At 65.7% G+C, this 56,980-nt stretch carries 49 protein-coding genes (2 of these 49 only partly in view); 24 read left to right on the forward strand and 25 right to left on the reverse strand.

What is annotated here, in order from left to right; all coding sequences use genetic code 11:
* The 5 genes from ABGN05_RS21240 to ABGN05_RS21260 all read left to right on the forward strand — a co-directional run.
* Positions 1–413: the end of a bifunctional alpha/beta hydrolase/OsmC family protein gene (locus tag ABGN05_RS21240; protein ID WP_367956053.1), read on the forward strand. It extends 838 nt beyond the left edge of the window; only the last 413 of its 1,251 coding nucleotides appear in the window; its start codon lies beyond the left edge, outside the window; its stop codon occupies positions 411–413.
* 135 nt (positions 414–548) lie between these two features.
* Complete coding sequence (locus ABGN05_RS21245) at positions 549–2,069, forward strand: DegQ family serine endoprotease (RefSeq protein WP_367956054.1); 1,521 nt, start codon at positions 549–551, stop codon at positions 2,067–2,069.
* A 189-nt stretch (positions 2,070–2,258) separates the two neighbouring features.
* A complete protein-coding gene (locus tag ABGN05_RS21250; RefSeq protein WP_367956455.1) occupies positions 2,259–2,933 on the forward strand; it encodes a response regulator transcription factor in 675 nt (224 codons plus the stop codon).
* 19 nt (positions 2,934–2,952) lie between these two features.
* A complete protein-coding gene (locus tag ABGN05_RS21255) occupies positions 2,953–4,359 on the forward strand; it encodes a sensor histidine kinase (protein ID WP_367956456.1) in 1,407 nt (468 codons plus the stop codon).
* Positions 4,356–7,307 (forward strand): bifunctional [glutamine synthetase] adenylyltransferase/[glutamine synthetase]-adenylyl-L-tyrosine phosphorylase, encoded by a 2,952-nt coding sequence (locus ABGN05_RS21260; RefSeq protein WP_367956055.1) that lies wholly within the window; start codon positions 4,356–4,358, stop codon positions 7,305–7,307. Before ABGN05_RS21255 ends, ABGN05_RS21260 begins: the two co-directional genes overlap by 4 nt.
* Before the next feature lie 21 nt (positions 7,308–7,328).
* Here the strand turns inward: ABGN05_RS21260 and ABGN05_RS21265 are convergent, their stop codons facing one another.
* On the reverse strand, positions 7,329–9,653 hold the full coding sequence (locus ABGN05_RS21265; RefSeq protein ID WP_367956056.1) for a PAS domain-containing sensor histidine kinase: 2,325 nt from the start codon (positions 9,651–9,653) through the stop codon (positions 7,329–7,331).
* A 142-nt stretch (positions 9,654–9,795) separates the two neighbouring features.
* Positions 9,796–12,441, reverse strand: a complete 2,646-nt coding sequence (gene pepN / locus ABGN05_RS21270) for an aminopeptidase N (protein WP_367956057.1) — start codon at positions 12,439–12,441, stop codon at positions 9,796–9,798.
* Between the two features lie 142 nt (positions 12,442–12,583).
* Here pepN and ABGN05_RS21275 point away from each other — a divergent pair, with 142 nt between their 5' ends.
* Positions 12,584–14,890: a xanthine dehydrogenase family protein molybdopterin-binding subunit gene (locus ABGN05_RS21275; protein ID WP_367956058.1), complete on the forward strand. Its 2,307-nt coding sequence runs from the start codon at positions 12,584–12,586 to the stop codon at positions 14,888–14,890.
* A 5-nt stretch (positions 14,891–14,895) separates the two neighbouring features.
* Positions 14,896–15,834: a DMT family transporter gene (locus tag ABGN05_RS21280; RefSeq protein WP_367956457.1), complete on the forward strand. Its 939-nt coding sequence runs from the start codon at positions 14,896–14,898 to the stop codon at positions 15,832–15,834.
* Positions 15,835–15,923: 89 nt separating this feature from the next.
* Here the strand turns inward: ABGN05_RS21280 and ABGN05_RS21285 are convergent, their stop codons facing one another.
* On the reverse strand, positions 15,924–16,760 hold the full coding sequence (locus ABGN05_RS21285; RefSeq protein WP_367956458.1) for a helix-turn-helix domain-containing protein: 837 nt from the start codon (positions 16,758–16,760) through the stop codon (positions 15,924–15,926).
* 142 nt (positions 16,761–16,902) lie between these two features.
* Here ABGN05_RS21285 and ABGN05_RS21290 point away from each other — a divergent pair, with 142 nt between their 5' ends.
* Entirely contained in the window at positions 16,903–17,301 is a 399-nt protein-coding gene (locus tag ABGN05_RS21290; RefSeq protein ID WP_367956059.1) for a hypothetical protein, read from the forward strand.
* 49 nt (positions 17,302–17,350) lie between these two features.
* On the opposite strand, the gene ABGN05_RS21295 is transcribed toward ABGN05_RS21290, so the two are convergent.
* The 4 genes from ABGN05_RS21295 to ABGN05_RS21310 all read right to left on the reverse strand — a co-directional run bounded on the left by ABGN05_RS21295 (position 17,351) and on the right by ABGN05_RS21310 (position 20,452).
* Positions 17,351–17,842: a hypothetical protein gene (locus ABGN05_RS21295; protein ID WP_367956060.1), complete on the reverse strand. Its 492-nt coding sequence runs from the start codon at positions 17,840–17,842 to the stop codon at positions 17,351–17,353.
* Positions 17,843–17,993: 151 nt separating this feature from the next.
* Complete coding sequence (yghU, locus tag ABGN05_RS21300) at positions 17,994–18,878, reverse strand: glutathione-dependent disulfide-bond oxidoreductase (protein ID WP_367956061.1); 885 nt, start codon at positions 18,876–18,878, stop codon at positions 17,994–17,996.
* 63 nt (positions 18,879–18,941) lie between these two features.
* On the reverse strand, positions 18,942–19,808 hold the full coding sequence (locus tag ABGN05_RS21305) for a uracil-DNA glycosylase (protein WP_367956062.1): 867 nt from the start codon (positions 19,806–19,808) through the stop codon (positions 18,942–18,944).
* 47 nt (positions 19,809–19,855) lie between these two features.
* Positions 19,856–20,452, reverse strand: a complete 597-nt coding sequence (locus ABGN05_RS21310; protein WP_367956063.1) for a hypothetical protein — start codon at positions 20,450–20,452, stop codon at positions 19,856–19,858.
* A gap of 148 nt (positions 20,453–20,600) precedes the next feature.
* Between ABGN05_RS21310 and ABGN05_RS21315 the strand changes: the two genes are divergently transcribed.
* From ABGN05_RS21315 to ABGN05_RS21330, 4 genes are all read left to right on the forward strand, one after another.
* On the forward strand, positions 20,601–20,987 hold the full coding sequence (locus ABGN05_RS21315; RefSeq protein ID WP_367956064.1) for an ArsR/SmtB family transcription factor: 387 nt from the start codon (positions 20,601–20,603) through the stop codon (positions 20,985–20,987).
* The gene (locus tag ABGN05_RS21320) at positions 20,929–21,363 is read left to right on the forward strand and encodes an SRPBCC family protein (RefSeq protein ID WP_367956065.1); all 435 of its coding nucleotides are present in this window, start codon (positions 20,929–20,931) and stop codon (positions 21,361–21,363) included. The genes ABGN05_RS21315 and ABGN05_RS21320 overlap by 59 nt, the downstream gene beginning before the upstream one ends.
* 385 nt (positions 21,364–21,748) lie before the next feature.
* Entirely contained in the window at positions 21,749–23,464 is a 1,716-nt protein-coding gene (locus ABGN05_RS21325; RefSeq protein WP_367956066.1) for an electron transfer flavoprotein-ubiquinone oxidoreductase, read from the forward strand.
* Between the two features lie 151 nt (positions 23,465–23,615).
* Positions 23,616–24,209 (forward strand): DUF922 domain-containing protein, encoded by a 594-nt coding sequence (locus tag ABGN05_RS21330; RefSeq protein ID WP_367956067.1) that lies wholly within the window; start codon positions 23,616–23,618, stop codon positions 24,207–24,209.
* Positions 24,210–24,214: 5 nt separating this feature from the next.
* On the opposite strand, the gene ABGN05_RS21335 is transcribed toward ABGN05_RS21330, so the two are convergent.
* From ABGN05_RS21335 to ABGN05_RS21345, 3 genes are all read right to left on the reverse strand, one after another.
* On the reverse strand, positions 24,215–25,210 hold the full coding sequence (locus tag ABGN05_RS21335; RefSeq protein WP_367956068.1) for an endonuclease/exonuclease/phosphatase family protein: 996 nt from the start codon (positions 25,208–25,210) through the stop codon (positions 24,215–24,217).
* Between the two features lie 102 nt (positions 25,211–25,312).
* Positions 25,313–26,812 carry an AMP nucleosidase gene (locus ABGN05_RS21340; RefSeq protein WP_367956069.1) on the reverse strand — a complete coding sequence of 500 codons (1,500 nt, stop codon included), beginning with the start codon at positions 26,810–26,812 and terminating at the stop codon, positions 25,313–25,315.
* Between the two features lie 59 nt (positions 26,813–26,871).
* A complete protein-coding gene (locus tag ABGN05_RS21345; RefSeq protein WP_367956070.1) occupies positions 26,872–27,069 on the reverse strand; it encodes a hypothetical protein in 198 nt (65 codons plus the stop codon).
* A 90-nt stretch (positions 27,070–27,159) separates the two neighbouring features.
* On the opposite strand from ABGN05_RS21345, the gene ABGN05_RS21350 reads away from it, so the two are divergent.
* The gene (locus tag ABGN05_RS21350; protein ID WP_367956071.1) at positions 27,160–27,333 is read left to right on the forward strand and encodes a hypothetical protein; all 174 of its coding nucleotides are present in this window, start codon (positions 27,160–27,162) and stop codon (positions 27,331–27,333) included.
* Between the two features lie 137 nt (positions 27,334–27,470).
* Here ABGN05_RS21350 and ABGN05_RS21355 read toward each other — a convergent pair whose 3' ends face one another.
* Positions 27,471–27,809: a DUF2147 domain-containing protein gene (locus tag ABGN05_RS21355; RefSeq protein ID WP_367956072.1), complete on the reverse strand. Its 339-nt coding sequence runs from the start codon at positions 27,807–27,809 to the stop codon at positions 27,471–27,473.
* A 434-nt stretch (positions 27,810–28,243) separates the two neighbouring features.
* Here ABGN05_RS21355 and ABGN05_RS21360 point away from each other — a divergent pair, with 434 nt between their 5' ends.
* On the forward strand, positions 28,244–28,510 hold the full coding sequence (locus ABGN05_RS21360) for an SEL1-like repeat protein (protein ID WP_367956073.1): 267 nt from the start codon (positions 28,244–28,246) through the stop codon (positions 28,508–28,510).
* Between the two features lie 288 nt (positions 28,511–28,798).
* Here ABGN05_RS21360 and ABGN05_RS21365 read toward each other — a convergent pair whose 3' ends face one another.
* The 7 genes from ABGN05_RS21365 to ABGN05_RS21395 form a co-directional block, all read right to left on the reverse strand.
* A complete protein-coding gene (locus ABGN05_RS21365) occupies positions 28,799–30,754 on the reverse strand; it encodes an acetyl/propionyl/methylcrotonyl-CoA carboxylase subunit alpha (protein ID WP_367956074.1) in 1,956 nt (651 codons plus the stop codon).
* Positions 30,755–30,830: 76 nt separating this feature from the next.
* Entirely contained in the window at positions 30,831–31,457 is a 627-nt protein-coding gene (locus tag ABGN05_RS21370) for a glutathione S-transferase family protein (RefSeq protein WP_367956075.1), read from the reverse strand.
* Between the two features lie 122 nt (positions 31,458–31,579).
* Entirely contained in the window at positions 31,580–32,419 is an 840-nt protein-coding gene (locus ABGN05_RS21375) for an alpha/beta fold hydrolase (protein ID WP_367956076.1), read from the reverse strand.
* A gap of 57 nt (positions 32,420–32,476) precedes the next feature.
* Positions 32,477–34,072: a sensor histidine kinase gene (locus ABGN05_RS21380; RefSeq protein ID WP_367956077.1), complete on the reverse strand. Its 1,596-nt coding sequence runs from the start codon at positions 34,070–34,072 to the stop codon at positions 32,477–32,479.
* 300 nt (positions 34,073–34,372) lie between these two features.
* Entirely contained in the window at positions 34,373–34,726 is a 354-nt protein-coding gene (locus ABGN05_RS21385) for a DUF2200 domain-containing protein (protein ID WP_367956078.1), read from the reverse strand.
* Positions 34,727–34,791: 65 nt separating this feature from the next.
* Positions 34,792–35,592: a bestrophin-like domain gene (locus tag ABGN05_RS21390; RefSeq protein WP_367956079.1), complete on the reverse strand. Its 801-nt coding sequence runs from the start codon at positions 35,590–35,592 to the stop codon at positions 34,792–34,794.
* Between the two features lie 135 nt (positions 35,593–35,727).
* Positions 35,728–37,335, reverse strand: a complete 1,608-nt coding sequence (locus tag ABGN05_RS21395; RefSeq protein ID WP_367956080.1) for a carboxyl transferase domain-containing protein — start codon at positions 37,333–37,335, stop codon at positions 35,728–35,730.
* A gap of 366 nt (positions 37,336–37,701) precedes the next feature.
* On the opposite strand from ABGN05_RS21395, the gene ABGN05_RS21400 reads away from it, so the two are divergent.
* On the forward strand, positions 37,702–39,192 hold the full coding sequence (locus ABGN05_RS21400; RefSeq protein WP_367956081.1) for an OmpA family protein: 1,491 nt from the start codon (positions 37,702–37,704) through the stop codon (positions 39,190–39,192).
* 122 nt (positions 39,193–39,314) lie between these two features.
* On the opposite strand, the gene ABGN05_RS21405 is transcribed toward ABGN05_RS21400, so the two are convergent.
* The 3 genes from ABGN05_RS21405 to ABGN05_RS21415 form a co-directional block, all read right to left on the reverse strand.
* Positions 39,315–40,475, reverse strand: coding sequence for an isovaleryl-CoA dehydrogenase (locus tag ABGN05_RS21405; protein ID WP_367956082.1), 1,161 nt, complete (start codon positions 40,473–40,475; stop codon positions 39,315–39,317).
* The gene (locus ABGN05_RS21410) at positions 40,475–41,086 is read right to left on the reverse strand and encodes a TetR/AcrR family transcriptional regulator (protein WP_367956083.1); all 612 of its coding nucleotides are present in this window, start codon (positions 41,084–41,086) and stop codon (positions 40,475–40,477) included. Before ABGN05_RS21410 ends, ABGN05_RS21405 begins: the two co-directional genes overlap by 1 nt.
* A gap of 130 nt (positions 41,087–41,216) precedes the next feature.
* Positions 41,217–42,908, reverse strand: a complete 1,692-nt coding sequence (locus tag ABGN05_RS21415) for a GtrA family protein (protein WP_367956084.1) — start codon at positions 42,906–42,908, stop codon at positions 41,217–41,219.
* 231 nt (positions 42,909–43,139) lie between these two features.
* Between ABGN05_RS21415 and ABGN05_RS21420 the strand changes: the two genes are divergently transcribed.
* From ABGN05_RS21420 to ABGN05_RS21430, 3 genes are read left to right on the forward strand one after another with little or no spacing between them, the layout of a single operon-like run.
* Positions 43,140–44,114, forward strand: coding sequence for a glycosyltransferase (locus ABGN05_RS21420; RefSeq protein ID WP_367956085.1), 975 nt, complete (start codon positions 43,140–43,142; stop codon positions 44,112–44,114).
* Between the two features lie 22 nt (positions 44,115–44,136).
* Positions 44,137–44,838 (forward strand): class I SAM-dependent methyltransferase, encoded by a 702-nt coding sequence (locus ABGN05_RS21425; RefSeq protein ID WP_367956086.1) that lies wholly within the window; start codon positions 44,137–44,139, stop codon positions 44,836–44,838.
* A 2-nt stretch (positions 44,839–44,840) separates the two neighbouring features.
* Positions 44,841–45,197, forward strand: a complete 357-nt coding sequence (locus tag ABGN05_RS21430) for an EamA family transporter (RefSeq protein ID WP_367956087.1) — start codon at positions 44,841–44,843, stop codon at positions 45,195–45,197.
* A gap of 39 nt (positions 45,198–45,236) precedes the next feature.
* Here the strand turns inward: ABGN05_RS21430 and ABGN05_RS21435 are convergent, their stop codons facing one another.
* The 4 genes from ABGN05_RS21435 to ABGN05_RS21450 all read right to left on the reverse strand — a co-directional run bounded on the left by ABGN05_RS21435 (position 45,237) and on the right by ABGN05_RS21450 (position 50,502).
* Positions 45,237–46,346, reverse strand: a complete 1,110-nt coding sequence (locus tag ABGN05_RS21435) for a pyridoxal phosphate-dependent aminotransferase (protein ID WP_367956088.1) — start codon at positions 46,344–46,346, stop codon at positions 45,237–45,239.
* Between the two features lie 85 nt (positions 46,347–46,431).
* The gene (locus tag ABGN05_RS21440) at positions 46,432–47,589 is read right to left on the reverse strand and encodes a serine hydrolase domain-containing protein (protein ID WP_367956089.1); all 1,158 of its coding nucleotides are present in this window, start codon (positions 47,587–47,589) and stop codon (positions 46,432–46,434) included.
* Between the two features lie 110 nt (positions 47,590–47,699).
* Positions 47,700–48,917 carry a porin gene (locus ABGN05_RS21445; protein ID WP_367956090.1) on the reverse strand — a complete coding sequence of 406 codons (1,218 nt, stop codon included), beginning with the start codon at positions 48,915–48,917 and terminating at the stop codon, positions 47,700–47,702.
* Positions 48,918–49,347: 430 nt separating this feature from the next.
* Positions 49,348–50,502 carry a porin gene (locus ABGN05_RS21450; protein WP_367956091.1) on the reverse strand — a complete coding sequence of 385 codons (1,155 nt, stop codon included), beginning with the start codon at positions 50,500–50,502 and terminating at the stop codon, positions 49,348–49,350.
* 557 nt (positions 50,503–51,059) lie between these two features.
* Between ABGN05_RS21450 and ABGN05_RS21455 the strand changes: the two genes are divergently transcribed.
* The 6 genes in view from ABGN05_RS21455 to ABGN05_RS21480 are tightly spaced (at most 45 nt apart) and all read left to right on the forward strand, a layout consistent with a single transcriptional unit that may run on beyond the window.
* Positions 51,060–52,349 (forward strand): TRAP transporter large permease, encoded by a 1,290-nt coding sequence (locus tag ABGN05_RS21455; protein ID WP_367956092.1) that lies wholly within the window; start codon positions 51,060–51,062, stop codon positions 52,347–52,349.
* Between the two features lie 45 nt (positions 52,350–52,394).
* Positions 52,395–53,372, forward strand: a complete 978-nt coding sequence (locus ABGN05_RS21460; protein WP_367956093.1) for a TRAP transporter substrate-binding protein — start codon at positions 52,395–52,397, stop codon at positions 53,370–53,372.
* 4 nt (positions 53,373–53,376) lie between these two features.
* The gene (locus ABGN05_RS21465) at positions 53,377–53,904 is read left to right on the forward strand and encodes a TRAP transporter small permease (protein ID WP_367956094.1); all 528 of its coding nucleotides are present in this window, start codon (positions 53,377–53,379) and stop codon (positions 53,902–53,904) included.
* Positions 53,901–55,355, forward strand: coding sequence for a M81 family metallopeptidase (locus ABGN05_RS21470; protein WP_367956095.1), 1,455 nt, complete (start codon positions 53,901–53,903; stop codon positions 55,353–55,355). Before ABGN05_RS21465 ends, ABGN05_RS21470 begins: the two co-directional genes overlap by 4 nt.
* The gene (locus ABGN05_RS21475; RefSeq protein ID WP_367956096.1) at positions 55,352–56,206 is read left to right on the forward strand and encodes an alpha/beta fold hydrolase; all 855 of its coding nucleotides are present in this window, start codon (positions 55,352–55,354) and stop codon (positions 56,204–56,206) included. Before ABGN05_RS21470 ends, ABGN05_RS21475 begins: the two co-directional genes overlap by 4 nt.
* Positions 56,203–56,980, forward strand: partial view of an ornithine cyclodeaminase family protein gene (locus tag ABGN05_RS21480; protein WP_367956097.1) — the 5' portion only. The gene runs 215 nt beyond the window's last position; 778 of the gene's 993 nt are visible here — the first part of the coding sequence; its start codon is at positions 56,203–56,205; the stop codon falls past the right edge of the window. The genes ABGN05_RS21475 and ABGN05_RS21480 overlap by 4 nt, the downstream gene beginning before the upstream one ends.

The raw sequence follows: 56,980 nt of genomic DNA on the forward strand, positions 1-56,980 counted from the left end.
CCGTGCAAGCAGGGCGCCACCGCCTCTTCGCGGACGAACCGCCGGGCGTGGGCGGACTGGACACCGGGCCGTCCCCCTACGATTTTCTCTCCATCGCGCTCGGCGCCTGCACCTCAATGACCCTGCGCATCTATGCGGATTTCAAGAAGCTGAAGCTCGGGCGCATCAGTGTCGACGTCTCGCACAGCAAGATCCACATGAAGGATTGCCTGGAGTGCACGGACGAGGAGCGGGGCTCCAACAAGCGCATCGATCAGTTCGAGCGGGTGATTTCCATCGAGGGTGACCTGCCGCCGGAGATCGCCGGCAAGATCGAGGAGATCGCCAACAAGTGTCCGGTCCACCGGACGCTCGAATCCTCCTCGCGCGTTCACACCGTGATACGCGGCGGCACCGATCTCCAGCAACGATAGGAAGGACGCTCGCCAATCCGCGGCAACATTACGAAAGTTTCATGTGCCGGAAATGGCACGGTAATGTGAGCTTCACTAGATCACTGTCCGAGGATGCCCTCACGAAGCATTCCAACCCGAAAGGACAGGACAATCATGAAGTCTCCAATCCAGACCAGTTCCCGCAAGCGGTTCGTGGCCGGTGCCGCTTCGGTAGCGATCGCTTCGGCGATCGGCTTCGGCGCCGTCACTTCCGGGACGGCACCCGTGATGGCCGAGGCCGTCCGTGTCGAATCGCAGCAGTCGACCGGCTTCGGCGACGTCGTCGAGAAGGTCTCGCCCGCCGTCGTCAGTGTCCGCGTGAAAGCCAAGATGCAGCCGGCCGCCGCCGGTCCCGATTCCTTCTTCGGCGGACAGGGCCTCGACAATCTTCCCGACGATCATCCGCTGAAGCGCTTCTTCCGCGATCTTCCGGGCTTCGAGGACGGCCAGCCGCAGATGCGCCCCGGCCGCCCGGGTGGCAACCAGCGGGCGCGTCCCGTTTCGCAGGGATCCGGCTTCTTCATCTCCGAGGACGGCTATCTCGTCACAAACAACCACGTGGTCGAGGGCGGTTCCGAACTCACCGTGGTCATGGATGACGGCACCGAGATCGACGCGAAGCTCGTTGGTACCGATCCCCGCACCGACCTTGCGCTGCTGAAGGTCGATGAGGAACGCAAGTTCGTCTATGTCGACTTCGCCGATGACTCCAAGGTGCGCGTGGGCGATTGGGTCGTGGCCGTCGGCAACCCGTTCGGCCTCGGCGGCACCGTGACCGCCGGCATCGTGTCGGCGCGCGGACGCGACATCGGCGCGGGCCCTTACGACGACTTCATCCAGATCGACGCGGCGGTGAACCGCGGCAATTCGGGTGGTCCCGCGTTCAACCTCAACGGCGAGGTGGTGGGCATCAACACTGCGATCTTCTCGCCGTCCGGCGGCAACGTCGGCATCGCCTTCGCAATCCCCGCATCGGTCGCCAAGGACGTCGTCGAGGAATTGAAGAAGGACGGTTCGGTCGAGCGCGCCTGGCTCGGGGTCCAGATTCAGCCGGTGACCGAAGACATCGCCGAATCGCTGGGCATCGATGGCACCGACGGCGCGCTGGTCAGCGAACCGCAGGAAGACAGCCCGGCAAGGAAGGCCGGCATCAAGGCGGGCGATATCATCGTCGAGGTTGACGGCAAGGCCGTGGATTCGCCGCGAGAACTGGCCCGTATGGTCGGCCGCATGAGCCCCGGCGTCACCGCCGAGGTGAAGGTGCTGCGTGACGGCAAGGAGCAAACCATCGAGGTCAAGCTCGGCGAAATGCCCGGCGTCGAGCAGCAGGCTTCGCTCGATGAGCCGACCGAGGAGGAAGGCTCGATCCTGGAGGATTTCGGACTGACCGTCGCGCCGGCCGAGGAAGGCGAGGGCGTGGTCGTAACCGACGTCCAGGCCAACAGCGATGCCGCCGACCGCGGCATCCAGACCGGCGACGTCATCGTTTCGGTCAATTCGCAGCCGGTGAAGAACGCATCGGGCGTCGAGAAGGCCGTCAATGAAGCGTCGAAGGCCGGTCGCAAGGCGGTGCTGTTCCAGCTGAAGCGCGACGAGACGAGCCGCTTCGTGGCCCTTCCGGTGGCGCGCAGCTGATCGGCTCGAGAGCCGGCGATCCACTCTCCTTCGCCGGCCTCGGGTGGAAGACCCGGAGACGACGTATCGCGTAAGTTTCCGGTCGCAGCGGCAGCGGGTTGCAAGGCCCGCTGCCGTTTTCGTAAGAGGAGTAGAGAACCAATGAATGCCGAGGCGGCCCTCGCCCCCGATTTCGGGTACAAGGCGGGCATGAAGATTCTTCTGATCGAGGACGACCGGGAAGCGGCAGAGTATCTCGAAAAGGCGCTTTCCGAAGCCGGTCACACCACTCATGTCGCCGGTGACGGCGAGACCGGTTTCGCGCTGGCCGACAGCGGCGACTACGACGTCCTGATCGTCGACCGAATGCTGCCGCGCCGCGACGGGCTGTCGGTGATCGCCGGCCTGCGGGCGCGCGGCTCCGAGACGCCGGTGCTGATCCTTTCCGCACTGGGCGAGGTGGACGACCGCGTGACGGGCCTGCGGGCCGGCGGGGACGACTACCTGACCAAGCCCTTCGCTTTCAGCGAACTGCTTGCCCGCATCGAGGTGCTGAAGCGCCGCGCCGGGGCCAAGGACGTCGAGACGGTTTACCGTGCGGGCGACCTCGAGCTAGACCGGCTGTCCCACACGGTGCGCCGCTCGGGTCGCGAGATCACGCTGCAGCCTCGCGAGTTCCGGCTGCTCGAATACCTCATGCGGCACGCAGGCCAGGTGGTGACGCGCACCATGCTGCTCGAAAACGTCTGGGACTATCACTTCGACCCGCAGACGAACGTCATCGACGTTCACGTCTCGCGGCTGCGCGGCAAGATCGAAAAGGGCTTCGACAAGCCGATACTCCACACGGTCCGCGGCGCGGGCTACATGCTGCGAGCCGGCTGACTTGCGCCTGCCGCCGATCATGAAGACGACGGCGGCGCGCCTGTCGGCGCTCTATCTGCTGCTGTTCGGCGCCTTCGCGATCGTCCTCGTCTTCTACATGGCATCGGTGTCGGTGCGCATCCTGGCCGGCCAGACGCAGGAGACGATCAACGAGGAGACCTCCAGCCTCGTGCGCGCATACGAGCGCGGCGGGCTGCTGTTCCTCGTACGCGTCGTCGAGCAGCGCGCGCGCCAGCCGGGCGCCAACCTCTACCTCGTCGCCGACGCCAACGGCCGCATCCTTTCCGGCAACGTCGAAAGTCTTCAGCTCGGCGTGCTCGATGCCGCAGGCTGGACGGAGCGGCCCTTCTTCTACCAGCGCTATGGCGAGGGGGACAGTGCCGCTCCCGGAGGCGGTGCTCCGACGACCGGGCCGCACGAGGCGATTGCGCTCGTCATGCGGCTTCCCAATGGCATGATCCTGCTGGTGGGCCGCGACCTCGGCGAGCCGGAGCGTTTTCGACAGGCGGTGCAGCGGGCGCTGATCCTCTCGCTCGGCTTCATGGGGCTTGGCGCCTTCCTCATCTGGTTCTTCGTCGGACGCACGGCGCTGCGCCGCATCGACAGCGTGTCGGAGGCGAGCGCACGCATCATGGGCGGCGACCTGTCGGGTCGGCTTCCGGTGACCGAGGCGGGCGACGAGTTCGACCGGTTGTCGGAAAACCTCAACACCATGCTGTCGCGGATCGCCGTGCTCAACGAGGGGCTGAAACAGGTCTCCGACAACATCGCGCACGATCTGAAGACGCCGCTGACTCGGCTGCGCAGCCGCGCCGAGGCCGCACTCGCAGGCGCGGCGGATATCGACGACTACCGCGATGCGCTCCAGGCGACGATTTCGGAGTCCGACCAGCTTATCCGCACTTTCAACGCGATCCTCATGATTTCGCGGTTCGAGGCCGGCTATTCAGCCGAATCGACCGAAAGCCTCGATCTCGCGGCGGTCGTGGCGGACGTGGTCGATCTCTACGAGCCGGTCGCGGAGGAAAGCGGCGTGGCGATGGAAGCGCACGCGGACGGGCAGTTGCTGGTCTCCGGCAATCGGGAACTCGCGGCGCAAGCCTTGTCAAATCTCGTGGACAACGCCATCAAGTATACCGCGGGGCAGGTCGAAAGCCCCCAAGTGACCGTTTCCGCGTCTCGATCGGGAGGAGAAGTGCGGGTTTCAATCGCCGACAACGGCCCCGGTATACCGGCCGAGGACCGCCAGCGCGCGACGGAACGCTTCGTGCGGCTGGAAAAGAGCCGCTCACGCCCCGGCTCGGGGCTCGGCTTGAGCCTCGCCAAGGCTATCATGACGTTCCATGGCGGCCGGATCGAACTCGAAGACGCCATGCCCGGCCTGAAGGTGACCATGGTCTTTCCCGCTTCGCGGAGCGCGGCGTGAGCGAGGCGCCGCGCGAAGGCTCCAATTGGTTCGGTGCCTCCGTTCGGGAACTGTCGCCGCTCGACGCGGAGCAGGCAAAGGAGGAACTGGCCGAGATCGCGGAATCGGCGAACGACGCCGGGGCGCCGCGCCTTGCCGATCTCGTGCGCGGCGATGGTCCCCTCGCGGGCTTCCTCGGCGCCGCCTGCACGCTGTCGACCTATCTGCGCGACGCCGTCCGGCGCGACCCGATGATGCTCGAACGTCTGTTCGACGCACGATGGGACGATCGGGTGGAGGCGATCATCGCCGATATCGGCGCCCACGGTCGCCAGGAAGAAATCACCGAAAAAGACCTGATGGCCGACCTGCGCAAGCGCAAGACCGAAGCGCACGCGCTGATCGCGCTCGCCGATCTGGCCGGGGTGTCCGACACGGTCCGCACGATCGGTCTGCTCAGCCGGCTTGCCGATGCCTGCGTTCGGGCGGCGATCCGGTTCCTGCTTCGCGACGCGCACGACCGGGGAAAGATCGCCCTGCCGGAGCCGGACGATCCGGAGAAGGGCTCGGGCTGGATCGTGCTCGGGATGGGCAAGCTCGGCGCCGGCGAACTCAACTTCTCCTCCGACATCGATCTCATCCTCTTCGTCGATCCCGAGGCCCCTGCAATCAGGGACCCGCTGGACGCGAGCGACCTCTTCTCGCGTCTCGCGCGGCGCCTCGTGCGTATTCTCTCCGACCGAACCGAGAACGGCTACGTGTTCCGTACCGATCTGAGGCTGCGGCCCGATCCGGGCTCGACCCCACTGGTGATCCCGGTCGAGGGCGCGTTGACCTACTACGAGGGCAGGGGACAGAACTGGGAGCGCGCGGCCATGATCAAGGCGCGCGCGATCGCCGGCGACCTCGACGCGGCCGAGGCGTTCATGAAGGAGATGCAGCCCTTCGTGTGGCGCAAGTACATGGATTATGCCGCGATCGCAGACGTCCACTCGATCAAGCGACAGATCCACGCCCACAAGGGACACGGCGAGATCGCGGTGCGCGGCCACAACGTCAAGCTTGGACGCGGCGGCATCCGCGAGATCGAGTTCTTCGTCCAGACGCAGCAGCTCATCGCCGGCGGCCGCTTTCCCGAACTGCGCGGACGCGAGACGATCGCCATGCTCGGCAAGCTCGCCGAACTCGGGTGGATCGGCGCCGACGCGCGCGACACGCTGGTGCGGCAATATCGCTTCCTGCGCGACGTCGAGCATGCCATCCAGATGGTCGCCGACGAACAGACCCACGAACTGCCGGAGGACGACGCGGGCCTGGAGCGTATCGCCCGCATGCGCGGCTTTGCTTCGGCAGACGCGTTCGCGGATGCGTTCCGGGGTTCGCTCCGGGACGTGGAAAGCCACTACGCGGCGCTCTTCGAGACCGCGCCGCAGCTCTCGGGCGGCATCGGAAACCTCGTCTTCACCGGCGACGTCGACGATCCCGACACCCTCCAGACGCTTTCCAATCTCGGATTCGAACGCCCGAGCGACATCTGCCGCGTTATCCGCACCTGGCATTTCGGCCGCTACCGCGCCACGCGCTCGGCCGAGGCGCGCGAGCGGCTGACGGAACTGACGCCAGCGCTCCTCGAGGCCTTCGGCGGCACGCGACGCGCCGACGAGGCGATCATCCGCTTCGACGAGTTCCTGGCGGGGCTTCCCGCCGGCATCCAACTCTTCTCGCTGCTCCAGTCGAATCCCGGCCTGCTGCGGCTCCTCGCGACCATCATGGGCGCCGCCCCCCGCCTCGCTGCGATCATCACGCGACGCCCGCACGTCTTCGACGGTCTCCTCGACCCGGCGCTCATGGCGGAACTTCCCAACAAGGCCTACCTCGCGGAGCGGCTCGAAACCTTCCTCGGCGCCGCCGGTCTCTACGAGGAGCGGCTCGACAGGCTGCGCATCTTCGCGCTCGAGCAGAAGTTCCTCATCGGCATCCGGCTCCTGACCGGCGCGATCGACGCGACCCGCGCCGGCAAGGCCTTCTCGGACCTCGCCGACCTGACCATCGGGGCCGCTTTCGACGCGGTGCGGCAGGAGTTTGCGCGCCGCCACGGCACCGTCGCGGGCGGGCGGGCGGTGATCCTCGGCATGGGAAAGCTCGGCAGCCGGGAACTGACCGCCGGTTCGGACGTCGACATGATCCTGCTCTACGACCATCCCGCCGATGCCGACGGGTCGGACGGAGCAAGACCGCTGGCACCTTCGCAATACTACGCGCGGCTGACGCAGCGTCTCATCGCGGCGGTATCCGCTCCGACGGCGGAGGGAGTTCTATACGAGATCGACCTGCGCCTGCGGCCTTCGGGCAACAAGGGACCGGTCGCGACGCATCTGGAGGCTTTCCGCAAGTACCAGCGGTCGGAGGCTTGGACCTGGGAACACATGGCTCTGACGCGGGCCCGCGTGGTGGCGGGCGACGCGGCGCTCGCGGGCGAAGTGGCTGGCGAGATCGCGAAGATCATCGCCGCTCCGCACGATGCGGCCAAGGTCCGGCACGATGCCTGCGAGATGCGCACGCTGATCGAGACCGACAAGCCGCCGCGCGACGTCTGGGATCTGAAGCTCATTCCCGGCGGGCTGATCGACCTGGAATTCATCGCCCAGACGGCGGCGCTGCTCGGTCAGGTCGACGGCGAAAACCGCGCCACCTCGACCGCGGAGGCGCTGTCGCACCTGACCGATCGCTTCTGCGACCGGCAGGCGAGGGACGAGCTTTCGTCGGCCTACCGCCTCTTCACCGGGCTCGCGCAGGTCTCGCGCCTGTGCCTCACCGGCGACATCGATCCGGACGACATGCCGCCGGGGCTGGCGGACTTGCTCCTGCGCAACACCGACCTGCCCGATCTCAAGGTGTTGGAGGCCCACATCGCGGAGACGGCGCGCCGCGTGCGCGGGCATTTCGACAGGCTCGTCTGCGGCCGGTAGGATCGCAACCCGCCGGACGGTTCAGGCGGCTATCTTCATCTGGCTGACAGGAATGCGCACCGAGACGATGGTGCCTTCGCCTTCCGCCGACTTGATCTTCAGCACCCCGCCATGCATTTCGGTGAGCGAACGGGATATGGCGAGGCCGAGGCCAGAGCCGGTGTGGTTCTTGGAGAACTGGTTCTGCACCTGCTCGAAAGGCCTGCCGAGCTTCTTCAGGGCCTCCTTCGGGATGCCGCAGCCATTGTCCTCGATCGACAGAACGAAGGCGCCGGAAACTTTCTTGGCCTTGACGAGGATCCTGCCGTTCTGGCCGGTGAACTTCACTGCGTTCGACAGGAGGTTGATGACGATCTGCTTGATCGCGCGCCGGTCGGCGTAGAGCGTCGCGTGTTCGGTAATCTTCGTGCCGATCGAGATCGATTTCGCGTCCGCCTGAACCGAGATCACCCGGATGGCCTCGGCCATCAGGCGGTCGAGGTCGATTTCCTCGCGCTGCAGGGAGAACTGGCCGGCCTCGATCTTCGACATGTCGAGGATGTCATTGATCACACCGAGCAGATAGTTGCCGCTCGAGTGGATATCGCGGGCGTATTCTTCGTAGCGGTCGGATCCCAGCTTGCCGAACAGTCCGGACTGCATGAGTTCGGAAAATCCGATGATGGCGTTGAGGGGCGTGCGCAGCTCGTGCGACATGTTGGCCAAGAACTCGGATTTCGCCCGGCTTGCGGCTTCCGCGCGTTCGGTCTCGCGCATGTATTTCCGGTTCAGTTCCGACAGTTCCAGCGCGCGCTCCTCCTCCGCCCGGCGGGCGAGGCTGAGATCGTGGATCGTCGCCATGAGGCGCCGTTCGCTGTCGACCAGCTTCTCCTGGTTCAGCTTGAGGAGGGTGATGTCGGCGCCGATGGACACGACGCCCCCGTCGCGGGTCTTCGACTGGTTGACCTGCAGCCAGCGTCCGTCGGCCAACTGCCGCTCAAACGTTGCCCCGTCGCGTCCGTTGGCGCCGGCGAGCTTGCGCTCGAAGGCGTAGCCCTTCATCCGGGTTTCCAGGTCGGCCCGTGCGGTGCCGGAGACTATGTCGGGATCGGCGAGCCCCATCTGCTCCTGGAATTTGGTGTTGCACATGACGAGCCGGTCGTCGGAATCCCACAGGACGAAGGATTCCGAGATGTTCTCGATCGCGGTCCGCAGCCGCATGTCCGCCATCTCCGACTGGCGGGCGAGCTTGTGCTGCTCGGTGACGTCGACGGCGATGCCGATCATGTGGATTTCGGAGGCCTCGGGATCGATGACCTGCGCCTTGGCGCGCATCCAGACCCAATGGCCCGCCGCGTGCCGCATGCGGAAGACCTGGTCGATCTGGTCGATCTCGCGCGCCACGATCTGGTTGGCGAGATCGAAGAGGTCGGCGTCGTCCGGATGAATAATCGACGAGACGACGCCGAAGGACAGCATGTCCTCGCAAACCTCGTAACCAAGCATGTCGTACATGGACCGCGACCAGTACATCTTGCCGCGTGCCATGTCCCAGTCCCACAATCCGCAGCGCCCGCGCACCAGCGCCAGGTCGATGCGCTGATGCGCCTGGTCGTAGATGCGGTCCGCGGTCTGCGCGCGCGAGGCCTGGCTGAAATAGGCATACAATACGATGATGAGAACGCCGGACGTGATGACGAACAGGGTCACGTTGAGCGAGACCATCCGCCGCCATTCCGCGAACACGGTCTCCTTCGGAATGAGCAGCGCGGCGGCGCCCCTGCCGGACCCGATGTGGCTGAGAGCGGCAAACCACTCGTGCCCGTTCACGCTGACCGTCATGACGCCGGCCCGTTCGCCGAACAGGAAGAGCGGCTGACCGCCGGCCACGATCCCGTCCAGCGGCTTGCCGGTCCAGTCGAGCGCACCCGGCGCCGACGCGACGATGCGGTAGTTTGCGTCCGTCACCACGAGGATGTGGCGCGGGCGCAGTGAACTCAACACGCCAGAGCGTTCCAGGTAGTCCTGGCTGGCGGCAGGATCGTCTCCCGGCGACTTTTCGCCCTCCCGCATGGCACTTGCGAGCTCGGCCGCGCCGAGGCCCAGCATGGTCCTGGCCGTGCGCTCTATGTCGTCGTGCCAGGCCATCATCGACATGCTGCGCGCCGCCGCGACCACCAGAAGGAAGATGACGATGAGGGTGGGGATCGAACGGCGCAGATAGGGTTCCGCCGCGATCAGCCGTTCGTAGGCCGGAGCAGCGAGAACGCGCGCATTGCCGGTCAGCCTCCGGCCCGACCGCCGCCTGGCCGGCCCGCGGGCGAGAGTCTGCGCATCGGGCGCGCCGCGCGCGTCCGCCTCTGCCATCCAGTGGCTCCGTTCCTGTTTGATGTCCCCGTATGATTCGGCACGCCGCACATCCGAATCATCGCTAAAGAATCAAAGCTGATTCGTGTTGTCCAGTGGGAAGACCTTCATCCGGCGAATATTCGTCGTTTTCGAAGGCAACTCAGGCCAGCGTGCGCTCGACGATGTCGCGCAGGTCGGGCGACAGGTTTTCCGCCGATGAGATCCTGAGGAGGGCCTCGCGCGCCAGGGCCCGTCGGCCCGGTTCCAGCGAACGCCATGACCGCAGCGCAGTGGCGAGCCGGGCAGCGACCTGCGGGTTGCGGCGCTCGACCGCGAGCACCATCTCGGTGAAGAACCTGTAGCCTTCGCCGTCGGGCCGGTGGAAACCCGTCTGGTTTGCGCTGGAGAAGGTGCCTATGAGGGAGCGGATGCGGTTGGGATTGGCGAGCGAGAAAGCGCGGTGCTCCGACAGGCTTCGGACGGTCTCCAGTGAATGCCGTCCCGGCGCCGCCGCCTGGATCTGGAACCACTTGTCCAGCACCAGAGGGTCGGAGCCGTAACGCTCCTCGAAGCGCGCGAGCGCAGCAGCGGTTTCCGGTGCCGCCGGATGCCGGACGGCCAGCGTGGTGAGCGCGGCCGACCGGTCGGTCATGTTGGTGGCCTGTTCGAACTGGGCGGCGGCCCTTCCAGGATTTCCCGAGCTTGCCGAGAGATAGTCCAGGAGGGCGTTGCGCAAGGCACGACGCCCGGCACTCTGTGCATCCGGACTGAACGGCCCCTCGGCGGCGAGTTTCTCGTAGAGTGTTGCGAATGACGCCCCATTGGCGCTTCCCACTGCGGCCACGAGCGCGTCTCGTGCCGCCAGGATCGCGTCCGGATCGATGTTGCTGCCGATCTCGCGGGCGACGTCGGCCTCCGCGGGGAAGGTAAGCGCGAGCGCCCGGTAGGCCTCTTCCAGCGAGACGTCGGCTGCGATGTCGCCGCAAAGAACCAGGAGATCATCGGGAAATTGCGGTTCCTTGCCGCCGCGAATCAGTTTCGAGGCCTCGATGATCGCCTCAGTCATCAGCGTGTTCAGCGCCTGCCAGCGCGAGAACAGGTCGCTATCGTGGCGTGCCAGAAAGGCCCTGTCCTCCGGCTTCTCTTCGACCGAAAGCGTGACCGGCGCCGAAAAGCCGCGGTTGAGCGACACGCGCGGACGCTCCGAGATCCCCGTAAAGCGTATGCTGTGCTTGCGCTTGCGGATGTGGAGAATGGAATTCTCGATCGAAGCACCCTCGGCCGTATCCCAGGTGAAATCCTCGCCCGAAGGACCGACGAGCCCGAAGGCCAGCGGGATGTGCATCAGTCGCTTGCGGCTTTCGCCGGGCGTTGGAGGGGAGGACTGCTCGACGTCCAGGACGAGCTCCGCGCGCTGTGCGTCATGCGAGGCCTTGACCGTGACGTTGGGCGTGCCGGCCTGATGGTACCAGAGCGCGAACTGCGAAAGGTCCTTTTGCGACACGTCCTCGAAGACCCGGAGGAAGTCCTCGATGGTGGCGGCGTCGCCGTCGTGGCGCTCGAAGTAGAGATCCATTCCCTCTCGGAACTTTTCCCGGCCGAGGACGGTGCGGATCATGCGCACGATCTCGGACCCCTTCTCGTAGACGGTCGCCGTGTAGAAGTTGTTGATCTCGCGGTAGCGGCGCGGGCGCACGGGGTGGGCGAGCGGCCCCTGGTCCTCGGGAAACTGGTGCGCTTTCAGCGTGCGGACCTCGGCGATTCGCTTGACGGCGCGCGAGCGCTGGTCGGCCGAGAACTCGTGGTCGCGATAGACGGTCAGCCCCTCCTTCAGACAGAGCTGGAACCAGTCGCGGCAAGTGATTCTGTTTCCTGTCCAATTGTGGAAATATTCATGTGCGATGATGGCTTCGATGTTGGCGAAATCGGCGTCGGTCGCGGTCTCCTCGTCGGCCAGCACGTACTTGTCGTTGAAGACGTTGAGGCCCTTGTTCTCCATCGCGCCCATGTTGAAGTCGGACACGGCGACGATGTTGAAAACGTCGAGATCGTATTCGCGCCCGAAAACCTCCTCGTCCCATTTCATCGATCGCTTCAGCGCGTCCATCGCGTAGGTCGCGCGCGGCTCCTTGCCATGCTCAACGTAGATGCCGAGCGCGACTTCGCGGCCGGACATGGTGGTGAAGCGGTCCTCCAGAACGCCGAGATCGCCCGCGACGAGCGCGAAGAGGTAGGAGGGCTTCGGAAACGGGTCTTCCCACACGGCGTAGTGCCGTCCGCCATCGAGTTCGCCGGCGTCCGACGGATTGCCGTTCGACAGGAGCAGCGGTGCGTCCTTGCGGTCGGCCTCGATCCGCACCGTGTAGACCGAAAGGACGTCGGGCCGGTCGAGGAAATAGGTGATGCGCCGGAAACCTTCGGCCTCGCATTGCGTGCAGTAGACGCCGTTCGAGCGGTAGAGCCCCATCAGCGCCGTGTTCGTCGACGGAGAAATCTCCGTCGTCACCTTGAGGCGGAAGCTTTTTCGCTTGGGCAGCGCGTGGACGGTCAGTTTCTCCGGCGTAAGATCGTAGGCGTTGGGGCCGACTTTCTCGCCATCGATCTCCAGTTCGACGAGCGTCAGCCCGTCGCCGTCGAGCACGAGAGGCGTGCCGTCGCTGGTTTCGGCGTTGCGCTCCACGGTGAGTTCCGAGACGACGGTCGTTCGGTCGGGATCGAGGCGGAAGGAGAGCTTCGTTTTCGGTATCAGGAAATTGGAAGGACGGTAGTCCTCCAGCTTGAACACCTGCCCCGTATCCGTCCGCATTCGCTGCCTTTCCTACGTCACGCCGATCATGGCGCTGGCACAACAATTCGCCAGCGTTGCCCTTTACACAAAACCGACACTCGACAAAACTAATGAAACCCTTATCTCCCTTTTCATTTCCAATCACTGATCGGGACGGAACATGACGGTTTTTACGCCGAAATTCGGAATGGGCGCTTCTGTTCTGCGGGTGGAGGATAGTGCCTTCATCACGGGCAGGGGACGCTATACGGACGATATATCGCCGGAGGCGGTGCTGCACGGCTACGTCCTGCGGTCACCGGTGGCCAATGCTTCCTTCAGGATAGCCTCGGTCGAGGCGGCCAGAGCCGCTCCGGGTGTCCATCTCGTCCTTACGGGCGAAGACACCGCCCATCTCGGCGACCTGAAGTCCGGCGCCATGCAGAAGCAGCCGGACGGATCGCGGGCGCCGACGCGCGACATCCCGATTCTGTGCCGCGACCGGGTGCGCTACGTGGGTGATGCAGTCGCCTTCGTAGTGGCGGACAGCCGCGCGCTGGCACAGGATGCCGCCGAGCTGATCGAGATCGACTACGACGACAAGGAGCCGGTCGCCGGAACGGCCGAGGCACTGTCGGAGGGGGCTCCGCTGGTCTGGTCGGAACTCGAGAGTAACCGCGCGTTCCTCTACCAGCTCGGCGAACCGGCGAAGGCCGAGGCAGCCTTTGCCAAGGCCTCGAAGGTCGCGAAGGTCCAGTTCCACAACAACCGTCTGGTCTGCAACTACATGGAGCCACGCGCCGCGATCGGCGAATGGCGCGCTAGCGAGGATCGCTTCCAGCTGACGACCGGCTCGCAGGGCGTGCATTCAATGCAGAGGATCATCTCGGGCGTGCTCGGAGTGGAACCGGCCAAGCTCCACGTCATCACGCCCGACGTCGGCGGCGGGTTTGGCCCGAAGACCTTCGTCTACCGCGAGTATCCTCTGGTGCTCGAAGCCGCCAAGCGGCTCGGCCATCCGGTGAAGTGGACCGGCGACCGTTCCGAGCACTTCATGACCGACGCCCAGGGCCGCGACAACGTCGTCGATGCCGAGATGGCCATGGATGACCAAGGCCGCTTCCTCGGGCTGCGGGTGAAGCTGATCGCCAATCTGGGCGCCTACATCTCCCAGTACGGCCCCTTCATCCCCTTCGTCGGCGCGACCATGTCGACCGGCGTCTACGACATCCAGGCGCTCGACGTCTCCATCACCGGCGTCTACACCAACACCTGCCCGGTGGATGCCTATCGCGGCGCCGGCCGCCCGGAAGCGGCCCTGCTGCTCGAAAAGCTGGTCGACGAATGCGCCCGCGTGATCGGCGTCGGACCGGACGAAATCCGCCGCCGCAACTTCATTCGGCCCGAGCAGTTCCCCTACACCACCCAGACGGGCCGCAAGTATGACGTCGGCGAGTTCGAGGGCCATCTGGACCTGGCGCTGGAGCGCTCCGGCTGGAAGGACTTCGACGCCCGCCTGAAGCAGTCTGCCGCCAACGGCAAGTTGCGTGGAATAGGCCTTGCGACCTACATCGAGGCGTGCGCCTTCGCGGGCTCGGAAGCGGCCAACCTGCGCCTTGAGGGCGATGGCACGGTGACGCTGTTCATCGGCACCCAGTCGAATGGCCAGGGCCATGCCACGGCCTATGCGCAGTTCGTCTCCGAAAAGCTCGACCTGCCGATCGAGAAGATCTCCGTGCGGCAGGGCGACACCGACGAACTCTCCAAGGGCGGCGGCACGGGCGGCTCGCGTTCGATCCCGCTCGGCGGCGTCTCGGCCTCGCGCGCCGGCGAGGATTTGGCCCAAAAGATCAGGAAGATCGCCGCCGACGAACTCGAGGCCGCGGCCGGCGACATAGAACTGGTCGACGGCACGGCGCGGATCGTCGGCACGGACCGTTCCGTCGATTTCGCCGCGATCGCGAGGGCGGCGAAGAACCCCGAGGACTTGAAGGGCTTCGGCGAGTTTGTGCAGGACGAGGCCACCTATCCGAACGGGACCCATGTCTGCGAGGTCGAGATCGATCCCGAGACGGGGCAAGTCGAGATACTGAGCTATACGATCGTCGACGATTTCGGCGCGACGGTGAACCCGATCCTGCTCGCCGGCCAGGTGCATGGCGGCATCGTGCAGGGCATCGGCCAGGCTATGACGGAAAACACCGTCTATTCCGAGGACGGCCAGCTGGTCACCGCGAGCTTCATGGACTATGCCATGCCGCGCGCCGAGGACGTGCCTTTCTTCGACTTCCAGACGCGCAACGTGCCCTCGACCACGAACGCCATGGGCATCAAGGGCGCCGGTGAGGCGGGAACGATCGGCGGCACGCCGGCTGCTCTCAACGCGATCACCGATGCGCTCTGGCGTGCCCACGGCATCCGCCACATCGAGATGCCGGCATCCCCCATGCGCGTTTGGGAGGCGATCCGGGAAGCCGCCGCCGCGTGACGGCCATGGAGGTGCCGGAACGGCGGCCGCTGACCGGCATCCTTCTCAAGGTCTGCTCGGTCGTGGCCTTCGTCGTGATGTCTTCCCTGATCAAGGCGTCCGGCGACGTGTTCGCCGGACAGATCGTCTTCTTCCGCTCTCTGTTCGCGATCATCCCGGTCGTGGCGGTGATGACGTGGCGAAAGGAACTCGCGACCGCCTTCTATACCAGGCGGCCGCTCAGCCACGTGGCGCGCGGGCTGGTCGGCGTCACGTCCATGGGGCTCGGCTTCTACGCCCTGACCAAGCTTCCGTTGCCCGAGTGGATCGCCATCAACTACGCCCAGCCGCTGATCGTCGTCGTCTTCAGCGCCCTTTTCCTCAGTGAGACCGTACGCATCTTCCGCTGGACCGCGGTGGCGGTCGGCTTCGTCGGCGTGATCGTGGTCTCGTGGCCGAAGCTGACGCTGATCACCTCCGGCTCGCCGATGGGTCAGGGCGAAGCCGTCGGCGTCATCGCGGTGCTGCTCGGCGCCGCGGTCTCGGCCGTTGCCCAGTTGCTCGTGCGCCGACTTCTGCTGACGGAAAAATCCGCCACAATCGTCTTCTGGTTCTCGATCACCTCTACCGCGGCGGGGCTGGCGACGCTTCCCTTCGGCTGGTCGCCGCTCTCGCCGACGCAAGCATGTTTTCTCATCGGAACCGGCCTCTGCGGCGGGATCGGTCAGATCCTGATGACCGAGAGCTACCGGCACGCCGACATGTCGACCATCGCGCCGTTCGAATACACCTCGATGCTGCTCGGCATCGTTATCGGCTACTTCGTGTTCAGCGAGGTTCCGACACTCTACACCATCGTCGGCGGCACCATCGTCGTCGGTGCGGGGCTGTTCATCATCTGGCGCGAACAGAAGCTCGGCCTCGCCACCGCGGCGGCCCGCAAGGTGACTTCGACGCAGGGCTGAACGGCATCGCTCGAAATCGGGGACTGTTTCAAAGACAATAACTTACGCCGAACAAGAGAATCTGGAGGGGAAGGGGCTTCGAAGCCGCTTCAGCCTCCGTTCGCCGCGAGATCGGCAGCCATTTGGCGCAGCCTCTCGCCCGTTTCCCGGTCGGCCGCGAAGAAGGTCTCGATCGCGAGTTCCGACAGCGTCACGTCGAGCGGGGTGCCGAAGACGGTGATGGTCGAGATGAACGACAGGATCGTGTCTCCCGCCCTGATGCGCAGCGGGATCGCGATGGCCGCCGGGTCGTAGGGCGCCGGCGGACCCGATCGCTTCGGCGCCGGATATGACCGGAGTTCCGCCTCCAGATCGCGCAGTCGCGGCTCGGCGACGTCCTCGTTGAGACGCCGCAGGCGCTCCAGCAGATGGTCGCGCCATTCGGCGAGGTTCTCGATGTGCGGCGCGAGCCCGCCGGGATGCAGGCTGAGGCGCAGGACGTTGACGGGCTCGGAAAGCAGCGAGGCATCCCGCACCATCGCGAGAAATGGCTGCATCATCGCGTTCGCCCGCACGAGGTTCCAGGCGCGGTCGACCGCGATCGCCGGGTTCGGCTCGTGTCCCTTCAGCACGAGTTCCACCGCGGCGAGCGCCGGTCCGAGCGAGGGATCGTCGAGCCGTCGTTCGGGAAAGCCGGGCGCGAAACCGGCCGCGAGCAGCAGCCTGTTGCGCTCGCGCAGCGGCACGTCGAGCCGCTCGGCCAGGTGCAGCACCATCTCGCGCGAGGGCCTGGCGCGGCCGCTTTCGACGAAACTCAGATGCCGTTGCGAGACCTCGGCTTCCAGCGCCAGATCGAGCTGGCTCATGCGCCGCCGCGTGCGCCATTCGCGCAGCAGCGCGCCGGCGGAGGACGGTCGGGCGGGGGAGGGGGCGAACTTGGTTTCCATGGCGCGACGATAGCCGATGCCGCTGCCGCTTCCCATTACCTCGGGCGTAATCGCTTCGCCGCGTTTCGAGCGCCATGGTTCGGTTACCGGGCGGACGCAGCCAAGCGGCGAGCCGTCTGGGAAAGATCAAAGGAGAAAGCCGATGTCCATTCCCATGACCCTTTACCTGCGCAACGCCCTGCGCCTCGACGCGGTCGTCAGCGCGGCCGCCGGCCTGCTGATGACCTTCGGCGCCGGGCTGCTTGGCCCGTTTCTCGCGCTTCCGCAACCGCTCCTGTTCTGGGCCGGCGTTATCATCTTCGCGTGGGTGGCGCTTCTCGTCACCGTCGCCCGCCGCGAAGCGGTCTCGCGGCATGTCCTCATCGACGTCGTGGCGGGCAATGTGCTGTGGGCGGCCGCGAGCGTCGGGATCCTGGTCGGCGGCCTGGTCACGCCGAACACGTTCGGCATGGTTTTCGTGCTCGCGCAGGCCCTGGCGGTGGGCGTCTTTGCGGCCCTCCAGGCGACGGCTCTGCGCGCTGCCGGAACCGCCCCCGCTTGAGCGCCGTCAGCCTGGCGGAAGGCCCCGGCGCCCGATCGCACCGGGGTGTCTAGTTCGCGAGCCAGGGATTGACGTCGAAGACGATCGTCGGCGCGCCCGAATAGACTCCGCTGAAATCCTCGCCGTGCTTGCGGCCGTGGTGGCGGCGATCGTCGTCGCGGCGATAGTGGCGGTGGTGTTCGTTCCAGCGCCGCGCGTGGCCCGCCTCCGACCGGAAATCCCGTTCAATGCGCACCCGGTCGTCGTGACGACGCTTCTGATGGCGGTATCCATGCTTGTGGTCCCAGTCTCGATCCCACCGGTGGTCGTCGCGGCGATACGAGTGCCCGCCCTCGAAACCCTTGGGGGCCTTCTTCCTGTAGCTGCGCCGGTCCATGTCCCGGTTGTCCCGGCGGTAGGTCTGGCCGCCCTCGGCGCGCGGCGTCTGTGCGGCCTCGCCGCTGCGGTAGTTGCTTCCAGCCGAGGCCGGCGCGGCCGAGACCACCAGAAGGGTCGCGACCGCGGCGAGATACGCGCGGATGGAGGAAAGCCTGATACGCATCGTGACACTCCGGTTTACGCGGACCCTCTGCGATCCGCCGTCAGCATAGCACGGCCGAGCCGTCTTGCCCAACGGGCCGCAGTAGGACAGGTTCCCCAGGCGCCGATCTGCGGGAGATCGCGCCGGACCGCCGTCCGGTTTCCGCGACCGATCAGTTTGCGATGGCTTCCTCCAGCTTGTCCTGCGTCCTGGTCTCGAAGTCGCTGGCGTCGTGCCGCTCGTGCAACTGCTCGGACGGATTGCCGACGGCGCGGTTGACCATGCGGCCGCGCTTCACGGGTTCGCGCATGCCGATCTGCTTCTGCCAGCGGTCGACATTCGTGTAGGTCTTCACGTCCAGGAATGTCCCGGAGTTCTCGTAGCTCTTCCCGGCCACCATGTTGCCGTACCAGGGCCAGATCGCCATGTCGGCGATCGTGTAATCCTTACCGGCCATGTACTCGTTGTCCGCCAGGTGCCGGTCGAGCACGTCGAGCTGACGCTTGACCTCCATCGAGAAGCGGTCGATCGCATATTCGATCTTGATCGGCGCATAGGCGAAGAAGTGGCCGAAGCCGCCGCCCAGATAAGGCGCGCTGCCCATCTGCCAGAACAGCCAGTTCAGGCACTCGGTACGCGCCGCATGGCCGCTCGGCAGGAAGGCGCCGAACTTCTCGGCCAGATAGAGTAGGATCGAGCCGGACTCGAAGACCCGGATGGGCTTCGGCCCGCTGCGGTCCATCAGCGCCGGGATCTTGGAGTTCGGGTTCACGGCGACGAAGCCGCTGCCGAACTGATCGCCGTCGCCGATCTTGATGAGCCATGCGTCGTACTCCGCGCCGGCATGGCCGAGCGCGAGGAGCTCCTCCAGCATGATCGTCACCTTGACGCCGTTCGGCGTGGCGAGCGAGTAGAGCTGCAGCGGATGCTTGCCGACCGGAAGTTCCTTCTCGTGCGTGGGGCCCGCGATCGGGCGGTTGATGCTGGCGAAGCGGCCGCCATTCTCCTTGTTCCAGGTCCACACCTTCGGTGGCGTATAGGTTGCGGTGTCGGTCATCGCGTGTTTCCGTTCCTTGGTTCGGGTGGAGGATTTGGTGTCGGTTGGGGCGTGCCGGGGGAGCTACGGCGAAGAACCGTAAAGCCGCAGCTTCGCCTTTATGTCCAGGAAGTCGCGCCACGCCAGCCGCTTGTGGGCGGGATTGCGCAAGAGGTAGGCCGGGTGGAGGGTCGGCATCGCGGGGATCTCCGTCCCGGAAGCAGTTCTGTGGACCCGCCAGTTCCCGCGCAGGCGCAGCACGCCCTCGCTGGCGCCGAGCAGCACTTTGGCGGACGGTCCGCCCAGCGTCACCAGCACCTTCGGATTGGCAAGCTCCACCTGCCGCTCGATGAAGGGCCGGCACAGTTCGGTCTCGAGCGGCGTCGGTGTCCGGTTTCCCGGCGGGCGCCAGGGGATGACGTTCGCGATGTAGGCGCCCGATCGGTCGAGACCGATCGCGGCCAGCATGCGGTCGAGCAGCTTGCCCGAACGGCCGACGAAGGGCAGGCCTTCGATATCCTCTTCGCGGCCGGGCGCCTCGCCGACGAACATGATGTCGGCTTGCGGGTTGCCGTCGGCGAAAACGAGGCTCTTGGCCGTGAACTTGAGATTGCAGCCGTCGAACCCGGCCAGGATCTCGCGCAGCTCCTCCATCGACGCCGCCGAGCGGGCGAGTTCGCGCGCGCGTGCCGCCTGCGCCTCGTCGGGAATGGCGGCGGGAGGCGCTGGCGGCCGGGGCGCGGCAGGCATGGCCGGAGCTTGTCCCAGGCGCCGCCGCGTTTCCGGCGCCATGTCTGGCCTTTCGGCCGGAGCTGGATCGGGCGCCGGCCGCGCCAGGCGCGCCTCGCTTTCGGCGAAACGATCGACGGGCGCGTCTTCCAACGCTTCGTCGGCGCCGCTGTCGGCATAGAACAACAGAAGTTCCCGCAGGTCGGGCTGGTGGATTCCCATGACACGCCTTCTAGCACGCCGCGGCGTCGTGTCGAATCGCGCGCGGTTCACGAAGACGGGATGCGCGGGTCCTGCACGAGATAGAAGGTCCGCTTCGGGGTGAAGTCGGAAATGAGGAACGCGAAGCTCGCCTCGGCGCCTGGATCGACGAAGCCGTGGGTGAAGAGCAGCCGGTCGTAGGGTTCGAAGCCACGCTGGAATTCAGCGAACCCGGACGAGCGGATGTTGTCGCTTTCCCGTCTGCGCTGGTCGAAGGAGAGGCCGTCGCCGTAGACACTGGGAATGCCGCGCCTCTCCTGAAGTTCGAACTCGAACTCGGTCCAGGCGAGCTGGCTGGCATTGTGCGCCACCACCACCAGGTTCAGGAAGCCCGTGGCGACGGCGGGATCGTTGGCATAGGGCCGGATCGGGCCGAGTATGCGGATGACGAGGGTGACCGGGCTCGCAGACTGGAACTCCTGCGTGATGATCGCGGGATCGTCTTTGGTTCCGGAGCCCTTGACCGACAGGATGCGGAAGCCTCCGAGTTCGTCGGAGAACGTGTAGGCGCCGGCGCGCCAGACGCCGTCCTCGGTCGCGGACGCCGGAGACGCGGCGAGAAGCGCGACGAAGAGGGCAATGAGCGCACTCAGGCTCTTCACCATGCACTTCTCCCTTTCCGGCGAACTTAGCGCCAAACCGGCCGGTCATGAAGAAGCTCCAGGCGGAGGGCGTATGCGTGGTGGGAAAAACATTCACCCGAATGGTTGACAATGAGATGTGTTTGGAATATTCAACCAATCAGGTGAATGAATGAACGACGATGACCTGTCCCGAATTCTGAAGGCCGCTGGCGACACCACGCGGCGGAAGATCCTGACGCTGCTCGTCCAGGAAGGGGCACTGCGGGTGACCGCGCTTGCCGCTCATTTCGAGATGTCGCTGAACTCCGTTTCGAAGCACATCAAGGTGCTGGAGGAGGCGGGTCTCGTCACCCGCCGGACCATGGGCCGCGAGCACTTCATCGCGGCCGAGCTCGAGCCTCTCCGGATCACGGAGGAGTGGTTCGGCCAGTTGAAGTCGATCTGGGAACTGCGCCTCGCGGCGCTCGATCGAGCGCTCACCATGAAGGATGGAAGCAATGACGACGATGACGGATCTGGAACTGACCATCAGCCGCACGATAAAGGCTCCGCGTGAGAAGGTGTTCGACGCCTGGCTTTCGCCCGCGATGCTCTCGCGGTTCATGCGGCCCCCTTCGACGACTGGCGCCGCCAGGGTGGAAAACAACCCGGTGAAAGGCGGCCGCTTCTCGATCGTGATGGTGACGCCGGAGAAGGAAATCCCCCACGCGGGAACCTATCTCGCAATCGATCCGCACTCCCACCTGTCGTTCACCTGGGAATCACCGCATTCGCTCGACGACAGCGTGGTCACCGTGGATTTCGCCGAAGCCGGGTCAGGCGCGACCGAAATCACGCTGCGGCAGGTGAAGTTCAGGAGCGAACAGTCGCGCGACGGCCACGTCGAGGGATGGACCACGATCCTGGATGCTCTCGACCAAGCGATCGCCTGACCGGGACGAAAGGCCGTGCCGGGGCCGGGGGCGATGATGTCTCGCCGGCGCCCTCGGTCGTCCCCCGATCAGGGAGTGCACGAGGCCTGTGCCGGCGGTCCTCCGGATGTTCCGGCTCCGCCTTGACTGCACGGGCGCCTTGGGCGGGGTCGCCGGATGCGCCGGCCGGATCGCCCTTTTCCTCCGCGGCATGCACGGCGGCGCAACTATCTTCCGGCTGTCCAGTTTGACGTTTACGTCAACGTGCGTAAATTCCCGCCGGGCGCAATTTCATCCGGGTTTTTTGACGCACACGGCGCCTGTGGTATCGCAATGGCGGCCGCATGCGCTATCACCAAAGGGGATGCACGCCATCCGGCCACGGCCGGAAAGCTGGAGGACGAGAATGAGCGAAGTTGAACGCGAAAGCATGGAGTTCGACGTGGTGATCGTTGGGGCGGGACCCGCCGGTCTCGCCGCGGCGATCCGCCTGAAGCAGGTGAACCCCGAGCTTTCGGTCGTCGTGCTGGAAAAGGGCGCCGAAGTCGGCGCCCACATCCTCTCCGGCGCGGTGGTCGATCCGGTCGGGATCGGCAAGCTCATTCCCGACTGGCAGAGCGAGAGCGATCATCCGTTCAGGACGCCGGTCACCGACGACCAGTTCCTGGTGCTCGGCCCGGCCGGGTCCGTCCGCCTCCCGAACTTCCTGATGCCGCCGCTGATGAGCAACCATGGCAACTACGCCGTCTCGCTCGGAAACGTCTGCCGCTGGCTCGCCGGCCATGCCGAAGCGCGGGGCGTCGAGATCTATCCGGGCTTTGCCGCGACCGAGGTGCTCTATGACGAAGCCGGCGCGGTGAAGGGCGTGGCGACCGGCGACATGGGCGTCGAGCGCGACGGCTCGCGCGGCCCGAACTATGCGCCGGGCATGGAACTCCACGGCAAGTACACGCTGATCGGCGAGGGCGTACGCGGGTCGCTCGCCAAGCAGCTGATCGCGAAGTTCAACCTTTCCGACGGCCGCGAGCCGCAGAAATTCGGCATTGGTCTCAAGGAGTTGTGGCAGGTCTCCCCCGAGAAGCACAAGCCGGGGCTGGTGCAGCATTCCTTCGGATGGCCCCTCGACAACGCGACCGGCGGCGGCTCCTTCCTGTACCACATGGAGGACAACCAGGTGGCCGTCGGCTTCGTCGTGCACCTGAACTACAAGAACCCCTATGTCTCGCCCTTCGAGGAGTTCCAGCGTTTCAAGACGCATCCGGCGATCCGCGAGACGTTCGAGGGCGGCAAGCGCCTCTCCTACGGCGCGCGCGCCATCACCGAGGGCGGCTGGCAGTCCGTGCCGAAGCTCACGTTCCCGGGCGGCGCGCTGATCGGCTGCTCCGCCGGCTTCGTCAACGTTCCGCGCATTAAGGGTTCGCACAACGCGGTGCTTTCGGGAATGATGGCGGCCGAGCACGTCGCCGAGGCGATTGCGGCGGGCCGTTCGGGCGACGAGATTTCCGGATACGAGGCGGGCTGGCGCGATTCGGCGATCGGCAAGGACCTGAAGCGGGTACGCAACGTCAAGCCGCTCTGGTCGCGCCTGGGGCTTTATGCCGGCGTCGCGCTCGGCGGCTTCGACATGTGGGTGAACACGCTCCTCGGCTTCTCCTTCTTCGGGACGATGAAGCACGGCAAGCCGGACTACGCCGCGCTCGAACCGGCCGAAAAGCACAGGCGCATCGATTATCCGAAACCCGACGGCGTGCTCACCTTCGACCGGCTCTCCTCCGTGTTCCTGTCGAACACCAACCACGAGGAGGACCAGCCGATCCACCTGAAGGTGAAGGACCCGGAGCTGCAGAAGAACTCCGAATACGGCGTCTTCTCGGGACCTTCGACGCGCTACTGCCCGGCGGGCGTCTACGAATGGGTCGACGCGGACGGCAACGCGCTGGCCGGCGGTCCGGGATCGCCTGAAAAGGGCGGCGAGGTCTCGCACAAGAATCCCGAAGCCCGCTTCGTCATCAACGCGCAGAACTGCGTGCACTGCAAGACCTGCGACATCAAGGACCCGAACCAGAACATCAACTGGGTGCCGCCGCAGGGCGGCGAGGGGCCGGTGTACCCGAACATGTAGGGAAGCAACGGCGGCGCCATGCCGCCGTCGATCCTTCGGCGCCGACGAAAACCGCCCGCCTACTTCACCGTGGTCTAAAATGCCACTTGATGCCGGCCGCGCCGCGTGCATTCTATGCAAGCAGGGGTAGACGGGCGGGATGCGATCTCCGATGAAGTTGATGGCTGCGCTGGCACTGGCATGTATCGCAGGGTGGCCCACGCAGGCAGACGCCAAACCGAAGATCACCGAGAAGACCGAATACTACCAGATCTCGGGAAAGACCGGCGTCGACCTCTTGTGGGACATGAACCGCAAGGGACCGCGCCAGGGATTTCTAACCAAGGCGATCGCGCAGACCCGCTTCGAGACAGACTTCCAGGGCGACATGGATTTCCAGAACGGTGTCTGCCGCGTCAGCGGCGGGGGTGTCGTGATGAAGATCACCTACATCTACCCGCAGCCGCGAGAAAAACTAAGCGGGGACATGGTGCGGCGCTGGAAACTCTTCCAGGCCGACAATGTCCGTCACGAGAAAGTTCATGGTCGCATCGCCCGCGAGATGGCGTCGGTGCTGGACGAGAAAATTAGGAGTTTTGCCACCAAAGGCGACCGCCGCTGTAGCAACGCGATGGCGAAACTGAAGCGCGAAACCAAGGCGATCTACGACGCCTATGAAAAGAAGCAGAACGATTTTGACCGGCAGGAGCATCGCGAGGGCGGCGCCGTCGACAGAAGCGTCGCGGTGCTGGTCGGGAAACGCTGAATCCCTCAGAAGGCGCCGACCCGCTCCGCGCCTCCCGCCCGCGCCACCGCGACCTGCCCGGACAGGCGTTCGCGGCGGATGGAGAACTCGGTCAGTACCGGCAGATGATCCGAGCCAGCGTCGTCGAGAAGCCGTATGTCGTGCAGGCGCAATCCGCGCTTGACCAGCACATGGTCCAGTTCCAGCCCGGCGAGGCGCCGCATGCCCTTGGGCAACGTGTCGTGAATCCATGTCGGGCCGAGGCGTTCGGGTTCGGCGAACTCTCCTTCGCGCACGAATGTCCGGAAGGCCGCGCTCCACGGAACGGAATTGAAGTCGCCCGCGGCGATCGCGTCGTCGGTGAGGCGCGAGAGCCGCGGCGCCAACTCGCGCACTTCCCTGAACTGCGCCTTCGGCCATGGCCAGGCGAGATGGACCGCGGCGACCTCGACCGGGCGGCCGGCAAAATCGATCGTCGCCACCGCAAATCCCCGATACTTCCGGCATCCCGATCCCTCGGCCTCTAGCATGGGACGTCGCGACAGGATCATGACGCTGCCGAACTTGGGATCACCGTGGCAGTCCAGCCGAAACGGATAGGCATCCCAGACGGCCGCGAGCCTCTCTCGCCACGGCGCCGACACTTCGTCCAGCGTGATGACGTCAGCGTCCACCTGCGCGATCAACGACAGCGCCTTCTCGGGAGCGGGATTGTCCCATTGCAGATTGAGGTGCAGCAGCCTGTAGACCGGTTGGTCATTCGCACCCGGCAGCACCGTAGCCGTCGCTTCGCTGTGCCAGGACGCGGGCGGGTAGGCGGTGGAATAGGCTCCTCCCGCGAGAGCGAGCGCTACCACACCATGCAGCCGCACCCGCGTCGCCAGGAGCCAGACCGCGCAGAGCGCGAGCAGCACGGCCAGATGGACCCGGAAATGCGAGAAGGAATCGAAGGCCGGATGCAGCCAGCCGAAGAAGCCGCCGACCAGCGGCAGCGAGACCACGCAGGTCACGGCAAGGCCCAAGTCCGCCCGCCCCGTTCGCTCTGCGTTGCCATCGTTCGCCATGGCCGCTCAATAGAAGGGAAAGTGCGGCACGATCAAGGTGACGGCGTTCGCCGGCGCGACCTACTGGAAGGCAGTCTCCGAAAAACTCCTGAGCTTGCGCGAATGCAGCCGCTCGACCGGCATGGCCGCCAGCTTCTCCATCGCCTTCATGCCGATGATGAGATGCTGCGAGACCTGCCTCTTGTAGAAGTCGGTGGCCATTCCCGGCAGCTTCAGCTCGCCGTGCAGCGGCTTGTCGGAGACGCAGAGCAGCGTTCCGTACGGCACGCGGAAACGGAAGCCGTTGGCCGCGATCGTTGCCGATTCCATGTCCAGCGCGATGGCGCGCGACTGCGAGAGCCGCTGCACCGGGCCGCGCTGGTCGCGCAGTTCCCAGTTGCGGTTGTCGATAGTGGCGACGGTTCCCGTGCGCATGATGCGCTTGAGGTCGTAGCCAGAGAGCCCCGTGACCTCGGCGACCGCTTCCTGCACAGCCACCTGGACCTCGGCAAGCGCCGGGATCGGCACCCAGACCGGCAGGTCGTCGTCGAGCACGTGGTCCTCGCGCACATAGGCATGGGCAAGCACGTAGTCCCCGAGCGCCTGCGTGTTGCGCAGGCCCGCGCAGTGGCCGAGCATCAGCCACGCGTGCGGCCGCAGCACCGCGACATGGTCGGTGATCGTCTTGGCGTTGGAGGGTCCGACGCCGATGTTGATCATGGTGATGCCGCCGTGACCGGGCTTGATCAGGTGATAGGCCGGCATCTGCGGCAGCCGGGCAATCGTCGTCGGGTTCTCCTCCGGTTCGCCCGGCAGAGTGACGATGTTTCCCGGCTCGACGAAGCTGGTGTAACCCTCACCGCCGCGCGCCACCAGGTCGCGCGCGAGCGCCACGAACTCGTCGATGTAGAACTGGTAGTTCGTGAACAGGACGAAGTTCTGGAAATGGGACGGGCTGGTCGCGGTGTAATGTGCCAGCCGGTGGAGCGAGTAGTCGATGCGCTGGGCCGTGAAGGGCGCGAGAGGCAGCGGTTCGCCGAGCGCCGCCTCGAAGGTGCCGTTGGCGATGTGGTCGTCGGTCGCGTTGAGGTCGGGCACGTCGAAGATGTCGCGCAACGGGCGCTGGATGCGTTCAGCGACACCGGCTTCGACATGGGTTCCTTCCAGCAGCGCGAAGTGAAGCGGGATCGGCGTCTCGGATTCGCCGATGGTGATCGGGATGCCGTGGTTGCGGATGATGAGCCGCAACTGGTCGGTCAGATAGGGCTCGAAAAGGTCGGGCCGCGTGACCGTGGTGGCATACTGTCCGGGGGAAGGCATGTGACCATAGGCCAGTCGTGTATCGATCTGGTCGTAGGAGGAAACGGTTACGCTGATTTCGGGGTAGAAGGCCCGGTAGCGCCGGTCCGGCCTTCCGGCCGCGGCAAGTCCGTTGAAGGAGTCGCGCAGGAACTGCGTGTTGCGGTCGTAGAGCGCCTGGATCGCGTCCACCGCCTCACCGGCGTCCGTGAAGCTCTTGCGCGGGAAGGGTTCCGGTCGTTCGACCGTCTCGATCGGTACGGGATAGATTCGCTTTTCCATGTCCCATTATAGAGAGACAAGTGTGACAGCGGGAGGGGCTTCTGCCTGCTATTTGAACATTATCGCGCGCGTTGCAGCCCGACGACGATGACAAGCCCAGCGCCGCTCGTGCGCTCGACCTTTCCGCCGACCAGAATTCCTTCGCCGGCGTCCGCAAGCGGCATCGCGAGGACCGGTGCCGCGAGCGCGCCGAGCAGCAAGCCGATACGGGCAGCCGTCGCGGCCATGGCGGAGAAATGGAAGGGAAGGTCGCGCATACTCGTCTCGTTTCTCATCTAGGCTTGGATGCCGGCACTGGTCAGCGCCTCGGGATCCGGCATTGGAGCCCTTGTTCGAACACGCAGGGGATGAACAGTCCGATTTCCCACGATCGCGCCGGCCGGCTGGTTTTCGCGACCACCATCGAGAAGCTCAATCCGAAGATAACGACGATCAGGGTGACGATGGCCGATCTGCGGGCGAGCATGGGTGTTCTCCTGCTTCGCTCGCGTTTTCGCACGATCGCGCTGAACCGGTCCTGAGGGGCCCGTTCATCCGGCGTTCAGGCACAGGCGACGGCAGACGTACGGGGAAGGCGTCTTTTGAGGCTTTTGCCTCGCCGCGAGTCAAAACGGGCGGCACGAGGCCGCCCGGTCGGATCAGAAACTGGAGCGTCTGTTCAGAGCTTGGACCAAGTCTGGGTCTTGCAGAAGATTGCCGCGACACAGCCTTTCATCTTGAGCGCGCCTCCCGAGAGCGACGCCGAACCGCTATAGGTCTTGTCATCCGCAGGATCGGTGATCGAGCCCTTGTAGCTCTTTCCGTTGACACTCATCTTGCCGATCTGCTTGCCGGCATATTTCCCGGTCTTCAGCTTAATGCAGTAGCTGCCGCCGCAGCTCGCGATCGCGGCGGTCTCGCCGGACTCGGTCTTCCAGTTACCCTCGATCGGATCGGCGAATGCTGCGCCGGCGGACAGGAACAGGGTTGCCGCGGCGATGGCGAGAATGCTTTTCATGAATACCTCCCTCTGAGCCTAACGGCCGCCAGGCGCGCGGCCGATTCTTACGCAAACGTCAACGTAAACCATCCGCGGGGCGTGCGAAAGCGGTGTCGCTGGGGAAGGCCGACGCATTTTTTCGCCGCTTCGAGAGACGCTGCCGCCCGTGGGGAAAAGCCGGCGTCTCCGTTCCGACCGCGCGCCGTGGTTAGCGAAGCCTTTCGTTCGCATGGGCGGATTTTATCGGAATTTCGGCCGCTTCCGCGCAGACGCGCGATTCCCATCCTTAATGGAATCTCGCCTTTACTTCTTGTTTTAGTTTTGTTTTCCCGAAATTAAGCACGCCATTTAACGACGGATTCAAGGCCGGGTGGCATCCTCGAAGCATCGGAAAGACGGCGGACCAAGGGACAAGAACCGCTGCTTTCGAAGCACAACAGGGGACTGGACACATGGCACGTTTTGAAATGCTCGAAGCCGGTTTCGGCGACATCGGAAACACGGCTCAGGCCGACATCCTCTTCGAACTCGGCATGATGTATGCCACCGGCCGCGACTGCGAGGTCGACGTCGTCGCCGCGCACAAATGGTTCAACATCGCCGCGATCAAGGGCTCGGAGCGCGCAGCCGAACTGCGCGGCGAGATGGCGGCGACCATGTCGAAGATGGAACTCGCTCGCGCCCTGCGCGAAGCGCGCGAATGGATGACCATGCACTGAGCGTCAGCGCCCCGGACCGTCGATGGCGGGGGCGGACGGACACTGGATCAGGGATGCGGGGGGAAGGCAGCCGCCGCGGCACGGGGGCGCCGCGAACGCTGCCACCGCAGGAGCCGCGACCGGCCGGGACAAGGCCGGCGCGGTCTCTGGTGCTAGAGAACACACCCTATGCCGCATTGAGCGGCCGAATCCTCTTCGCGACGCTTGACCAGTCGCCGGCCCGCAGGCGCCGCACTTCATAGTCGTTCTGCAAGGTTCAGCCAGGACTCGGGCGACGCCCAGTGCCGCCTATCCCTCGGCAAACCGCACCAGCACCGTGCCTTCACTGACCTGCGCGCCCTCGGCCGCGATCTCCTCGATCATGCCGTCATGTGGGGCCGAGATGGTGTGTTCCATCTTCATGGCTTCCAGCACCAGCAGCGCCTGGCCTTTCGCCACGCTGTCTCCCGCCGCTGCCCGCACGATCTTTACCAGCCCCGGCATCGGCGCGCGAAGGGCGTCGCCCCCGGCGGCCGCTTCCTCGGCAGCCTCGAACGGGTCGGGAATGGCGAAGCTGTGGCCGACGGCACCCTCGAACACGGTGACGTGGCCCGGCCAGCGAGCGGTCCGCGCATCGGCGGCCTGGGTTTCAATTGCCGCCAGCATCGCGCCGTCTGCACCGGCGATCTCGTAGCGTCCGTCCCGTCGCGCCGTGACGTGCAGCGAGACCTCCTCCGTGCCGGTTCGCAGGTCCACGCGCCGCCGGACCGGGTGGAAATGCGCGTAGCCCGCAAGCGCGTCCCACGGGTCCTGCGAGGAATTCCCGCGCGCCGCGCCGGAGGCCGAAAGGGCGGCGAGGGCGGCAATCCGCGGGGAGGGCGGTGCGATCCGGGTGAGTTCCTCCTGCTTGCGGCCGATCAGGCCGGTGTCGACGTCGCCTGACGAAAAATCGGCATCGCTCGCGAGCGCGACCAGGAACGGGATGTTGGCGATCGTGCCGGCGATTTCCGTCTCCCCGAGCGCCTCCACCAGCGCCGACAGCGCCGCCGCCCTGTCAGGCGCCTTCACGACCAGCTTGGCGATCATCGGATCGTAGAAGGGGGAGATGGCGTCGCCCTGGCGCACGCCAGTCTCGACCCGCATCTCGGCGCCGCCGGGAGCGTGGGGCGGAAAGCGCAAATGGTGCAGCGTTCCGGTCGCCGGTAGAAAACCCTTCGCCGCGTCCTCGGCATAGATGCGCGCCTCGAAGGCGTGCCCGTCCAGCCGGATTTGCTCCTGCGCCAGCGGCAGCGGTTCGCCGGCCGCCACCCGCAGCTGCCATTCCACCAGGTCGACGCCGGTGACCATCTCTGTCACCGGGTGCTCGACCTGCAGCCTCGTGTTCATTTCCATGAACCAGAACCGGTCGGGTCGCAGCCCTTCCGAGGCATCGACGATGAATTCGACCGTTCCCGCCCCGGAATAGCCGATCGCAAGCGCCGCCTTCACCGCGGCGTCGGTCATGGCCGCGCGCATCTCGGCGGTCATGCCAGGGGCGGGCGCCTCCTCGATCACCTTCTGGTGGCGGCGCTGGGCCGAGCAATCGCGCTCGAAGAGATGCACCGCGTTGCCGTGATTGTCGCCGAACACCTGCACCTCGATGTGGCGCGGTTTTTCGACGTACTTTTCGATCAAGACGGCGTCGTCGCCGAAGGCGGCCTTGGCCTCGCGCTTGGCGCCCGCCAGCGCGTCGGCGAAACCGTCCGGATCCTCGACGCGGCGCATGCCCCTGCCGCCGCCGCCTGCCCGCGCCTTGATCAGTACGGGATAGCCGATCTCCCTGGCCTTGCCGGCAAGCAGCACCAGCGCCTGCCCGTCGCCGTGCCAACCGGGCACCACCGGCACGCCGGCCTTTTCCATCAGGCGCTTGGCCGCGTCCTTCAGCCCCATGGCGCGGATGGAATCCGCCGATGGGCCGATGAAGACCAGCCCGGCGGCTGCGATCTTGTCGGCGAATTCGGGATTCTCCGACAGGAAGCCGTATCCGGGGTGGATCGCCTGCGCCCCGGTCGAGAGCGCGGCCTCGATGATCCGGTCGCCGCGCAGATAGCTTTCGCCGACGGGGGAGGCGCCGATATGGACCGCTTCGTCGGCCATGGCGACATGCATGGAATGCGCATCCGCGTCGGAAAAGACGGCCACGGTCCTGACGCCCATGCGCCGCGCGGTGCCGATCACGCGGCAGGCGATCTCGCCTCGATTGGCGATCAGGATCTTCGAGAACATCGTTCCTCCCGGCAAGGCTTTGCCCCGAGGTTAAGCCATGGCGGGCAGGTGAAGTCCAGCCGGGCGGCGCGCGACCTCAGGACGGCGGGACGAAAGGCTGGGAAATCGCCCGGAACACGTCCAGCGCCTCCAGCCGGGCGGCATGAGCGTGGACATGCGGAAATCGGGCGGGATCGATCAGGCCCGGAAGGGAATCGCTCACGTGCCGCAGCGCACAGGCGACCGCGACATCGGCATGCCCGATGCGCTCGCCGAACCACCAGGGCGTCGTGCATCCCGCGCGCGCGTCCTCCAGGCTTCCAAGCGCGCCCAGCACCTGCCCGCGCCGGCGCTCGACCAGCATGGCCGACGGGCTCTGATGCAGGTACGTCTCGTAGAAGAGGCTGACGCCGTTGTCGGCCATCCCGGTCGCAAGCGCCGCGATCTTCATCGCGCGCCGCCGCTCCGGTCCCGACGCCGGGAACATCCGCCGTTCCGGTTCCACGAGACTGTCGAGATGATCGATGATCATGTGGCTGTCGATCAGCACCTCGCCGTCGTCGAGCACCAGCGTCGGCACCTTCACGAGCGGATTGTACGCCTTCAGCCGTTCCGCGTCGCCGAAGGTCGACCAGGGACGATGCTCGAACGACAATCCGTAGAGCGTCAGCGCGATGCCGACCCGCCGGACGAAGGAGGAGTCATACTGGCCGATAAGGATCATGCGTCGCTCCGGATGCCTGAAACGGCGCTACCGTCGCGCCGCCGCGCGCCGACTGCAAGAGGGCATGCGATGGACTGCCGCCTGCTCCTGTCAGGAAGGTCGGCCGGCATGGATCGCGCGGCTCAAGCCTTCGCACGCTCATGCGCATGGGCGGCGAAATCCGCCAAGAGGGCGTTGAACTTTCCCGGCGCCTGCAGGAACGGCGCATGGCCGGCGCCCTCGATCCGCACAACGCGCCCGTTCCACAGCGAGCCGTACGAGAGCGTGTCGAAATAGTCCGCCCTGATGAAGGGATCGGTGGCGCCGTTGACGATGGCGAGCGGCACGGTCATCGACGCCACGATCGCCTGTTCGTCGAGCGGTTCGCCGGCGACCACCGAGCCGAACATGATTTCGCGGGCGCGGCCGTCGGTGCGCTTCACCATGGCCAGGAAATGCGCGTCAAGACCGCCATCCGTGCCCGAGGTGTGCGTGGCATAGGTCAGCGCGTCGGCGTCGGTGAAGTCGCGCTTGCCGGTCAGGTTCTCCGCCGATGGATCGATGTTGAAGGCGCTCATCAGGCATTCGAGAGTGGCCTGGATCGGGGGCGTGCCCGAGATGGCGACCCCGGCGGCGTGGTAGCCGCGTCCGATCATCTCCAGCGCGACGTGCCCTCCGAGCGACCAGCCGACCAGCAGCGGCCTCTCCACGCCGAGCTTGCCCAGAAGCTCTTCGGTCAGCGCCGCATAGCCGCCGATCTTGTAGCTCTCCAGCGGATCGCGCGCGTCCTCGGAAGCGCCGTGGCCGGGCAGGTCGAACGCGACGAGCCGGTATCCGGCGAGTGCGCCGGCGGAGAACTGCTCGCGAAAAACCTCCTTGCATCCCGAATTGCCATGGATGAACACGATTGTTGGGCCGTCCGCGCCATTGTCCGTGACGGCGATCCCCGCATGGGAGGTCTCGACGAGATTCTCGTTCGTCATCTGCGGTGTTCCTTTCGGTCTCGGGGTCTCGGGGTCTCGGGGTCTTGGGACTCGGATTTATTCGGCGGCCTGGGCGTGGCCGGCTGAAAACTCGCGTTCCGTCGTGCCGAGATAGAGCTCGGCGAAGAACCGCGTGCCGCCTTCGAATGTGTATTGGTGCTCGCTTCCGCCGAGTTGGACCAGCATGGCGCGGATCAGCCGGCTGCCGAGTCCGGTTGAGACCGCCGAGGGGTCGAAGCCGACGCCATCGTCGGTCACGGAAAGCGTGGTGGCGCCGTCGGATCGCGATTTCAACGCGATGCGCAATCTGCCGGTCCGTCCGTCCGGAAAGGCGTATTTCAGGGCGTTCGTGACGAGTTCGTTGACGACGAGAGCGACGGGCGTGGCGTGGTCATGGTGCAGGATGATCGGGTCGATGTCGTATTCGATCCCCACCTGCCGCGCGAATGCATCGTTGAGCGGCTCTACGATGGCCGGCAACAGCGACGCCGCGTCCACATCGGTGAACTGGTCGAGACGATAGAGATGCTCGTGCACGGCCGTCATCGCGGTAATGCGGCCCTGCAGGTCCGTCTTCAGTTCCTGCGGCAGGCGGTGGAGCCGCACGAGCGACATGATCGCCTGGAGATTGTTCTTCACGCGATGATGTGTGTCGCGCACCAGCATGCGGTTGAGGTCAATCGTCTCGACCAGTTGCGCGCGGGTTCGTTCGTCGTTTCTGACCAGCCTGACGATCCAGAAGATGGCGAGCATCAGTGCAATCGCGGTCGGCACCGCGAAGGCGAGGGTTATGATCGTGTTGCGCCAGAACTGGGCGAAGGCCGCCTGCGTGCTGACGCTGGCGATGGCCACCAGTGGTGTGCCGGGCACACGGCGGTAGCCCACGATGCGCGTCACGCCGTCGGCCGGCGATACCGCCGGATAGGTGCCGATTTCGCCGATCTTCAGATATTCGGTGAAGAGCGCGTAGCCAGACAGGTCGAGCGGCCCATCGGCGAACGGGTAGCGCGCCACGAGTTGTCCGTCGCCGCGAACGATGCTGACGGTCGAGGTGTCGTCCAGCGACAGCGATTCCCAGATTTCGCGGAACAGCGTCACGTCGAACGAGATGAAGGCGGCCCCGGCGAAGGCGCCATTCCGGTCGAGGCGGCGCGAGAACACGAAGACCTGCGATCCGTCAAGGCGGCTCGTCAGCAGCGGCGAGACGTGGAAGCGCACGCCCGCCAGGAGCGCGGTGAAATACTCCCTGTCGGCAACGGAGATGGGGCGGAATGCTGGGTCGGTGGAAAACAGAAGGTCACCCTTCGCGTCGGCCACATAAGTCTTAACGTTGCCCGGTAGGCGTGCCACCGCCTCCTGCACGCGCTGGCGCGTCGTCAGCGCGTCCTGGTCGTCGATTTCGGCTCCCAGCGCCTCGTCGATGCGGCCGAGCGCCTGTCGCGAGAGTTCGGTGATCCAGCGCGCGTTGGTGGCGACGACCTGTGAAGCGGCCGCGGCGCGGCTTTCCGCGGCGTCGCGAGCAAGCTCCCGCTCGCGCAGGATGAGCACCGCAAGCACCGCGACGAACAGCAGGAACATCAGTCCGATGAGGCCGGTGGCGGCTCGCAGCGCCAGCGAGCCGGTGCGGGCCCGAGCCCTATCGCCTGTGTTCAAGCCCCGTTCTCCCGAAGATTCGACCCGTGGGAGCTTATTTAAGTTGGCGGCGATTAAACAGGGGGCTTCGTCGACGAAGACGGAGGCCACCGCGCAGCGGCGTTTCCGTGCCCGCGGAGATGCGACCGGCGCGTTTCCCTGCGACCACCCTACCAGATGCGACCACCCTCCCTAAGGAGATCCGCCAATGTTCCGGACGATCCATCAGGCCGGCTTCTGGGACCGCGCCGCGCGGAAACCTGCGGTGGCCCCCTTCCTGACATGGCGGGATACGCGCGGACGCTGGCGTGCATGCGCCGATCACTCCGACCGAAGAATCTTCTCCATCTTCCTGCCCTTCGCCAGTTCGTCGATGAGCTTGTCGAGATAGCGGATCTCGCGCATCAGGGGCTCCTCGATCTCCTCGATACGCACGCCGCAGATCACCCCCTTGACCAGCGCGCGGGAAGGGTTGAGGGCGGGGGCCTGCGCGAAGAAGGTCTCGAAATCCATCTTCGTGTCGAGGACGGACTGGAGCTCGCCGGCGCCGTATCCGGTCAGCCAGGCGATGATCTGGTCGACCTCGGCCTTCGTGCGCCCCTTCCGCTCCGCCTTCGCCACGTAGTGCGGATAGACGCTCGCGAAACTCATCGAGTAGATGCGGTGTTTTGTCATGGGTGGTCCGGAACCTCGATCATCGAAATGGGTGGCGCAACGGGGCGAGCCGCGGCCTTGCCCGCTCAAGCGCCGGGGGTCGTCGCCCGCAGGCTCTTTCCGATGTCGCCTTCGAGCAATTGGATGAACGGCGTCGGCGGCAGCTTGCCGGGCGGCTCGAACGGGTTGGCGAACATGTAGATGAAGAACAGCACCACGCCCGAATAGAGACCGAAGACCGAAAGCAGAGCCAGGTTGTTCCACGTCGGCGGGAAGACGTAGAAGGGGATGGTCAGCAGCGCCAGTCCCATCGCGGCCGGACCCCAGAACAGGCCGCTGAAAGCGCCCACGGCCGTCGTTTCGCGGATCTGCCTGAAGCGCGCGATCGCAGTCGCCCGGTCGCGCATGCGATTGGCGAGATAGCGCTCGCGGTCGGTCTGCGGCGTCAGGTCGAGCAGCCTGACATAGACGGCGTCCCATTCCCTCCAGGCATCGGCCGAAAGGCCGAAGTGTCGGCCGAGGCGGTCCCATTCGCCGTCGACCACGGCCGACAGATAGCGCGCCAGCCCGGCTTGCACCTCGGCGACCGCCGTCCCGCCGTACCGGGCGATGTCGTTGTAGACGTCGGCCACAGCCACGGCCTCTTCGGCGAGATTGGTGCGGATGCCCTTGTAGTCGTCGAGCTCCTGGGCATAGACGAGCGCCAGCATCAGACCGTAGAGCGCGGCGATGCGAAAGGCGACGGATGAGGCTGCGTCGTGCGTGCGATGCGTGTCCTCTCCGAGCGACAGCAATCGCCGCGCCGCGAAATAGACGCCCATCACCAACGCCACGGCGCCGATCCCGAACAGGACACCGATCAACAGCGAAACAACGAAATCCTCCATGACGCTTCCCCGCGCGGCCTCCTGCCGGGATTTATGACCCGACCGGAACGATGGAGCAACACCTGCAGGTCTGCCTCGCGGCGCTTCGCGCCATGGGGGCTCCTTGCCCCCGCGAGCGGGGAGAAGGAAAGTAGGTCACATACGGAACAGGCCGAACTTCGTGTCCTCCACCTCGCGGTTCAGCGCCGCCGACAGCGACAGCGCGAGCACCTCGCGGGTGCGGGCCGGGTCGATGATGCCGTCGTCCCACAGTCGGGCGGAGGAATAGAGCGGCTGGCCCTCGTGCTCGAACTGGTCGAGAATGGGCTTCTTAAACGCGGCCTCCTCCTCCGCGGACCACGCGCCGCCCTTGCGCTCGATGCCGTCGCGCCTGACGATGGCGAGCACGGTGGCGGCCTGCTCGCCGCCCATGACCGAGATGCGCGCGTTCGGCCACATCCACAGGAAGCGGGGCGAATAGGCGCGGCCGCACATGCCGTAATTGCCCGCGCCGAAGGAGCCGCCGATGATGACGGTGAGCTTTGGTACGCGGGCGGTGGCGACCGCCGTCACCAGCTTGGCGCCGTCCTTGGCGATGCCGCCGGCCTCGTACTTGCGGCCGACCATGAAGCCGGTGATGTTCTGCAGGAAGATCAGCGGGATCTTTCGCTGGCAGCACAGTTCGATGAAATGCGCGCCCTTCTGCGCGCTTTCGGAGAAGAGCACGCCGTTGTTGGCGAGGATGCCCACCGGCATGCCGTGGAGATGCGCGAAGCCGGTGATCAGCGTAGTGCCGAAATTCGTCTTGAACTCGTCGAATTCGGACCCGTCGACGATGCGGGCGATCACCTCGCGCACGTCGTAGGGCTGGCGCGTATCGGCCGGGATGAGGCCGTAAATCTCCTGCGGGTCATGGAGCGGAGGGCGCGGCGGCTGGAGCGCCAGCGTCGCCGGCTTGACGCGGTTGAGATTGGCCACGATGCGGCGCGTGATGGCGAGCGCATGCGCGTCGTTCTGGGCGTAGTGGTCGGCCACGCCCGAGAGGCGCGTGTGGACGTCGGCGCCGCCGAGATCCTCGGCCGACACCTCCTCGCCGATCGCAGCCTTCACCAGCGGAGGACCACCGAGGAAGATGGTTGCCTGGTTGCGGACCATGATGGATTCGTCGGCCATCGCCGGCACGTAGGCGCCGCCTGCGGTGCACGAGCCCATCACGCAGGCGATCTGCGGGATGCCGGCGGCCGACATGTTGGCCTGGTTGAAGAAGATGCGGCCGAAATGCTCGCGGTCGGGAAAGACCGAATCCTGGTTGGGCAGGTTGGCGCCGCCGGAATCCACCAGGTAGATGCAGGGCAGGCCGTTCTCGGCCGCGATCTCCTGCGCGCGGAGATGCTTCTTCACGGTCATGGGATAGTAGGTGCCGCCCTTCACCGTGGCGTCGTTGACCACCACCATGCATTCGCGCCCCTCGATGCGGCCGATGCCGGCGATCATGCCGGCCGACGATATGTCGCCGCCATACATGTCCCACGCCGCAAACTGCCCGATCTCGAGGAACGGCGCCCCGGTGTCGAGCAATTGTGCCAGCCGCTCGCGCGGCAGCAGCTTTCCACGGCCAACGTGCCTCCGCCGCGCCTCCTCCGGCCCGCCCCGCTCGATGGCGGAAGCCTTGTCGGCAAGGTCGGCAACCAGCCCACGCATGCGCGCGGCGTTGGCGTGGAAGGTTTCGGAGGCGGTGGAGAGGGCTGTGCGGATGACGGGCATGGACTGTCCTAGCGGATGAGGGCGACTTTACACGGCAGGTCGAGGTTCGCCCAGACCCGGTCGGCGGTGACGATGGTGGCATTCAGCACGCCCTGCGCCATTCATTTGCCTCGTCGAGTACACCCCTTGCCTCTCGTCGGCGTTCCAAAGTGAGTTCTTCGACAAGATCATGGCCTGAAACCGGGCTCCCCGCAGGCGTCCCTCCATTCCAGTCCTCCTGAAAAAAATGCTTGGCAAGTTCGGCACGCTGCGCCAAGAATTCATACGTTAGGGACGGGTAATTGAAGAAGCTGCCGGGCTGCCAATGAAGCGGCGGGGAATCTGAACTTCGGGGCTTCTTCTTCGATCATTGCTTGGGGAATTCTTATGAAGCTTATGCATGGCATATGCTCGGCGCTTGTCGTCGCCGGGTTCGTTTTCGCTACGCCGGCCGCCGCACAAGGCAATTCCGGCTACTTCAAACTCCAGACCATGTTTCAGGAACCGGAGAACAAGTGCTTCGAAGGCAACCGTTTCGCTTCTGACGCGGTGCTGCAAGGCGCGTCTTTCATGGACGGTTGCCAGGAGGTGTCCGGCCAGTACTGGAAAGCCGTGCCTGAGGGGAACGGCTTCTTCCGCTTGAAGACGCAGTTCCAGGGCGAGAACAAGTGCCTGGAAGGCAATCGCTACGCGCCCGATGCCGTTCTCGGCGGCGGCGCCTTCATGGACGATTGCCAGAACGTTTCGGGACAGTTGTGGCAGGCGGTTCCCGACCAGAATGGCTACTTCCGCCTGAAGACGATGTTCCAGGGTGACAACAAGTGCCTGGAAGGCAACCGGTTCGCACCCGAATCGGTGCTCCAGGGCGCCGCCTTCATGGACGATTGCCAGAACGTCTCCGGCCAGTTGTGGAAGGTCGTCGGCGGCTCGCTGGTCAACGGCGTTCCCCAGGTGGCATCGACGCAGGCGCCGCCGGCACCATCCCCCTCGATGCCGGGCTCGGCGCAGCCCGTGGAACAGTGCAGGTTCTACGAGCACGTCAATTATGAGGGTCGCGAGTGGGTCCTGCAGGCCAACGATCGCGTGCACTGGTATGACGAGGCTCAGCAGCGACAGTACTTCCGCTCCAGCGGACGTTCCGGCTTCTCCGGCCGCGAATTCTTCGACAACAACAGCGGCGCGAACGACAATGTCTCCTCCGCCCGGACGAGCGGCAGCTGCCGGGCGGTTCTGTGGGAGGATCCGTTCGAGAACGGCCGTATGCTGGAAGTCGCCGGTGACGAGCCGAACTTCGTTCCCCTTAACTTCAACGACGTGGCATCCGAAGCCGAATGCATCTGCCAGTCGTCTGCCGGGCTGCAGCCGGCTCCGACGCCGGTCATGCCGCAGCCGGTGAAGATGCCGACGGCCGTGACCATCCAGAACCAGCTTTCTGGCTTGCCGGGCTTCCAGGTGCAGCCGCAGGACCGGGTCTCGCTCGGCGAATTCGTACTGCGGCCCGACCTGCGCCGCGCCGCGCCGTCGATCGAAATCCAGTCGATCAACTTCGACAGCGCCTCGGCCGTGATCAAGTTCGACCAGTACGACAAGGTCCAGCAGATCGGCCAGGCTCTCTCCTATCTCCTGAACACCAACAACGGTGCCCGTTTCCTGATCGAAGGTCACACCGACGCGGTCGGATCGGACAGTTCGAACTACGTCTTGTCGCAGAACCGTGCCGAGGCGCTGAGGAGCGCGCTCGTCAACAGTTTCGGCATACCGGCCGGCGCCTTGGTCACGGCCGGTTTCGGCGAGCGCGATCTCCTGGTTCCCACGCAGCAGTCGGAATGGCAGAACCGCCGCGTCACCCTTCGTCGCATCGACCAGTTCGTGCGCTGAGGCAGTGCATCGTCGGGGCGGCGCCTGCCGCCCCGGTCCCCGCGTCCCGCGGGGCGTGATCCGGGCGAGGGGACCCGTTGGCGAAGCTGGCCTCGATGATTCCCATTCGCCCCCGCCGCCTTTCACCCCTCCGCCATGATCTCCCGCCCGATCAGCCACCGTCTGATCTCGCTGGTGCCCGCGCCGATCTCGTAGAGCTTGGCGTCGCGCAGGAGGCGGCCGGTGGGGTAGTCGTTGATGTAGCCGTTGCCGCCCAGAAGCTGGATGGCGTCGAGCGCGATCTGCGTGGCGCGTTCGGAGGCATAGAGGATGCAGCCGGCGGCGTCCTTGCGGGTGGTCTCGCCGCGGTCGCAGGCGCCAGCCACCGCATAGACGTAGGCGCGGCAGGCGTTCATCGTCGTGTACATGTCGGCGAGCTTGGCCTGGACGAGCTGGAACTCGCCGATCGGCTGGCCGAACTGCTTTCGCTCGTGCACGTAGGGGACCGCGACGTCCATGGCCGCCGCCATGATGCCGAGCGGGCCGCCGGCCAGCACCACGCGCTCGTAGTCCAGCCCCGACATCAAAACCTCGACGCCCTTGCCTTCCTCGTGTAGCACGTTCTCGAAGGGCACCTCGACGTTCTCGAACACGAGTTCGCCGGTGTTGGACCCACGCATGCCGAGCTTGTCGAGTTTCTGGGCGACGGAAAAGCCGGAAAACGTCTTCTCGACGATGAATGCGGTGATGCCGCGCGAGCCGCGCTCCGGATTGGTCTTGCCGTAGACGACCATCGTGTCGGCGTCAGGCCCGTTGGTGATCCACATCTTGGTGCCATTGAGCACGAAGCGGTCGTTGCGCTTTTCGGCCCTGAGCCGCATCGAAACGACGTCGGAACCGGAGCCGCTCTCTGACATGGCGAGCGCGCCGACGGCTTCGCCGGCACAGAGCCGCGGCAGGTAGCGCGCCTTCTGCTCGGCCGTGCCCCAGCGGCTGATCTGGTTGACGCAGAGGTTGGAATGCGCCCCGTAGGAGAGCCCGACCGACGCCGAGGCGCGGCTGATCTCCTCCATCGCCACGACGTGCGCGAGATATCCCATGCCCGATCCGCCATGGTCGGGATCGGCGGTGACACCGAGCAGGCCGAGCGCGCCGAGTTCGGCCCACAGCCAGGCGGGGAACTCGTTCGAGGTGTCGATCGCCGCCGCGGCCGGCGCGATCTTTTCCTGCGCGAAGCGGCGCGCCATGTCGCGCAGCGCCCCGATCTCCTCGCCGAGTCCGAAATCCATGGTCTGGGTGTACATCAGCCTGCCTCCGCCGGGGCTCGCGCTCCCACGAGCCGCATGGTCATCCTGTGGTATTTCTCGGCGACTTCCGCCACCGAAAGCTTTTCGTCGGGCCTGAACCAGACGATCACGCCAGTGATCATCTGGATGATCGCCATGGCCGTCAGCGCGGGATCGTCGATCGCGAAGCCGCCTCTCGCGGCGCCCTCGCGAAGAATCTGGCGCAGTTCCTTCTCGTATGAAGAGCGCAGCCTCAGGATTGCGGTCAGCCTCGCCGGCGACAGGCTGCGCAGCTCCATGTTGGACACATGGGTGGCATGGCGGCGCTCGACGTGGAAGACAATGTGGTTCTCCACGAAGGCGGCGAGCCGCCGCGTCTGGTCAGCCCCGCCCGGATCGGCGGCCTGCCAGGCCGCGATCAACGCTTCCATGTGCTCGCGCATGAGCGTGAACAGAAGGTCTTCCTTGGCCGGGAAATACTTGTAGAGCGCAGCCGCCTGCAGCCCGATCTCGGCGGCGAGCCGGCGCATGGAGACGGCCTCGTAGCCGTGTCGGGCCATCAGCGCCACCGCCGCCTCGCGCAGTGCCGCCTCCGTCCTCTCGCCGAATGATCCTGCGGTGCGGGTCAACCCATTTCTCCTCAACACGGACAATAAAATGAATGACCGTTTCATTCAAGCGGCGCGAACGGGACCCGACGGGGCGTTTCGTGGCTGATGAGGAAGGAATACCGGCCGGCCCTGCCCCGCCGCTCGCTGCCTATGGCCGAACGCCGTATAACTGCAGTGCTTCCCCTTCCGGACTGACCTGCTGCAGCCAGGGCACGTCCGCCCCCGCCGAAAGCCGCGCCAGAAGGCCATCCGGCGCCTTTTCGGACAGGAATGTGGTCTCGCCGTCGCCCGGGCAGACGGCCAGGATAGTCACGCCGACGTCCGCGATGCGTCGGCGGGCTTCGTCCGGTGCGGAGATGAGGATGTTGAGGTTGGCAAGGTTGCCGGCAACGTTTCGGTGGTAGGGGCCGGCCAGCGCGCGGTGGGGGGTGTATTTGAGGATCGAGGCGCCGAGGTTGGAGATGGCCGCGACCGTCGTCGGCTCCAGCCGCGCCAGAGCTTCGTAGCTGGCCTCGTCGTAGCATGCCGATGGGACGCCGGTCGTCTTGGCGGCGGTATCGCCGGCCTTGATCGCATCGCCGGCCAAGCCCCAGACCAGGGTGTTGGAGAGGAGCCAGGCGAGCGACAGCGTCAGCGCCTGCTGCGCGCCGCCGGCCGTGGCGGACGAGCGGATCCGGGCAATCCAGCCGGACAGCAGGATCGCAGCCAGCGGCACGGAAATGATCCCGCCGCGAACCTGCCACGACGCCACCGCCACGGCGCCCGCGATGAGTGCGGCGAGTGCTGCGTCCCCGCGCGAGAGTTTTCCGCGCAGGGCAAGATGCGCGGCGACGGCGAGCGCCAGCACGGGCGTGCCGAACCAGAACAGCACGCTGTCGGGTTCGTGCACGACCAGTGTAACCACCGACTGCGCCTCGGTGACCATGTCGAGCCAGTGCGAGCGCAGCAGCGGATCCATTTCGGCGAAAGGATCCCCCACGCATTGCGGAAATGCGATGAGCAGGAGAGCGCCGACGGCGCCCCCGAGCGTCGCGAGCGCAGCCGCGCGTGTCGCTACGGGGCGGTCGGCCGTCCTCGTGACGGCGACCAGACCGGCACCGGCGACGATGGCGATGGCGAACTGGGCGACCGAGTAGCTGTCGCATGCGACGGAGAACCAGTGGCTCGCCGGCACGGTGGCGACGAAGGCTGCGAGTGCCGCCGCCGAGAACCCGGCTCCAAAACCGGCTGCGAGACCGGCCTCGCTGCGCCCGCGCAGCAGTAGGAGTACCGCGACGACGGCTCCGCCGAGCGCCACGTAGGGCATCGTCTCGGCCCCGATGGCGAGGCTCGCGGCGGCGGCACCGCCGGCGATCAGCCCCGAGGCAGGCGTGCGTGCGATGATGCCCCAGGCCATGGCGAGCGTCTGGACGAGCTGGAAATTGTGGTGGTCAATGATGCCGGGGCTGAACACGCCGACCGCATAGAGCGCGGTTCCGCCCGTCACCAGGGCCGGAAGCATGGCCGCCTCCCCATGCGCCAGCCGCGCGGATCTGAGCACGAGGAAGAGGGCGCTCGCGAAGAGCAGGATGGGCCATAGGATCAACGCGACCGCTTCCCCGATCGCCTGGCTGCCGCTCAGCCAGGTGCCGGCGATGACGATCGCGACGATCGGCGCATCGACGATGCGCGACCAGTGCATGACGAAGCCGCCATCCAGGCCCATGCGGTACTGGGTGAGGTCGAACCAGCCCTGACCTGCGATCAGATCTCTGACCTGCACAATGCGCAAGAGGCTGTCATTGTCGCCGTTCGAGGAGTGGAGGAAGTCCGCGCCGGCAGCGAGGGACGCCGTCGCCATGACGGCCGCCGCCGCGCATGCTGCGGCAAGATCCGCGCGCCAGGGTGTGGCCGCGGGTGCCGAACGGACGCGATCTGCCGTGAAATCCGTCAAACTTTGCCTCCGCTCCGCCTGCGGAAACCTAGCCTTAACCCATTGAAGAAAAAGTAAAGCCCGACGCGGTATCGGTACTGGCCGGCGGACGGGATCCGATCCGGTGGCAAGAACCGTCCGAGACGGAGGACGAAAGGCGTGTCCCTGGCTGAGTTATCCGTGGCGGTCCTGCTGCCCTGCTACAACGAGGAAAAGACGATCGCGGAGGTGGTCGGCCGCTTTCGCCAGGCGCTGCCGAACGCGCGCATCCTCGTCTACGACAACAATTCGCGCGACCTGACCGCATTGCGGGCGCGCGCGGCCGGCGCGATCGTCGTGCGCGAACCGCGCCAGGGCAAGGGAAACGTGGTGCGACGGATGTTCGCCGACGTAGATGCCGACATCTACGTCATGGCCGACGGCGACGGCACCTATGCGCCCGAGGACGCGCCGCTTCTGGTCAACACGCTGATCACCGAACACGCCGACATGGTTGTCGGCACGAGGCGCGGCATCGCCAGCGACGCCGGTCGGGCAGGGCACGCTTTCGGCAACCGGCTGTTCAACTGGCTCTACAACCGGTTGTTCGGCCCCGACTTCACCGACATATTCTCCGGCTACCGCGCCTTCACGCGCCGCTTCGTGAAGAGTTTTCCGGCCGTCTCGGGAGGTTTCGAGATCGAGACGGAGATGTCCGTCCACGCGTCCCTTCTGAAGCTGCCGGTCTGCGAAGTCCCGCTCGACTACGGACGGCGGCCCGAAGGCTCGGCCTCGAAGCTCTCGACCTTCCGCGACGGCGCCAGGATACTCATGATGTTCCTGATGCTGATGAAGGAGACGCAGCCGTTCCGCTTCTTCGCCTCGATCGCGTCCGGCTTCTTCGCCGCCGGCGTCGGGTTGATGGTGCCGGTGTTCATCGAGTACTTCACGACGGGGTTGGTGCTCAAGATGCCGACCTGGGTTCTCGCAATGTCGCTGGTCATGTTGTCCATGCTGATGATGGTGGCGGGCGTCGTGCTGGACTCCGTCTCGCGCGGCCGCGTCGAACACAAGCGGATGGCCTATCTCACGATCCCCGCGCTGCGGGGCGAAACCCGAAAGTTCGAGCGCCTGGATCGGGCGATGGTCGCGTAGGCATCAGGCAGGGGTCTTTGAAGTGAACAGGGAAACGACGAACCGCATCCGCTTCGTCCTTGAGGACTTGCTGCCGCCGGTCGTCAGGGATTCGGCGATCTTCCACCGCGTTGCACGCGCCGCGTGGGGCGACCACGTCACCCGGCTCGCCTCCTTCCGCGCGCGCGCGCCCTTCCTGACTGCGCGCGAATACGAGGACCTCTACCGGGAGCATCCGCGCGTCCACGAAGGCACCGACCTGTCCAACGATTGCGTGAGCCGCATCATCGCGGAAGTGACGCCCGGGAGCGTCTGCGACGTCGGCTGCGGGACGGGCGCCCTCATCAGGCGCATCCGCGACGCGAGAAGCGACTGCGATGCTTTCACGGGCGTCGACTTCGTGGTCGAGGATGCCGCCGCGATCGAGGGGGTGAACTACGTCGCAGCCAGGATCGAGGAACTGCCCTTTCCGGACCGGCACTTCGACACGGTGATCTGCACCCATGTCATCGAACACGTGTTGGAGTACCGCCAGGCGATCGCCGAACTGCGGCGCATCGCCGCCAGGCGGCTCATTATCGTCGTTCCGCGAGAGCGCGAATACCTCTACTCCTTCAATCCGCATTTCAACTTCTTCCCCTACGCGCACTCCTTCCTGCGTGCCGTCCATCCCGTGCCGGAAAACCATGTGTGCGAGCTGATCGGCCGCGACATCTACTACCGGGAAGACAGGCAGGGCGCCTGACGATGACGTATCCTCTGCCACTGGTGGCGGGACTGGTGCTGACGCCGCTGCTGATCTCCGTCGGGCAGATCCTGTTCAAACTGACCAGCGAGCGCACGGGCGGCGCCGACCTCTCAGGCGTCGCGGCCATGCTGGTGGATCCGTTCCTGATCGCGGCGATCGCAATCTACGGTTTTGGCACCGTGGTGTGGATCTACGTCCTGAAAGCGGTCCCGCTGACGGTCGCCTATCCGTTCATGGCGCTGACCTTCTGCGCGGTGCCCCTGCTCGCCTGGGCGCTGCTCGGCGAGACGCTGACGCTCCGCTACGGGCTCGGCGCGGGGCTGATCGTCGCCGGGTTGCTGGTCGTCAACACCTGATCGGCCGAGGCGTCCCGCCGCTCCCGCTGACGCGGCGGTTCAGCCGCGCGCGTCCTTAAGCGCCCGTGGCAGCTCTTCCTCGAAGATCGCGAGTTCCTCTTCCGGTCCGACGCTGACGCGGATGCAGCGGTCGAGCACGGGCGCCATCGGTTTGCGGATGAAGACGCCGCGCGAAAGCATTCCCTGCAGCACCTTCAGTGCGAAGGCGCCGTCGGTGCCGCAATCGATCGTCACGAAGTTGGTGGCCGAGGCGAGCGGCGCCAGACCGTTGTCGCGGGCGATGCCGGCGATGCGTTCCCGCCCGCCCGCAACGCGCGAGACGACATGTCGGAGATGGTCCTGGTCGGCCAGCGCGGCCTCTCCCGCCACCTGCGCCATTCTGTTGATGCCGTAGTGGTTGCGGACTTTCTCGAAGCCGCGAATCACCTCCGCGTCGCCAAAGGCGTAGCCGCAGCGCAGGCCGGCGAGCCCGTAGGCCTTGGAAAAGGTGCGCAGGCGCACGAGGTTCGTCCGCGAGAAGTCGACGACGGGCTGCGCGGAAGCGGGTCCGGTTTCCCCGTATGCCTCGTCGAGCAGGATGAGCGTCGTCTCGGGAATGGCCGCCACGAAGGCCTCGACGTCGGCGGCCTCCCACCATGTGCCCATCGGGTTGTCCGGGTTCGAGAGGTAGACCACGCGTGCCCGTTCACGCCTCACGGCGTCGGCGAGGCCTTCGAGGTCTTCCCTGTCGTTCCGATAAGGGACGGCGACCAGCCGGGCGCCGAAGCCCGCGACGTGGAAGTTGAAGGTCGGATATGCCCCGAGTGAGGTCACCACCGCATCGCCCGGCCCGGCGTAGAGACGCACGGCGAGGCCCAATAGCCCGTCTATGCCTTCGCCGATCATGATGTTCTGCGCCGCGATGCCGAGATGTCGCGCCAGTGCCTCCTTGAGATCGAAATTGTCCGGATCGCAATATTTCCACATGTCGCCCGCGACCCGCGCCATGGCGGCGATGACGGAGGGGGCGGGCCCGAACCCGCTCTCGTTGGCGCCGATGCGCGCGCGGAAGGCCGCGCCGCGCTGCCGCTCCTGGTTTTCCGGCCCGACGAAGGGAACCGTCGAGGGCAGGGCTTCCGCGAGACGGGTGAGGGGAGGGCGCTGCGGCATGGATGGGAAATCCGTGTGGTGTGGGCGGCTGGATGCTAGTCGGAGGGGCGGTCCGGAACGATCGTCGTCAAGGGGGCAGGCGGCTTCAGATCGCGCGGGCGATCTGGCCGAGCATGGCGATCTCGCGGCGCGTGGCGTCGTCGTTACTCGGTTCAGGTCGGGAGGAGAGCTTTACGAGCACCACGTCGCGCACCGGATCGATCCAGATCCACTGTTCGTGGATGCCGATGGCCGCGAGACTGCCGTGGTCGTCGCCGGTGGCGTACCAGCAGGAGCGGTAGTGGCCGTTCGGGAAGGACCCATCTTCCCGCGCGAAGAGGTGGCGGTCGCCATTTGTGGCGATGTCGTCTATCCAGGAGCGCGGCACGACCTGGCGCCCGCCGGCCGCGCCGCCTCGAAGGACCAGCTGGCCGAGTCGGGCGAGGTCGCGCGCGGTGGCGCAGATGCCGCCCGCCGCGCGTGCGGTCCCCTCGCGGTCGACGGTCACGTAGGCCAAGCCCCGCGCACCCATCGGCTTCCACAGCTTCTCGGCGAGATAGGTGTGATACCGGCGGCCCGCGGCGCGCTCGATCACCAGCCCGAGCATGTCGGTCGCCGGCGACGCGTAGTGGTAGCGCTCGCCATGCCCGCAATCGTCCTTCGGCAGCGAGACGAGCACCTTCTCCAGTGTCTCGGTATTGCCGGCATCGTGCTCGGGGTTCCACAGCATGGCACGGCGATAGCGGTCGAAGTCGCTCTGGCGATCGAGATAGTTCTCCTCGAAGCGGAGGCTGACGGTCATGTCTAGGAGGTGCCTGACGCTGGCGCTGGCAAAGGCTCCGCCCTTGGGCATCGGAACGTAATCCGTCACCGGCGCCCCGGGATCGAGGAGGCCTTCCTCCACGGCGATGCCGGCGAGAAGTCCGGCGACCGATTTGGAGACGGAGAAGATCAGGTGCGGCGCGTCGGGGTCTGCATGCGGCGCATGCCACTCCGCCACCAGTTGGCCGTCGCGCATCGCGATGAAAGCGTCGCCATGGGATTGCCGCAGATGCTCCAGCGCCGTGATCGGCGCACCGCCTGGCAGTTTCAGTTGCATATCGAGCAGGCCGTCCTGGCTGGGGGACGCTTCGTCCTCGCCGCGCGGCATCCCGATCGGAGCGACCGGAACGAGTTCGCTCACGTTCTGGAAGGACCAGCGGCTGTAGGGATGCTCGCGCCAGTTCGCCAACCGCACGTCGCGGCGCGTGAACCCGTTGGTCATGTCATTTCCCGGATAAGACAACGCGTCCTGCGTAGCCGCCACCATTCCGTCCGCCAACGAAAAAACCCGGCGGTTGCCCGCCGGGTTTCTCTTTTCAGCTAAGAAGCCGATCAGAAGTAACGCGTGAAGCGCAGGAAGCCGGAGACCGTGCCGTCCGGATCGAAACCAGCCGGAGTGGCCGGTACATTGAAGGTACCGACGTCGTCGTAGTGAAGCTCGGTGCGGATTTCGAAATTCTCGACTGGCACCCAGACGACCGACAGCTCAGCACCCCAAGCGTCGACACCCGACGAAGCATCAGTTGTCGCGTAGTAGAGGTCGTTGAACCACTGGAACGCGACAGATGCGCCCAACGTCGGCGTGAACTGGTGGTTATAAGAAGCCAGGATCGACCATTCAGCACCGCCATAGTAGCTTTCGCTGGTGGGGCCGAAAATAACCGAAGGACTTCCAACGTTGTAGGCGTGCGCGCCGTCAGCCCAATATCCTATGACGCGCAACGATGAGCCGGGTGCGCTAGGGACGTTGATCTGAGTGCCAAGCTGAACCGCCCAACCACCATCATTTAGTCCGAAGAGTGCTGCAGCACCGCCGAGAGTGGGGACGGAGCCATCGAAGCTCTCATCATAGGCAACCTTTGCCCACACCGCACCCCAGCCTTGTGATACGCCAATCTTGCCGACGACGTCGGGCATGTAGCCCTCACCGCTCAGCGTATCGTCTTCAAGCGACACAGCGGCGAAGAAACCGTTCGAGCCATTGAAGCGATAGCCGACAAGGTGACGCTGCTGGTAGCCGTAGTACATGCCACCCCAAGAGTGCGAACCCCAGTTCGAAGGGCCACCGTTACCGGAGTTTGCCCAGAACGATTCGGAGTAGCCCATCATCAGGCCGCCGAGCTGGATGAAGCCCTGGTCTACAGAGACAGGACCATCGACTTGCGTGCCCCAAGTCGCCTGCAGACGGATGAAGGCGCGCAGGGTGCCCCACTCGGTGTCCGAACGCGCATCGAAGTTGACTCGGGCGCGGGTCGACTTCAGCCAACCATCCCCGGTAGAACCGCCAATATAACCGGTCGTGTCGCCGCCAGTGATGGCTGAGGAGTCTTCGTCGTAGCCGTTGGCGCCGATCTGGTACCAGACGTAGCCCGAGATCTGCAGGCAGGTTTCCGTGCCCGGGATGTAGAAGAAGCCTGCACCGTAGGCGTCGCAGACGCGCACGTATTCAACAGGCTCCGGCTCCGGGATGACGATTGCATCGGCGGCTTTCGCGCCGGTCGCCGCGACCAGGACCGCGGCAGAGCCGAGAAGCAGGCTCTTGATGTTCATGGTTGACCTCCAGTCAAAGTTTCAAAGCAGGTTTGGGTTTTCTGGCTGGAGATCACGTCCCCGCCCGCCCCCATTCCCAATGTCGGAAAAAAGATGCACATCGGCGCCCCTTTCTTCGAGACCGACCATACTCGCGGCGCAGGCGGGTTCAACATCGAACATCTCGGTGGCGCCGTCTCGCCATTCCATTGCGCCGACTGTGTTGCAGAAAGGACACGAAAGCGGCAGTCGCCTTGGAGGACCGAGGGCAGCGGCGGTGGTTGTGACGTCTCGAAGGCGTTCGGCGATTCGAGTACGGCCGCTGGACACGGCGAATCCATGAAGGCTGAAAATAGAGGCCGGCAAACGTATAAAAAAAGACCCGGCGGTCGCCCGCCGGGTCTTCGGAGCAATCCACGCTCGTCGCGCGGTCGAAAATGTCCAGGCGCGTCTAGAAGAAGCGCGTGAAGCGGAGGAAACCCGACACGGTGCCGTCAGGATCGTAGGGAATACCCAACGAGCTTAGCTCGCCAACGTTGTCGTAATAGATTTCCGAACGAACCTCGAAATTTTCAATCGGCGTCCACACGAACGCCACTTCCGCCGCATGGCCCTCGACGCCGGACTTGATTTCGGTCAGCGGGAGGTAATAGTCGCTGAAATACTGGTAGCCGACCGAGGCGCCGAATGTGTCTGTGAATTGGTGATAGTACGACGCAATCACCGAGAATTCGGAAGCGCCGAAGCCTCCGACGACCGAAACCGGACTGATAACGCTATAGGCGTTGTCGCTGTCGGAATAGTAGCCGATCACACGCACCGACGAACCTTCAAAGCCGGGGATGTTGAACTGGACGCCTGCGGTGACGCCGAATCCGCTGTCGCCCAGATCGTCGACGGCGGAACGATCCTCGTCGAAGCCGGCCTTTGCCCAGACGGCACCCCAGCTCTGGTTGTAGCTCGCAGCGCCGACCACGTCGGGCATATAGCCGTCGCCATCGAGTGCATCGTCCTCGAGCGAGAGCGTCGCGGCGAAGCCCTGGTCGGACCCGAAGGAATAGGAGATCTGGTGACGCTGCTGGTCGCCGTAGCTCATGCTGCCCCAGGAATGCGAGCCGTAGGAGGCGACGCCGGCGCCGATTGAGTCATTCCACACGGATTCGGTGTAGCCCATCCGCAGGCCGCCGAGCTGGATGAAGGCCTGGTCGGCTACGACCGACCCGTCACTTGGCTCACCCCAGGTCGCCTGCAGGCGGATGAAGGCGCGCAGCGTGCCCCATTCCGTGTCGGATCGCGCATCGAACTCGACGCGCGCGCGGGTCGACTTGATCCAGCCCTCATCGTCCGGATACCCGCCATAGGTCAGGAAATCCGGGCTGTCACCGCCATCGTAGCTCTCGGCGCCGATCTGGTACCAGACGTAGCCGGAAATCTTCAGGCATGTCTCGGTTCCGGGAATGTAGAAGTAGCCCGCGCCGTAGGCGTCGCAGACGCGCACGTATTCGACCGGTTCCGGCTCGGGGATGACGATTGCGTCCGCCGCCCGCGCGCTGGTCGCTGCGACGAGACCCGCCGCCGAGGCCAGAAGGAGACTCTTTATAGCCATGTCTTGGTTCCTGATTTCGCCCACTTCGAAAGCCGACGGTCGGTCGCCGTATGCGTGATTGCCCCCGCGTCGGATCAGGCGTCGCTTTCTGGAAAAAATCTGCCGGAACTCGTTTGCCGGTTCAACAGGACTTTTGCCCTCTTGCGCGGCGCAACATCGATTGCGGCCAAGTGTTGCTGAAATGCGACGAAAACGAAGCCAAAAAGCAGGCATGGCGGGGGTTTGACGCCGAATTGTGCAGCGCAAAACATGCAGTCGCTTAATTGGAGGGCGGCGCCTTTCGCTTGCCGCACCGCCGGCAACCTTCAGTTTGCATTGCGATCCGAATGCACGGGGACGAAAAAGGGAGCGGCGGCGTCCAGCACAACTCGCTGATTTTCCGATTGGAAAATTTTGCTTGGCTACCGTCCAGCCTCTGTTACGTTCCGTGGGACAGGCTTTCGAGGGGTGAAGGTGCCGCGTGTAGAGTCAGACAGTCGCGCGGAGATCGGCAGGGATCTCTTCCGCCGTTCGCCGCGGAGGAAGAGCGTCCTTTGCCGCATCCGCGGAGCGCGTCCGTGATCTGGCTTGCGCCGGCCGCGGGCATCGCGCTGCTGGTCTCCGGGCTGGCGCTGGCCTACGTCGTCGGAGCGGCGTCAGTTGTCGCCTATCTCGCCAGCGGCAACGGGCGCTATCTGGCGGTCCTGCCGCAGCAGATTTTTTCCCGCATCGACGTCTTCGCGCTGATGGCGATGCCGCTGTTTATCCTGTCGGGCGAGATCATGAACAGGGGAGGCGTGACGCGGGCGCTGATCCGCCTGTCGATGGCGATCGTCGGACGACTGCCCGGCGGCCTCGGCCACGTCAACATCATGACCAGCGTCTTTTTCGCCGGGATCTCCGGCTCGGCGGTCGCCGACGCCGCCGCGCTGTCCAACACGCTGGTGCCTTCCATGCGTGAGCAGGGCTATACCAACAGCTACGCCAGTGCGATCACCGCCGCGTCCTCCATCATCGGGCCGATCATCCCGCCCTCGATCATCCTGATCTTCTACGGCGCGCTGATGAGCACGTCGGTGACGGCGCTCTTCCTCGCCGGCATCGTGCCGGGACTGCTGCTCGCCGGCGCGCTCTTCCTCGTCAACGCCTTCTATGCCTGGCGGGATAACCACCCCCGGCTGACCCGCGAGGAGGCGCCGCCGCTGATCGCCACCTTCTGGCAGACCGCGCCCGCGCTCCTCCTGCCGCTCATCATCGTTGGCGGCATCGTCTTCGGGCTGGCCACCCCGACCGAGGCGGCGGCGGTTGCCGTCTTCGCCGCCCTCGGTGTGGGCGCGCTCTACGACGGATTGAGCGGGAAGGACATCCTGGACGGGTTGCGCCGGACCGCCGTGCTTTCCGGCTCCATCTTCATGTTGATCACGGCGATCGCCGCGCTCGGCCATCTCGGCGCGTTGGAACGCCTGCCAGAGGCGATCGCGGCGCTGGTCGCCGATCTCGGCCTCGGGCCGATCCAGTACCTGATCGTGCTCAACGTCGTATTTCTGCTCGCCGGTATGGTGCTCGACGTGCCCGTGGCGCTGGCGCTGCTGGTGCCGCTCCTTGCGCCGGTGGCCCTCGCCCAGGGCGCCGATCCCGTCCACCTCGGCATCGTCTTGAGCTTCAATCTCTGCATCGGCCTGATCTCGCCACCGCTCGGCGGCTGCCTGCTGGTCGTCTCGGCGGTCGCCCGGATCGACTACTGGGAGCTTGCCCGCGCCATCGTGCCGTTCGTCATCGTCGAGATAGTCGTGCTCGGGCTGCTCGTTGCCTTCCCCGAGATCAGCCTCGCGCTGCCGCGTGCCTTCGGCTTCATCGGCGGGGGGTAAGTGCCTGCAAGAACGACAAAGCGAAACCAACAGGAGGTTAGGACCATGAACATCTCGAAATATGCCTATGCTGCGGCGTTCGCCACGGCACTCGCGTTCACCGGGGCGGCGTCGGCCCAGGTCAAGGTGGCGCTCGACAGCCCTCCCGACCTGCAAGGCTCGGGCAGCTACGTCTGGGCTCACACCTTCGTGGAGGAATTGAAGAAGGCCGGCATCGAGGCCGAGGAATACCAGCGCGGCGCTCTCGGCGGCGACGACGAACTCTTCGACCAGGTCAGCCAGGGCCTGCTCGAGGTCTCCATGTCGCCGCTCGGCATCGTCGGTTCGCTCGACAACACGATCTACGGCCTGCGCCTGCCCTACTTCTTCGAGAGCATGGCCGAGGTCGACAAGGCGCTCTACGAGGGCGGCATGTTGGAGAAGATCAACGCGGGCACGACCTCGCACGGCGTGCGCGTGCTGGCCGTCAACACCGTCGGCCAGGGCTCGGGCATCTTCAACACCAAGAAGCCGGTCGAGAAGGTCGCCGACATGCAGGGCCTGCGCATGCGCGCGCTGGACGAGAGCCAGATCGACCTCTTCGAGGCATGGGGCGCGTCGGGCACGATCGTCAGCTGGGCCGAGGTGCCGAACGCCTTGCAGACCGGCGTCGCCGAGGGCTATCTGAATCCGCCGATCGTCCCGCTGCTCTTCGGCCACACCGACTTCATCAAGTTCTTCACCGACGCCGAGATCACACCGTCGCTGCGCATCACCATCGTCTCGGAGGACTGGTATCAGGGACTCTCGGACGAGGACCGCGCCAAGGTGGACGCGGCGGCCGAAACCGCCAACAAGGCCAACCGCGACTGGCTCGCCTCGCAGGAATCCGTCTATGGCAAGCTGAAGGAAGCGGGCGTGCAGATCTCCGAACTCGGCGACGATGCGCGCGCCGCCTTCCGCGGGGCTTCGCAGCCGGTCTACCAGAGCGGCCTGGTGACGCCGGATCAACTCGCCGCCTGGAAGACGGCGAAGGGCGAATAAGGCCTTGCGGGCGGCGGCCGTCCTGATCCGGCTCTCGGCCGGCCTCAACCGGATCGCGCTCTGGGGCGCGGTCCTGGCGGTGGCCGTCATGGCCTTTTCCGCCGGATATCAGGTCGTCGCCCGCTACGTCTTCGACGCTCCGCCGGTCTGGACCGAGGAACTCGCCCGCCGGGCGATGGTCTGGGCCGGCATGCTCGGCGCCTCGGTCGCCTTCCACGAGCGTTCGGACCCGAACCTCTTTCCGCACATGGTCTCCATCCGCGGATCGCGCGGCGCCGCGCTCGCCCTGCTGAGGTCGGCCGGCGCGGCGGTGTTCGTCCTGCCGGTGCTCTATTACTCCCTGCTCGGACCGAACTTCAGCCTGGCGCGGGGTTTCATCGGGCGGACGCTGGAACGCAAGGCGGAGATGATGGGCATCTCCATGGCCTGGTTCACCGCGGCGATCCCCGTCGCCTTCACGCTCATATTCATCCACCTGCTTGCGCAGCTCGCTCGCCATTTCACGCAGCCGCCGGAACCGATACCCGCATGAAGATCTTCATCGCCAGCATCTCCACCGAGACCAACTCCTTCTCGCCCCTGCCGACCGGGCGGCTGAGCTTCGAGGAAGGCGTCGTCGCCCATGGCGACGCGACCAAGGGCCCGGTCGAATACTGGTCGGCGCCGCTGCACATCTGGCGCAAGCGCGCCGAAGCGGCGGGCTGGGAGGTGGTCGAGAGCCTGACCGCGCATGCCCAGCCGGCCGGGCCGACGGTGCGGGAGGTGTATGAGGAATTCCGCGACGAAATCCTGGCAGACCTTCGGGACGCCGGGCCCGTCGACGTGATCCTGCTCTCCCTTCACGGCGCCATGATCGCCGACGGCTACGACGACTGCGAGGGCGATCTGATCCGGCACTGCCGCGACATTGCCGGGCCGAAGACGGTGATCGGCGGACTGCTCGATCCGCATTGCCACCTGACGGAAGAGATGCTCGGCAACGCGACACTGCTTGTCGCCTACAGGGAATATCCACACGTCGACATTCCGGAGCGCGCGGAAGACCTGTTCACCCTCGCTGCCGACGCCGCCGAGGGGAGGACAAAGCCGGTCATGCGCGAGTTCGACTGCCGCATGATCTGCGCCATGCATACGCCCTATGCCCCAATGCGCGGCTTCGTGGACATGCTCCTGGAGCGCGAGAAGGAGGAGGGCATCCTGTCGCTCTCGCTCGCCGCCGGCTTTCCCTGGGGCGACCATCCTCGCGTCGGTGCCCGCATGCTGGCGATCACCGACGGCGATCCCGACAGAGCGGCGGCTCTGGCCGAGGAGATCGGCAGGCACCTGTTTTCCCTGCGCCATGAGATCATGCGGCCGTATCCGGATATTCAGGGCGCGCTCGACCGGGCGGTCGCGGCGGCCTCCGGCCCAGTGGTACTGGCCGACGTCTCCGACAATGCCGGCGGTGGTGCGCCGTCCGACGCGACCTTCCTGCTGGAGGCGATCCTCGATCGCGGCATCACCAATGTCGCAACCGGCATCTACTGGGACCCCGTCGCGGTGCGCATCTGCCGCGAGGCGGGCGTGGGCGCCACGCTGAAGCTGAGGCTCGGCGGCAAGTGCGGGCCGATGTCGGGCAGGCCGCTCGACCTCGAAGTGACCGTGCGCGGGCTTGCCAACGGTCTGACGCAGCGCTTCGGATCGCTGCCGGCGCCGCTCGGCAACCTGGTCTGGCTGGAGGCAAACGGCGTCGATATCCTCGTCAACGACAACCGCACCCAGACCTTCCACCCCGAAGCCTTTACCGGCATCGGCATCGATCTTTCGGCGAAGAAGATCGTCTGCGTGAAATCCTCAAACCACTTCCATGCCGGATTCGCGCCGATCGCGTCGGAGGTCATTCACGTGGCAACACCGGGTTCGATCACACCCGACTACGGCAACATTCCCTTCACCAAGCGCGCCCCGAACTACTGGCCGAAGACCGAGGACCCCTTCGCATGAGGAACCGACTGATCGCCGACCGCGACCGTTTTGCGGCCGAGTATCCGGAACAGCGGATCGACTTGAACGGCCGCGACTGGGGTATTCTGGACGTCGGGGCCGGCGGACCGGTCCTGCTCCTCATCCCAGGCACGCTCGGGCGTTGCGACATTTTCTGGCAGCAGATCGAGGCGCTGAAGGACCGCGCCCGGGTCGTCTCGCTGTCCTATCCGGTCTCCGGCGGCGTCGAGAAATGGTCGGACGACCTCGCGACGCTGTGCGAAAGGCTCGGGCTAGGCAAGGTGACCGTGCTGGGGTCGTCTCTCGGCGGCTATCTTGTCCAGCATTTCGCCGCGACGCATCCAGAGTGCGTCGAGCGGCTGATCGCGGCAAACACGCTTCATTCGGTCGCGGAGATCGCGACGAAGGCGCCCTATAGTTCCGACCTGGACAACGGCCCGATCGACGAACTGCGGGCCGGCTTCGGCAACGGCTTGAAGGCGTGGGCGCAGATCCATCCGGACCAGTCGGACCTGGTGGAGCTGCTCCTGATGGAGGTCGGTGGTCGCATTCCCGAACCGGAATTGCGCAACCGGCTCAATGCCCTGAAGCGCGGCCCTGAACTGCCGCCGGTAACACTGCCGAAGGAACGCATCGCCACGATCGAGGGCGCCGACGATCCGCTGATCCCGCTGCCGATGCGCGAGGCCGTGCGGGCGCGGCTGCGGCCCGGCGTGGCCTATCGTTTCGAGAGTGGCGGCCATTTCCCCTATGTCGTCCGTCCGGTGCTCTACACCGCGCTGCTGGAGGAGCAACTGGGACTTCCCCTGACCGGCGAGGACTGGGGCGAAGGCCCGGTGCGCGCACGATGATCGTCCTCTCCGACGCCGACATCGCGGCGCTATTGCCGATGCGCGAGGCCATCGAAGTGGTGGAGGGCGCTATGAAGGAGGTCTCGGCTGGCAACGCCAACCTGCCGCTCCGCTCGATCATGGATGTCGGCAAGCCGAACATGATGGGCATCATGCCCGGTGCCTTCATGCCTGGCTCGGAGGCGACGGCGCCATGCTACGGCATCAAGCTGGTCAGCCTGTTTCCCGGCAATCCGGACGCTGGCTACTCCTCGCATCAGGGCGCGATCGTGCTGTTCGAATCGAAGCACGGTTCGGCGATCGCGATGATGAATGCGGGGCTGCTGACGGCGATCCGCACTGCGGCCGCGAGCGCCGTGGCGACGCGCGCGCTGGCGCGCGAGGAGGCCGGCGTGCTCGCCATCATTGGTGCCGGTGAACAGGCCGAGCATCACCTAGAGGCGATGGTGGCAGTCAGGCCCGTGCGGGAGGTTCGCATCGTGGGCCGCCGCCGGGAAAAGGCGGAGAGATTTGCGGTGCATGCCCGGGAAAGGCATCCGGCGCTGACGATCGATGTGCTGGACGACGTCCGGCAGGCCGTCGACGGGGCCGATCTCGTTTGCACGGTCACGTCGTCTGCCAAGCCGGTGCTGTCTGGCGACTGGATCGCGCCTGGGACGCATCTCAACGTGGTCGGCGCATCCATTCCTTCCAAGCGCGAGATCGACGAGGAGATGGTAGCCCGCGCCGCCCTCTTCGTCGACTACCGCCCCTCCACCTTCGCGCAGGCCGGGG

It is taken from the genome of Aquibium pacificum, from assembly GCF_040839445.1.
GTDB classification, from domain to species: Bacteria; Pseudomonadota; Alphaproteobacteria; order Rhizobiales; family Rhizobiaceae; genus Aquibium; species Aquibium pacificus.

Excerpts from the sequence above, each read along its gene's own strand:
- ABGN05_RS21400 (WP_367956081.1), top strand. The coding sequence starts at position 37,702 with ATGAAGCTTATGCATGGCATATGCTCGGCGCTTGTCGTCGCCGGGTTC.
- ABGN05_RS21375 (WP_367956076.1), bottom strand. The coding sequence starts at position 32,419 with ATGACGAACGAGAATCTCGTCGAGACCTCCCATGCGGGGATCGCCGTC.
- ABGN05_RS21460 (WP_367956093.1), top strand. The coding sequence starts at position 52,395 with ATGAACATCTCGAAATATGCCTATGCTGCGGCGTTCGCCACGGCACTC.
- ABGN05_RS21405 (WP_367956082.1), bottom strand. The coding sequence starts at position 40,475 with ATGTACACCCAGACCATGGATTTCGGACTCGGCGAGGAGATCGGGGCG.
- ABGN05_RS21280 (WP_367956457.1), top strand. The coding sequence starts at position 14,896 with ATGGAGGTGCCGGAACGGCGGCCGCTGACCGGCATCCTTCTCAAGGTC.
- ABGN05_RS21275 (WP_367956058.1), top strand. The coding sequence starts at position 12,584 with ATGACGGTTTTTACGCCGAAATTCGGAATGGGCGCTTCTGTTCTGCGG.
- ABGN05_RS21320 (WP_367956065.1), top strand. The coding sequence starts at position 20,929 with ATGACGACGATGACGGATCTGGAACTGACCATCAGCCGCACGATAAAG.
- ABGN05_RS21440 (WP_367956089.1), bottom strand. The coding sequence starts at position 47,589 with ATGACCAACGGGTTCACGCGCCGCGACGTGCGGTTGGCGAACTGGCGC.
- yghU (WP_367956061.1), bottom strand. The coding sequence starts at position 18,878 with ATGACCGACACCGCAACCTATACGCCACCGAAGGTGTGGACCTGGAAC.
- ABGN05_RS21345 (WP_367956070.1), bottom strand. The coding sequence starts at position 27,069 with ATGCGCGACCTTCCCTTCCATTTCTCCGCCATGGCCGCGACGGCTGCC.
- ABGN05_RS21290 (WP_367956059.1), top strand. The coding sequence starts at position 16,903 with ATGTCCATTCCCATGACCCTTTACCTGCGCAACGCCCTGCGCCTCGAC.
- ABGN05_RS21390 (WP_367956079.1), bottom strand. The coding sequence starts at position 35,592 with ATGGAGGATTTCGTTGTTTCGCTGTTGATCGGTGTCCTGTTCGGGATC.
- ABGN05_RS21265 (WP_367956056.1), bottom strand. The coding sequence starts at position 9,653 with ATGGCAGAGGCGGACGCGCGCGGCGCGCCCGATGCGCAGACTCTCGCC.
- ABGN05_RS21340 (WP_367956069.1), bottom strand. The coding sequence starts at position 26,812 with ATGGAAAAGCGAATCTATCCCGTACCGATCGAGACGGTCGAACGACCG.
- ABGN05_RS21350 (WP_367956071.1), top strand. The coding sequence starts at position 27,160 with ATGAACAGTCCGATTTCCCACGATCGCGCCGGCCGGCTGGTTTTCGCG.
- ABGN05_RS21370 (WP_367956075.1), bottom strand. The coding sequence starts at position 31,457 with ATGATCCTTATCGGCCAGTATGACTCCTCCTTCGTCCGGCGGGTCGGC.
- ABGN05_RS21365 (WP_367956074.1), bottom strand. The coding sequence starts at position 30,754 with ATGTTCTCGAAGATCCTGATCGCCAATCGAGGCGAGATCGCCTGCCGC.
- ABGN05_RS21245 (WP_367956054.1), top strand. The coding sequence starts at position 549 with ATGAAGTCTCCAATCCAGACCAGTTCCCGCAAGCGGTTCGTGGCCGGT.
- pepN (WP_367956057.1), bottom strand. The coding sequence starts at position 12,441 with ATGCGGACGGATACGGGGCAGGTGTTCAAGCTGGAGGACTACCGTCCT.
- ABGN05_RS21415 (WP_367956084.1), bottom strand. The coding sequence starts at position 42,908 with ATGGCGACGGCGTCCCTCGCTGCCGGCGCGGACTTCCTCCACTCCTCG.
- ABGN05_RS21330 (WP_367956067.1), top strand. The coding sequence starts at position 23,616 with ATGAAGTTGATGGCTGCGCTGGCACTGGCATGTATCGCAGGGTGGCCC.
- ABGN05_RS21385 (WP_367956078.1), bottom strand. The coding sequence starts at position 34,726 with ATGACAAAACACCGCATCTACTCGATGAGTTTCGCGAGCGTCTATCCG.
- ABGN05_RS21315 (WP_367956064.1), top strand. The coding sequence starts at position 20,601 with ATGAACGACGATGACCTGTCCCGAATTCTGAAGGCCGCTGGCGACACC.
- ABGN05_RS21305 (WP_367956062.1), bottom strand. The coding sequence starts at position 19,808 with ATGGGAATCCACCAGCCCGACCTGCGGGAACTTCTGTTGTTCTATGCC.
- ABGN05_RS21475 (WP_367956096.1), top strand. The coding sequence starts at position 55,352 with ATGAGGAACCGACTGATCGCCGACCGCGACCGTTTTGCGGCCGAGTAT.
- ABGN05_RS21325 (WP_367956066.1), top strand. The coding sequence starts at position 21,749 with ATGAGCGAAGTTGAACGCGAAAGCATGGAGTTCGACGTGGTGATCGTT.
- ABGN05_RS21450 (WP_367956091.1), bottom strand. The coding sequence starts at position 50,502 with ATGGCTATAAAGAGTCTCCTTCTGGCCTCGGCGGCGGGTCTCGTCGCA.
- ABGN05_RS21285 (WP_367956458.1), bottom strand. The coding sequence starts at position 16,760 with ATGGAAACCAAGTTCGCCCCCTCCCCCGCCCGACCGTCCTCCGCCGGC.
- ABGN05_RS21445 (WP_367956090.1), bottom strand. The coding sequence starts at position 48,917 with ATGAACATCAAGAGCCTGCTTCTCGGCTCTGCCGCGGTCCTGGTCGCG.
- ABGN05_RS21470 (WP_367956095.1), top strand. The coding sequence starts at position 53,901 with ATGAAGATCTTCATCGCCAGCATCTCCACCGAGACCAACTCCTTCTCG.
- ABGN05_RS21430 (WP_367956087.1), top strand. The coding sequence starts at position 44,841 with ATGACGTATCCTCTGCCACTGGTGGCGGGACTGGTGCTGACGCCGCTG.
- ABGN05_RS21295 (WP_367956060.1), bottom strand. The coding sequence starts at position 17,842 with ATGCGTATCAGGCTTTCCTCCATCCGCGCGTATCTCGCCGCGGTCGCG.
- ABGN05_RS21255 (WP_367956456.1), top strand. The coding sequence starts at position 2,953 with ATGAAGACGACGGCGGCGCGCCTGTCGGCGCTCTATCTGCTGCTGTTC.
- ABGN05_RS21250 (WP_367956455.1), top strand. The coding sequence starts at position 2,259 with ATGAAGATTCTTCTGATCGAGGACGACCGGGAAGCGGCAGAGTATCTC.
- ABGN05_RS21395 (WP_367956080.1), bottom strand. The coding sequence starts at position 37,335 with ATGCCCGTCATCCGCACAGCCCTCTCCACCGCCTCCGAAACCTTCCAC.
- ABGN05_RS21360 (WP_367956073.1), top strand. The coding sequence starts at position 28,244 with ATGGCACGTTTTGAAATGCTCGAAGCCGGTTTCGGCGACATCGGAAAC.
- ABGN05_RS21435 (WP_367956088.1), bottom strand. The coding sequence starts at position 46,346 with ATGCCGCAGCGCCCTCCCCTCACCCGTCTCGCGGAAGCCCTGCCCTCG.
- ABGN05_RS21355 (WP_367956072.1), bottom strand. The coding sequence starts at position 27,809 with ATGAAAAGCATTCTCGCCATCGCCGCGGCAACCCTGTTCCTGTCCGCC.
- ABGN05_RS21310 (WP_367956063.1), bottom strand. The coding sequence starts at position 20,452 with ATGGTGAAGAGCCTGAGTGCGCTCATTGCCCTCTTCGTCGCGCTTCTC.